The organism is Maridesulfovibrio ferrireducens (assembly GCF_900101105.1).
In the GTDB taxonomy this organism is placed as follows: Bacteria; Desulfobacterota; Desulfovibrionia; order Desulfovibrionales; family Desulfovibrionaceae; genus Maridesulfovibrio; species Maridesulfovibrio ferrireducens.
In genome coordinates this window covers 500,479-558,149 of the sequence record NZ_FNGA01000002.1, presented here as the reverse complement: position 1 = coordinate 558,149, position 57,671 = coordinate 500,479, and the positions used below count along the sequence as shown (strand labels likewise).

At 42.6% G+C, this 57,671-nt stretch carries 54 protein-coding genes (1 of these 54 running past the window's edge); 28 read left to right on the top strand and 26 right to left on the bottom strand.

The window, feature by feature from the left end; translation table 11 throughout:
• Both BLT41_RS07355 and BLT41_RS07350 read right to left on the bottom strand, forming a co-directional pair.
• Positions 1-20: the 5' end (the start) of an SO_0444 family Cu/Zn efflux transporter gene (locus BLT41_RS07355; protein ID WP_425283312.1), read on the bottom strand. Its footprint begins 1,132 nt before the window's first position; 20 of the gene's 1,152 nt are visible here — the first part of the coding sequence; it begins with the start codon at positions 18-20; its stop codon lies beyond the left edge, outside the window.
• Positions 20-406, bottom strand: a complete 387-nt coding sequence (locus BLT41_RS07350) for an ArsR/SmtB family transcription factor (RefSeq protein WP_092159737.1) — start codon at positions 404-406, stop codon at positions 20-22. Before BLT41_RS07350 ends, BLT41_RS07355 begins: the two co-directional genes overlap by 1 nt.
• Before the next feature lie 224 nt (positions 407-630).
• On the opposite strand from BLT41_RS07350, the gene BLT41_RS07345 reads away from it, so the two are divergent.
• Positions 631-1,935, top strand: a complete 1,305-nt coding sequence (locus BLT41_RS07345; protein ID WP_092159735.1) for an OprO/OprP family phosphate-selective porin — start codon at positions 631-633, stop codon at positions 1,933-1,935.
• Between the two features lie 33 nt (positions 1,936-1,968).
• The gene (locus BLT41_RS07340; RefSeq protein WP_092159733.1) at positions 1,969-2,286 is read left to right on the top strand and encodes an Hpt domain-containing protein; all 318 of its coding nucleotides are present in this window, start codon (positions 1,969-1,971) and stop codon (positions 2,284-2,286) included.
• A gap of 15 nt (positions 2,287-2,301) precedes the next feature.
• Here BLT41_RS07340 and BLT41_RS07335 read toward each other — a convergent pair whose 3' ends face one another.
• The 5 genes from BLT41_RS07335 to BLT41_RS07315 all read right to left on the bottom strand — a co-directional run bounded on the left by BLT41_RS07335 (position 2,302) and on the right by BLT41_RS07315 (position 8,965).
• Positions 2,302-2,943 (bottom strand): putative molybdenum carrier protein, encoded by a 642-nt coding sequence (locus BLT41_RS07335; RefSeq protein WP_211477654.1) that lies wholly within the window; start codon positions 2,941-2,943, stop codon positions 2,302-2,304.
• Positions 2,944-2,956: 13 nt separating this feature from the next.
• The gene (locus BLT41_RS07330; RefSeq protein WP_092159731.1) at positions 2,957-5,455 is read right to left on the bottom strand and encodes an ATP-binding protein; all 2,499 of its coding nucleotides are present in this window, start codon (positions 5,453-5,455) and stop codon (positions 2,957-2,959) included.
• The gene (locus BLT41_RS07325) at positions 5,452-6,711 is read right to left on the bottom strand and encodes an ABC transporter substrate-binding protein (RefSeq protein ID WP_244512217.1); all 1,260 of its coding nucleotides are present in this window, start codon (positions 6,709-6,711) and stop codon (positions 5,452-5,454) included. The genes BLT41_RS07330 and BLT41_RS07325 overlap by 4 nt, the downstream gene beginning before the upstream one ends.
• A gap of 92 nt (positions 6,712-6,803) precedes the next feature.
• The gene (locus BLT41_RS07320; protein WP_092159729.1) at positions 6,804-8,570 is read right to left on the bottom strand and encodes an HD domain-containing phosphohydrolase; all 1,767 of its coding nucleotides are present in this window, start codon (positions 8,568-8,570) and stop codon (positions 6,804-6,806) included.
• Between the two features lie 8 nt (positions 8,571-8,578).
• Positions 8,579-8,965 carry a response regulator transcription factor gene (locus BLT41_RS07315; RefSeq protein ID WP_092159727.1) on the bottom strand — a complete coding sequence of 129 codons (387 nt, stop codon included), beginning with the start codon at positions 8,963-8,965 and terminating at the stop codon, positions 8,579-8,581.
• Positions 8,966-9,198: 233 nt separating this feature from the next.
• On the opposite strand from BLT41_RS07315, the gene BLT41_RS07310 reads away from it, so the two are divergent.
• The 4 genes from BLT41_RS07310 to BLT41_RS07295 are packed head-to-tail and all read left to right on the top strand — an operon-like array spanning position 9,199 to position 14,227.
• Complete coding sequence (locus tag BLT41_RS07310; protein ID WP_092159725.1) at positions 9,199-10,266, top strand: hypothetical protein; 1,068 nt, start codon at positions 9,199-9,201, stop codon at positions 10,264-10,266.
• 5 nt (positions 10,267-10,271) lie between these two features.
• Positions 10,272-11,477: an ABC transporter substrate-binding protein gene (locus tag BLT41_RS07305; RefSeq protein ID WP_092159723.1), complete on the top strand. Its 1,206-nt coding sequence runs from the start codon at positions 10,272-10,274 to the stop codon at positions 11,475-11,477.
• On the top strand, positions 11,474-13,477 hold the full coding sequence (locus BLT41_RS07300; protein WP_092159721.1) for an ATP-binding protein: 2,004 nt from the start codon (positions 11,474-11,476) through the stop codon (positions 13,475-13,477). Before BLT41_RS07305 ends, BLT41_RS07300 begins: the two co-directional genes overlap by 4 nt.
• 36 nt (positions 13,478-13,513) lie before the next feature.
• Positions 13,514-14,227, top strand: a complete 714-nt coding sequence (locus BLT41_RS07295; protein ID WP_092159719.1) for a response regulator — start codon at positions 13,514-13,516, stop codon at positions 14,225-14,227.
• Between the two features lie 87 nt (positions 14,228-14,314).
• Here BLT41_RS07295 and mltG read toward each other — a convergent pair whose 3' ends face one another.
• The 3 genes from mltG to BLT41_RS07280 are packed head-to-tail and all read right to left on the bottom strand — an operon-like array spanning position 14,315 to position 19,322.
• Positions 14,315-15,445, bottom strand: coding sequence for an endolytic transglycosylase MltG (gene mltG, locus BLT41_RS07290; protein ID WP_244512216.1), 1,131 nt, complete (start codon positions 15,443-15,445; stop codon positions 14,315-14,317).
• Positions 15,367-15,774, bottom strand: a complete 408-nt coding sequence (gene ruvX / locus BLT41_RS07285; RefSeq protein WP_092159715.1) for a Holliday junction resolvase RuvX — start codon at positions 15,772-15,774, stop codon at positions 15,367-15,369. Before ruvX ends, mltG begins: the two co-directional genes overlap by 79 nt.
• Positions 15,771-19,322, bottom strand: a complete 3,552-nt coding sequence (locus BLT41_RS07280; protein ID WP_092159713.1) for an FAD-binding and (Fe-S)-binding domain-containing protein — start codon at positions 19,320-19,322, stop codon at positions 15,771-15,773. Before BLT41_RS07280 ends, ruvX begins: the two co-directional genes overlap by 4 nt.
• A gap of 289 nt (positions 19,323-19,611) precedes the next feature.
• On the opposite strand from BLT41_RS07280, the gene BLT41_RS07275 reads away from it, so the two are divergent.
• From BLT41_RS07275 to BLT41_RS07240, 8 genes are all read left to right on the top strand, one after another.
• Positions 19,612-20,751, top strand: a complete 1,140-nt coding sequence (locus tag BLT41_RS07275) for a pyridoxal-phosphate-dependent aminotransferase family protein (protein WP_092159711.1) — start codon at positions 19,612-19,614, stop codon at positions 20,749-20,751.
• Positions 20,752-21,133: 382 nt separating this feature from the next.
• Positions 21,134-21,727, top strand: coding sequence for a TetR/AcrR family transcriptional regulator (locus tag BLT41_RS07270; RefSeq protein WP_092160366.1), 594 nt, complete (start codon positions 21,134-21,136; stop codon positions 21,725-21,727).
• A gap of 13 nt (positions 21,728-21,740) precedes the next feature.
• Complete coding sequence (locus tag BLT41_RS07265; RefSeq protein ID WP_092159709.1) at positions 21,741-23,876, top strand: SulP family inorganic anion transporter; 2,136 nt, start codon at positions 21,741-21,743, stop codon at positions 23,874-23,876.
• 12 nt (positions 23,877-23,888) lie between these two features.
• The gene (locus BLT41_RS07260; RefSeq protein WP_092159707.1) at positions 23,889-25,103 is read left to right on the top strand and encodes a response regulator; all 1,215 of its coding nucleotides are present in this window, start codon (positions 23,889-23,891) and stop codon (positions 25,101-25,103) included.
• A gap of 22 nt (positions 25,104-25,125) precedes the next feature.
• On the top strand, positions 25,126-26,859 hold the full coding sequence (locus BLT41_RS07255; RefSeq protein WP_092159705.1) for a sensor histidine kinase: 1,734 nt from the start codon (positions 25,126-25,128) through the stop codon (positions 26,857-26,859).
• A 2-nt stretch (positions 26,860-26,861) separates the two neighbouring features.
• The gene (locus tag BLT41_RS07250; protein WP_092159703.1) at positions 26,862-27,215 is read left to right on the top strand and encodes a response regulator; all 354 of its coding nucleotides are present in this window, start codon (positions 26,862-26,864) and stop codon (positions 27,213-27,215) included.
• Positions 27,216-27,237: 22 nt separating this feature from the next.
• Positions 27,238-27,870 carry a sensor histidine kinase family protein gene (locus BLT41_RS07245; protein WP_092159701.1) on the top strand — a complete coding sequence of 211 codons (633 nt, stop codon included), beginning with the start codon at positions 27,238-27,240 and terminating at the stop codon, positions 27,868-27,870.
• 45 nt (positions 27,871-27,915) lie between these two features.
• Entirely contained in the window at positions 27,916-28,344 is a 429-nt protein-coding gene (locus BLT41_RS07240; RefSeq protein WP_092159699.1) for a response regulator, read from the top strand.
• A gap of 115 nt (positions 28,345-28,459) precedes the next feature.
• On the opposite strand, the gene hypF is transcribed toward BLT41_RS07240, so the two are convergent.
• From hypF to BLT41_RS07220, 4 genes are all read right to left on the bottom strand, one after another.
• The gene (gene hypF, locus BLT41_RS07235; RefSeq protein WP_092159697.1) at positions 28,460-30,859 is read right to left on the bottom strand and encodes a carbamoyltransferase HypF; all 2,400 of its coding nucleotides are present in this window, start codon (positions 30,857-30,859) and stop codon (positions 28,460-28,462) included.
• A 49-nt stretch (positions 30,860-30,908) separates the two neighbouring features.
• The gene (locus BLT41_RS07230; protein ID WP_092159695.1) at positions 30,909-31,835 is read right to left on the bottom strand and encodes a DUF362 domain-containing protein; all 927 of its coding nucleotides are present in this window, start codon (positions 31,833-31,835) and stop codon (positions 30,909-30,911) included.
• Between the two features lie 31 nt (positions 31,836-31,866).
• Positions 31,867-32,730 (bottom strand): hypothetical protein, encoded by an 864-nt coding sequence (locus tag BLT41_RS07225; RefSeq protein ID WP_139167339.1) that lies wholly within the window; start codon positions 32,728-32,730, stop codon positions 31,867-31,869.
• 329 nt (positions 32,731-33,059) lie between these two features.
• Complete coding sequence (locus BLT41_RS07220) at positions 33,060-34,517, bottom strand: sulfite exporter TauE/SafE family protein (protein ID WP_092159691.1); 1,458 nt, start codon at positions 34,515-34,517, stop codon at positions 33,060-33,062.
• A gap of 187 nt (positions 34,518-34,704) precedes the next feature.
• On the opposite strand from BLT41_RS07220, the gene BLT41_RS07215 reads away from it, so the two are divergent.
• Positions 34,705-36,186, top strand: coding sequence for an ATP-binding cassette domain-containing protein (locus tag BLT41_RS07215; protein ID WP_092159689.1), 1,482 nt, complete (start codon positions 34,705-34,707; stop codon positions 36,184-36,186).
• A gap of 113 nt (positions 36,187-36,299) precedes the next feature.
• On the opposite strand, the gene BLT41_RS07210 is transcribed toward BLT41_RS07215, so the two are convergent.
• A complete protein-coding gene (locus BLT41_RS07210) occupies positions 36,300-36,566 on the bottom strand; it encodes a hypothetical protein (protein ID WP_092159687.1) in 267 nt (88 codons plus the stop codon).
• Between the two features lie 12 nt (positions 36,567-36,578).
• Positions 36,579-37,325 carry a 3'(2'),5'-bisphosphate nucleotidase CysQ gene (gene cysQ / locus BLT41_RS07205; RefSeq protein WP_280141308.1) on the bottom strand — a complete coding sequence of 249 codons (747 nt, stop codon included), beginning with the start codon at positions 37,323-37,325 and terminating at the stop codon, positions 36,579-36,581.
• A gap of 110 nt (positions 37,326-37,435) precedes the next feature.
• On the opposite strand from cysQ, the gene BLT41_RS07200 reads away from it, so the two are divergent.
• The 4 genes from BLT41_RS07200 to BLT41_RS07185 all read left to right on the top strand — a co-directional run bounded on the left by BLT41_RS07200 (position 37,436) and on the right by BLT41_RS07185 (position 40,577).
• Positions 37,436-37,660, top strand: coding sequence for a MoaD/ThiS family protein (locus tag BLT41_RS07200; RefSeq protein WP_092159683.1), 225 nt, complete (start codon positions 37,436-37,438; stop codon positions 37,658-37,660).
• A gap of 3 nt (positions 37,661-37,663) precedes the next feature.
• On the top strand, positions 37,664-38,509 hold the full coding sequence (locus BLT41_RS07195) for a HesA/MoeB/ThiF family protein (protein WP_092159681.1): 846 nt from the start codon (positions 37,664-37,666) through the stop codon (positions 38,507-38,509).
• Positions 38,510-39,041: 532 nt separating this feature from the next.
• Positions 39,042-39,275 carry a hypothetical protein gene (locus BLT41_RS07190; protein WP_092159671.1) on the top strand — a complete coding sequence of 78 codons (234 nt, stop codon included), beginning with the start codon at positions 39,042-39,044 and terminating at the stop codon, positions 39,273-39,275.
• A gap of 108 nt (positions 39,276-39,383) precedes the next feature.
• Positions 39,384-40,577, top strand: a complete 1,194-nt coding sequence (locus BLT41_RS07185) for a PP2C family protein-serine/threonine phosphatase (RefSeq protein WP_244512214.1) — start codon at positions 39,384-39,386, stop codon at positions 40,575-40,577.
• Positions 40,578-40,581: 4 nt separating this feature from the next.
• Here BLT41_RS07185 and BLT41_RS07180 read toward each other — a convergent pair whose 3' ends face one another.
• The 8 genes from BLT41_RS07180 to flgB all read right to left on the bottom strand — a co-directional run bounded on the left by BLT41_RS07180 (position 40,582) and on the right by flgB (position 47,755).
• Positions 40,582-41,439, bottom strand: a complete 858-nt coding sequence (locus BLT41_RS07180; RefSeq protein ID WP_092159665.1) for a transporter substrate-binding domain-containing protein — start codon at positions 41,437-41,439, stop codon at positions 40,582-40,584.
• 285 nt (positions 41,440-41,724) lie between these two features.
• Positions 41,725-43,050 (bottom strand): FliI/YscN family ATPase, encoded by a 1,326-nt coding sequence (locus BLT41_RS07175; protein WP_092159655.1) that lies wholly within the window; start codon positions 43,048-43,050, stop codon positions 41,725-41,727.
• Positions 43,043-43,792 carry a FliH/SctL family protein gene (locus BLT41_RS07170; protein ID WP_092159651.1) on the bottom strand — a complete coding sequence of 250 codons (750 nt, stop codon included), beginning with the start codon at positions 43,790-43,792 and terminating at the stop codon, positions 43,043-43,045. The genes BLT41_RS07175 and BLT41_RS07170 overlap by 8 nt, the downstream gene beginning before the upstream one ends.
• Positions 43,779-44,780 (bottom strand): flagellar motor switch protein FliG, encoded by a 1,002-nt coding sequence (gene fliG, locus BLT41_RS07165; protein WP_092159650.1) that lies wholly within the window; start codon positions 44,778-44,780, stop codon positions 43,779-43,781. Before fliG ends, BLT41_RS07170 begins: the two co-directional genes overlap by 14 nt.
• Position 44,781: 1 nt before the next feature.
• Positions 44,782-46,386 (bottom strand): flagellar basal-body MS-ring/collar protein FliF, encoded by a 1,605-nt coding sequence (gene fliF, locus BLT41_RS07160; RefSeq protein ID WP_092159649.1) that lies wholly within the window; start codon positions 46,384-46,386, stop codon positions 44,782-44,784.
• A 125-nt stretch (positions 46,387-46,511) separates the two neighbouring features.
• On the bottom strand, positions 46,512-46,838 hold the full coding sequence (fliE, locus tag BLT41_RS07155; RefSeq protein ID WP_092159648.1) for a flagellar hook-basal body complex protein FliE: 327 nt from the start codon (positions 46,836-46,838) through the stop codon (positions 46,512-46,514).
• Positions 46,839-46,904: 66 nt separating this feature from the next.
• Positions 46,905-47,345 carry a flagellar basal body rod protein FlgC gene (gene flgC / locus BLT41_RS07150; RefSeq protein ID WP_092159647.1) on the bottom strand — a complete coding sequence of 147 codons (441 nt, stop codon included), beginning with the start codon at positions 47,343-47,345 and terminating at the stop codon, positions 46,905-46,907.
• On the bottom strand, positions 47,345-47,755 hold the full coding sequence (gene flgB / locus BLT41_RS07145; RefSeq protein ID WP_092159646.1) for a flagellar basal body rod protein FlgB: 411 nt from the start codon (positions 47,753-47,755) through the stop codon (positions 47,345-47,347). The genes flgC and flgB overlap by 1 nt, the downstream gene beginning before the upstream one ends.
• Before the next feature lie 310 nt (positions 47,756-48,065).
• Here flgB and BLT41_RS07140 point away from each other — a divergent pair, with 310 nt between their 5' ends.
• The 5 genes from BLT41_RS07140 (at position 48,066) to BLT41_RS07120 (ending at position 51,837) form a co-directional block, all read left to right on the top strand.
• Positions 48,066-48,620, top strand: a complete 555-nt coding sequence (locus tag BLT41_RS07140; RefSeq protein ID WP_170830331.1) for a tetratricopeptide repeat protein — start codon at positions 48,066-48,068, stop codon at positions 48,618-48,620.
• Between the two features lie 169 nt (positions 48,621-48,789).
• Positions 48,790-49,389 carry an IMP cyclohydrolase gene (locus BLT41_RS07135; protein WP_092159644.1) on the top strand — a complete coding sequence of 200 codons (600 nt, stop codon included), beginning with the start codon at positions 48,790-48,792 and terminating at the stop codon, positions 49,387-49,389.
• Positions 49,390-49,630: 241 nt separating this feature from the next.
• The gene (hflX, locus tag BLT41_RS07130; protein ID WP_483127848.1) at positions 49,631-51,115 is read left to right on the top strand and encodes a GTPase HflX; all 1,485 of its coding nucleotides are present in this window, start codon (positions 49,631-49,633) and stop codon (positions 51,113-51,115) included.
• A 240-nt stretch (positions 51,116-51,355) separates the two neighbouring features.
• Entirely contained in the window at positions 51,356-51,574 is a 219-nt protein-coding gene (gene infA, locus BLT41_RS07125) for a translation initiation factor IF-1 (protein WP_092160362.1), read from the top strand.
• A 53-nt stretch (positions 51,575-51,627) separates the two neighbouring features.
• Positions 51,628-51,837, top strand: a complete 210-nt coding sequence (locus tag BLT41_RS07120) for a cold-shock protein (RefSeq protein WP_092159642.1) — start codon at positions 51,628-51,630, stop codon at positions 51,835-51,837.
• 69 nt (positions 51,838-51,906) lie between these two features.
• Here BLT41_RS07120 and BLT41_RS07115 read toward each other — a convergent pair whose 3' ends face one another.
• On the bottom strand, positions 51,907-52,236 hold the full coding sequence (locus BLT41_RS07115) for a hypothetical protein (protein ID WP_244512213.1): 330 nt from the start codon (positions 52,234-52,236) through the stop codon (positions 51,907-51,909).
• Positions 52,237-52,324: 88 nt separating this feature from the next.
• On the bottom strand, positions 52,325-53,272 hold the full coding sequence (locus tag BLT41_RS07110; RefSeq protein WP_092159640.1) for a chemotaxis protein: 948 nt from the start codon (positions 53,270-53,272) through the stop codon (positions 52,325-52,327).
• Between the two features lie 203 nt (positions 53,273-53,475).
• On the opposite strand from BLT41_RS07110, the gene BLT41_RS07105 reads away from it, so the two are divergent.
• The 4 genes from BLT41_RS07105 to BLT41_RS07090 form a co-directional block, all read left to right on the top strand.
• On the top strand, positions 53,476-53,841 hold the full coding sequence (locus tag BLT41_RS07105; protein ID WP_092159639.1) for a response regulator: 366 nt from the start codon (positions 53,476-53,478) through the stop codon (positions 53,839-53,841).
• A gap of 323 nt (positions 53,842-54,164) precedes the next feature.
• Complete coding sequence (gene hypD, locus BLT41_RS07100; protein WP_425283311.1) at positions 54,165-55,253, top strand: hydrogenase formation protein HypD; 1,089 nt, start codon at positions 54,165-54,167, stop codon at positions 55,251-55,253.
• Position 55,254: 1 nt separating this feature from the next.
• Positions 55,255-56,262 carry a hydrogenase expression/formation protein HypE gene (gene hypE, locus BLT41_RS07095; protein WP_092159637.1) on the top strand — a complete coding sequence of 336 codons (1,008 nt, stop codon included), beginning with the start codon at positions 55,255-55,257 and terminating at the stop codon, positions 56,260-56,262.
• 131 nt (positions 56,263-56,393) lie between these two features.
• The coding region (locus BLT41_RS07090) for an EAL domain-containing protein (protein WP_139167338.1) at positions 56,394-57,671 on the top strand (1,278 nt) is incomplete at its 3' end.

Below are 57,671 nucleotides of genomic sequence, written 5' to 3'. Positions count from 1 at the left end.
ATTTTAGTTAAAATATCGATCATTTGTCTTTCCTGTCAGAGGTACATCCTTCATTACTTAGATGCGCCAGAGTTGTTTGGATGATTGTTTCAACATGGCTGTCATCGAGCCTGTATAAGGCTTTTCGTCCTTGCTTCGTAAATCGTACCATTCGCGCAGAGCGAAGGATTCTAAGTTGGTGGGATATCGCGGAGTGACTCATGTTTAACAGTTCCGCAAGATCGCATACGCATAATTCCTGTATGGAAAGCGCATGTAATATTGAAATCCTTACGGGTTCGCCAAGTATTTTAAAAGTTGCCGCAACATCTTCCATTGTCTGACTGGAACAAATTTTACTTCTGACTATTTCAATGGCAGCCGGATCAGGATTATGTCCGTCGCATGTATCTTTTATTTCCTTCATTTAGATAACCCCTAAGTGTTGATGTGTGAACATATGTTCATATATTAATAATTGGGTTGAAGAGGTCAAGCTATAAATATTGTTATTATGGATATCAAGATGTCCGGCGGCTTCATTATTAATTAATTTAATGATTTGATGTAATGCATAAAATTATATAATGTCACATGAAATTTTTAAAGTTTGTCATTTCAAAATAAATATAAGTTTATCCGGGGATTGTAATGAATCAGGTTAATGCAGTGCGTAAGGGTGTTATCTTTTTTTTGAGCTGTTTGTTCGTTCTTTTACTTGTTCCGACTGTTTATGCTGCGGCGGAAGAAGGTAAAGACACGAGGGTCGACGTTGCTGATGAAATTATTACAATGGATTGGGTTAAACGTCTTCGCTGGGAAAATGAAGATAAGACCGTCCAGATTAAAATAGGCGGCCTTTATAGTTTTGACTGGGCGCAAATAAATGAAGATAGCAGGGTAGGGTCTGTTTATGATCCGGTGCAGAGACACAAAGAAGAAGTTAGATGGGCTAGGCCTCAGATTAGTTTAAAACTTTATGATCGTTATAAATTCCGCTTACAGTATGAAATAGCAGGCAAAAGAGGACAGATTCAAGATTTTTGGGGACAGGTAAAGGATGTTCCTTACCTTGGAAAGATCAAGGCGGGACACTTCAAAGAACCTTTTTCTATGACAGTTCTGACGGGGCGGAAAGGTTCTACTATGATGGAATATTCTCCGGCTTCTGTTTTTGCGCAGGCTCGTAATCTTGGTGTTCAGTTTGAGAACAGTTATTTAGACGGGCGTATTAATGCTGCTGCGGGTGTTTTCAATAAATGTAATTATCTTGATAATGCTTTTACAGAAGGCAATTCCGGGATTGATTTAACGGGTCGCGTAGGTTGGCGTCCTTATCAGGAAGATGATGGTAAAAAGTTAATCCATGTAGGTCTTGGCTACTCGCATCAGTTCTTAGATGCAGATAAACAACCTACGAGTTTTTCTACTTCCACAGGGTCCCACCTTTCAATAATAAAGCTTACAGGCACAGGTTCAATACCGGCTTACGGGCAGGATCTTATGAATCTTGAACTTGCCGGAAAATGGGATCAGTTCTGGTTTCAAAGTGAATATACATCCGCTTATCTCAACACAAAAGATCGCAATAATGCCTTTTTCTCAGGTTATCATTTTGATGTCGGGTATATTCTTACCGGGGAAAGTAAGCCTTTTAAATCTGATAAAGCTATTTTCGGAGCGATTAATCCTAAGGAACCTTTTAATCCCTTGAAGGGCGGGTGGGGTGCGTTAGAAGTCGCTGGGCAGTACTCGCATACAGATATGAATGACTATCACGCCAATGTTCGAGGCGGGGTTCAGGATAACATTGGAGTCGCTTTGAACTGGTATCTCAACGCTCATACCCGTGTTGCCGGTAACTATATGCATGTCGGTGTTGCAGGCAGGGATAATTCATCTCTCAGCAACGGTGAAATGGATATTTATCAGTGCAGGATAATGTTTTATTTCTAGCAGAAGTAATTTAACGCAAGAAGAGAGAGTTTAATGGTCCATTCTGAGGATAGTAATAATATAGTTTTTATAGAGTCGGCACTAATTGATTTAGTGCCGATTTTGCTTGAAACGCTCGCTAAGGAATTAGCGGATATGGAAGAAACTTTAAGTAATGATGATTTTGATAAATTACAGGAGCAGGCTCACTCTTCGCGAGGCGCCGCTTTGACATATGGATTTGAGTCTTATGCCGAGGTTTTGCTTGATCTGCAACATGCTGCAGAGAATGAAGCTTCTGAAATTTTGAAGCATCTTTTTAGTTTGTTGCATGAATTGCTTGAATCTGTGGAATTTGAATCATCCACATAACCGCAGGCAATTTTGCTAATGTAGAGCTTCAATCAAAAAAGTCTTCGCAGTCGAGTATATTCCGGGACAACCGCTTTCTCTAGGGCCGGCAACATTGAGTACGTTGATTTTCATGGAACTTATCCAAGCCCTGATCGTTTCTATTGCGAGGGGGGAGTCCAAAGGTATTACGGCTATGGGTTTGCTGTGTTTGTGAGCCAATTTTATGGTGAGAGCTGTTCCTTTCGATTTACATTTTCCCGGAAAGACCAATGTTCCATCTGAATCAAGAACGTTCTGCTCGGTTCTTTTCCAGTAGTAGCTGACATCCATTTCGCTTAGATTATACTTTTCGGGTATTATGCCGTCTTCGGCTTTTCTTCCTTTAGGACACCACCCATTATGAGGGATTCCTAAGTGAATAGCCGCGTCTAAAGCGCCCCGGTCTACACCTGTTTGTCCGCCCGACATTATTCTGAATTCAGTGGGTAACTTCAAAAAATCAGTTTGAAATGTGTTGCCTTCTGCTTTGAGCAATGAGCCGCAGTTGGGACACCTGACTTGATTAAAACTGCTTATTAGGGCCGGAATCCGGTCGAATGATTCAACCGGTTCTGTCCATGAGCATTTGTCGCATGATATATATTTTTTAGTTCCGTATGCTGCTGGTCTTTCCATAGAGGAATGAATATCAGTTGTCTGGTATAATAACAAGCTGAACTTCGGGAATACTTGAAAGCCTGTCCAGGTCAAGCGTTGTGCTGATCTCAGCCGGTATAAATAAAGTGCCCTTAAAGCCTTGTTCAATTTGGCTCCAAAGTTCAGAAGGGGCGCAGTAGTTGATTTTTCCGGGGCAGATTACCAGTAGATTTTGAGTTGGTGCGGCTTTTTCCATTCCGAGTACCATACAAGGATCGGTCATGATCAGATCTTCCTGCAGCATTCCGTGGATAGTTTCAATCAGTCTTCTATCGTCAATGGGCTTGATGAGGGCTGCATCTCCTCCGGCTTTCTGTCCTTCCGCAAGAGCACTGATCACAATGACCGGAATATGACGAGTTGAAGGGTCCATGCGTAATTGTCTGATTGCTTCTGCACCATCCATGCGCGGCATTTTAAGGTCCATGGTTATTAGCTGAGGCATTTGTTTTTTTGCCACTTCAACAGCTTCAACTCCATCTACCGCAGTAATTATTCTGTATCCTTCCTCTTCGAGAATCTGTGATAAAAATTCATTAAGAGCCGGATCATCGTCGGCAACCAGAATCAGAGGGCTGTTTTTTTCGCCGGGGCGTCTTCCTACAGAGTTAATTTTGCTATGGGCAGGGACAAAGTTTACCTTTGTATCAGGAGTTCCTTTTGCCAATGTGAAGTGAAAGGAGCTTCCTGCGCTGAGCTTACTGTCCACCCAGATGCGTCCATTGTGGTGTTCAACAATTTGTTTACAGATCGGCAGACCAAGTCCGGTTCCTTTCGGTTTCCCGGTTAAGGTGTCTCCGACTTGCTTGAATCTTTCGAAAATTTTCTTTTGATCTTCCGGTGAAATACCGCTTCCTGTATCACTTACACTGATTAATATTTCATTTTCATGAGCGCGGGCCGTGCATGTAATGGTTCCGGATTTAGTAAATTTAACAGCATTAGAAATCAGGTTCATCATGACCTGCATAATTCTGTCCCGATCGCCGTATATTGTGGGCAGATTCTCTTCAATATCAACTTGCAGGTCAAGATTTTTAGACATCCAGAGCGGATTGGTTGATTGTCCTGAAACGTTGATAACTTCTTCCATATCAACAGGATTATTTTTCCAGTCAATTTTTCCTGATTCCATTTTCGCGATATCCAGCACATCATTAATAAGGTCCGTTAAGCGCTCACCTTCCGAAACTATTATACCAATGTTGTCATGAACTTGATCCATGGCTCTCTGAGTCTTTTTATCTGTTGTATGGCAGTGCGGGAAGACCGTTTTATCGAGCTTTTTCCTAATTATTTTGGCGAAACCCAAAATGGAAGTCATGGGAGTTCTAAGTTCATGGGATACAGTGGAAATAAAGTCTGTTTTCAGATTATCCACTTCTTTTTCATATGTAATGTCCCTGACCAAAATAACCGCTCCGAGGCACAATGTCGTGCCGTCTTCGGAATCTTTCTTATGAATAGGAGTTGCTACCGCTTTCCCTATTCTTCTTTTGTTCAGGGTTATTTCTGATGTGTATATTTCTTGTTCACAGCCTTTAACCAAATTAAAGAGCTGATTCATTTCATCGGTGAAGAAATTTTTAACGTCCTTTCCTTTGACATCTTGTCCTTCCAGTCCGAAAAGGTCTGAAAGAGCCGGATTTGTGAGAGAAATTTTTCCGTAGACATCAATTACCAGTAAGCCGTCGGCAAGGTTGTCCATGATAACTTCCATATAGGTAAGTGTATCCTGCAACTCACTTGTCGCATTAGTTACCGCTCGTTCAAGGCCGGAAATAATAGTGGTCAGCTCGCTTGCCATGTTTTGCATAGTTCCGGCGAGGAGCCCTATTTCGTCATTTGACGTTATTTCAACCGATGCCGTGAAGTCGTGATCTGATAATTTGCGGGCGTATTCTGTTAATTTATTTAATGGTTCCGAAATTCGGTTAACACTCAAATACAATAGAAATACGCTGCCCCAAAAAATAAAAAACATTACAACTTGCAGTTTTGCAATTGCTATCCACACGTACTTGTTGATTAATTCTTTATCCATCCCGACATGAACGTATCCGGCCATGCCTGCAAGAATAGGCTTGGTGATATCAATCACTTTTCCCGTTTCAGGAAGGGTAATTTCTCTTACTGAAATTTCGTCAGGGTGCGAGGTGCTATGTTTCAGAATTTCCGGTACGCAAGGGACAAATGTGTGTGATATTATGTCACCGTTTTCGTCCTGAACGTATACATATGCAGCTCCGTCAATAGCTTTAAATTGATCAATCATTGACTGGATGGTTGAGGAGTCCCGATTGAGCAGAATCTCTACACTGGAACCGGCAATGCTGCTGGCGATGGATTTGCCTTTGCTTATGTACTCATCAACCATATGATTGTAGAGCGTAAGCGCGGACATAAGCGACATAGATATTGATATAACTCCGAATAACACGAAGTTAAGAAGCAGAGTTTTTTGAAAAATTTTAGACATTCTCATTTTCATTTGCTCCACCTCGCCCAGTTTCTCACAGGTACAAATTTACCGCTGGAAACAGTGGTGTAGTATATTTCGTCAAGACCTTGATGTTTACCCCGGCCGAAACTGACGGGGGTATTGAGTCCGATATCAAGATCTCTTATGGATAAAGTCGCGGCATAAAGGCTGCCATAGTTTTGTCTAAGCATCATTTTATCGAGGATTTTCGTCATTACTTTAGCCGTGAGATATCCTTCAAAGCTGATAAAACTGAACTTCAGTGGATCGTAATCTTTTCCGAACCCTTCGGGCGGAGCGGGAGGGGACTCGGTCATTACTTTTCGGTAGTCGCGTACAGCTGGAAGGGAAGTATCTTCATAGCTTGGAACGGTTTGGGAGTTTATCAGGTTGTCAGTGTATTTTTTATTGCTGGTTTTTTCTAGATTCTTAAGGAGGTGCAGCATGTTATCGCTACCGACAAAAGATAGATTGCATATCGGGACATCGAGTCCTGCATCTCTTGCATCTCTGATAAAAGCCGCACTTGCTTCATATGCTCCGATTGAAATGATTGCGTCCGGTTTTGTTTCTGCAAGTATTTCTACTTGTCTTTTCATGGAACTTTCGAAGCCAGCTCCTCTTTTATAAGTAGCTTCTGCTACAATATTAAGATCTTTTTCTGTAAGTGCTTTTCTAACTCCGTCCCATCCGCTTCTGCCATAGGCGTCTGCCTGATATAAAACAGCAATTCTGTTGCGGCCGATCATGAACAAATTGTGCACGAGGCCCCATGTTTCCTGTCTGTATGATGCGCGCAGGTTGAAAACATACTCTTCGTATGGAAATTCTCTTTGCGGCTGAGCGCCGGTGAAGGGGAAGAAAAGGTAAACAGGTTTATCGGCATTGAAATGTTTAACGACAGGAAGAATTCTTGTTACTGTCGGGGTTCCAACATAGTTGAACAAACAGAGAACATTATCTTTTTCAATTAATTTAATGGTATTCCGAATAGCTGGCAGCGGGTCATATCCGTCGTCGTAATATTTGATAATAATTTTGTGGCCACGGATTCCGCCCTTTGCATTTACCTGATCGAAATAAGCTTGCGAGCCTCTGTATAGTTCAATCCCGAGTCCTTTGCTTGGTCCGGTAAAGGCGGCAGACATGCCGAGAAGAATAGGTTTTGTATCGTTGTCGACTTCCTCTGCATAGATCGCGGCAGGTGAAAACAGCATAAAGAGTGCAGCAGCAAAAAAGATGGTTTTGATGTAAAGCCTGTTCATAACGGGGACCTTATAAGTTTAGTCGCTTTCTGACGATATTCATTACCTGTTGCGAAGTTTTGCTACGCGCAGATATTTTCGTCTCCGTCAGATCAGTTTAAGTTGTTTCTAGGTATTTTGCAGAATCTAGGTGATACCGGGCGATCCAGATTGATTGAGTCAGCGCCTTTTTCGATTTGAAGAATGTTATCAATAAAAAAGGTGACCAGAGATTTATTCAGTTTTCCTTCTTCGGCTTCTTCGGCAAGAATCTTTAATGCGCGGGCTTGCGGAGTTGCAGGTTTGTAATGACGTTCCTGCGTGATCGCATCATAGATATCGACTATGGCTAAAATTTGACTTTGAATAAGTATATCATCACCCTTGATCCCTTCAGGGTATCCGGAACCATCGAGTCGTTCATGGTGCTGGCCGATAATAGTCAGGAGCTGTGAGAGATCATCATGAAAAGGAATATGTTCAAGAATCCGCTGACTCTCTGCAGGGTGACGTTCAATTTCCTGTCTTTCTTCAGAAGTCAGATTGCCTTTGCGTACAAGCAGACATTTCCGCTCTTCAGGGTGTAGCAAATGAATAGATGAACCGTTAATCTTGAATTTTACTTCACTGATAGTGTGGATGAAATCCAGATCTTCCTGATGCGGACAAAGAGATAGATTTATTTGTTTGAGCCTCTTGTAATCAGGCTCCCATTCCTTTTGGTAGTGAATGCCGAAAAGCTTCATGCGCATGCCTATGACATCAAGCATTGATTTGGGAAGGCGAGTCTTTTTAGTAAGCACTTCCTCCTTGATACCGATTTTACCTATGTCATGAAGAATGCCGGAATAGAAAATTTCGCGCAGGTGCTCGTCAGTGAAACAGAGTTCATGAAATTTATCATCCTCTAGCGAGATGAGACGTGCAAAAGCAACAGCGAGATGAGCTACTCTGTCAGAATGTCCGGCTGTGAACGGGTCCCGGGCATCAATCGCTTCGGCAAGAGCTTTAAGGAGCGCGTCCATGAGGACTCTGATAGATTCAAAGTTATAAGCGTTGCTTATTGATATGCCTGCTACAGATGCCAGAGTGGCAACATGTTTCAGGTGGGCGGCGCTGAAAGCATTGACACATTGAGATGTCAGGATAAGAACCCCTTCACATAAATTAGGAGAAGGGATGGGCATTATAAGTAAAGATCTGATGTTATCACACAGTTTACTTCCGCAGCGGCAGTCCAGTTTGACATCATTTAAAATTTCACCGCGCAGACTTGCGATGATATCTTTAAAAAGAGGGCATTCTACCAGCTTTTCAAAAGTTCCTGCATCGACCGCTCCGAAACTGTCAAAAATGGTAAAGCCATCTTCTTCGGGCAGGTATACTGCGCCCATTTCAGCAGGAAGGGCAGAGGTTCTGCATTCTTGAATCAGAGCGCTGATAACATCTTTCAGTCTAAGAGAATTGTTAAGCTCAACAATAGACCGGTGCAGTAGGGCCAGTTCTCTATATTTAGCGAGAGTTTCTTCTCCCAGAAGGCGTCTTGCCTTCTCGGATTCAATATGAGCGGCCATGGAATATGACATGAATTCGAGAACTGCTTTGATCTGGTTCCGTTCTTTTTCAGATAATTCTTCTAAATTCTGGAGAGAAACTCCAATGCTGAGGTCTTCATCTGTGGCGTTAGCTATAGGAGTGAAGATTGTTTTATCAAACGGATACAGCGAAGGGTCAGTACAAAAAACCGGAGTACTGCCAATGTAAATACATAGTAAAGAGTTCTCAGGCAGTAAAGGTTGTGCTTTTTTAAAAAAAGCTTTCAACTTTTTTGGCTTAAGAAATTTCTTTAACCGTGTTTCCGGTTTAATGTGATTGTTCATGGAAGAGATCATTGATCAAGTTGTAGAATTGTTTTTGCAACTTCAAGAATTTCATCAGGGTCGAATGGCTTAGTCATGTATCTTTCAGCTCCAAGTTCCAGCCCATGCTTCCTGTCTACTTCCTGCCCTTTTGCCGTTAAAAGTATTATTTTAACTGAGGACAATTCAGGATCTTCGCGAACTTCCTGACATACTTCGTAACCGTTCATGTATGGCATCATTATGTCTAGAAAAACCAGATCGGGACGCTCAGCACGTATAAGATCCAGACCTTCTTCACCGTTTTCAGCGGTTAGAAGCTCGACATCGTAATCATCTTCCAGTTCTTCTAAAGTTTGCTCTAGAAGCATTCTGATGTGAACTTCATCGTCCACAACTAGAATTTTTCCGGTCATGAGTTCTCCTTTTTGTTGCCAAATCGAGCTTACATTTACATATTGTAATCATCCTCTGCAAGAGGTAGTTTTATTTAAGACTAATTTATTGGACATTTATGTGTCTGATGTAATAATTATATGTAGTTATGTTTAAATAGAGAAACTTTTTATGGGCAATGCTATAGTAAATTTTTTTGATTAATCAATCATTGTTTGATCTCTTACAATAATTACTGAACTGAGAATATATTATGATACAATCTAAAGTTGATTCCAGATTCCTTGGTTCTGTTAAAAACTCTTTTTTTGTGTTTCCTACACTCCCCCCACTCGTAAAGATGTTTTTGTGGTTTATTGCGCTAGGAGTTGCAATCTCGATAATCATTTTGCTTTGGAGAAAATATAAGCCGGTTTCATTTCTTCAGGCATGGTTTAAATCTTTTCCTCCACTTCGTGTTGCAATTTTAAGGTCAAAAAAAGGCGGAGAAGCTGTCACTGAAGAAGGTAAAAGCCCTGCTGTCAAAGGTCCTTGGAAGATTTCTACTGATAAAGATGTTTTGGATTGGCTGGTGATGACAAAACAGCCATTTGATATCTCTGCTGAGCGATTAGGGCAGAGAACTCTTGCGGCAGTAGTAAATGTTACCGGAATTCAGGGTAGGGACATTGCCGTAAAGGTTAAAGATGTTGTGACTGAATCTTTGTTGGCTCCCGGTGCTAAAGTGAAATGTATTTTTGCTGAGTTACAAAGGAACGGTAAAAAAGTTAATGCGTTTGTCGGTTCTGTTAAAACTGTTTCAGAAAGTGGTGAAGCCGTTGTTACCCGCACATCTGCGTTCGGGTTTATCAAGCGCCGGGCGTTTTCCAGAAGAAAGGTTGCGGACCAGCGTTATATAAAGGTTAAGATATGGCGTCTTGACGGTGATGATTTTGATGTTGATTTTGTTTTAGATAATATGGAGCCGGAAATTATTATCGACAATAGAATGGATGTTGATGCTGAGCTAAAGGTCCCGCAGATTCTCGATATTTCAAAGGGCGGGATTGCTCTTTTAGGTGCTGTGCGCGATGGCGGTAATATGTTGTCCCGTAATGATAACGTTTTATTGTGTATGCTTATTTATCAGCCTAAACGTAAAACCTTTGATCCACATATCCTCTACTGTGAAGTGCGCGCTGCAAAATCAGCCAGCGAAGGGATGATCCGTCTTAGTTTTCAATTTCTGCGCAGCCTTAAAATACCTCCTCGTAAGCGGAGCACCTTATTTAGAGGACAAGCCGTTATGGCAATGAATCTTGCTCAACCTGAAAAGGAATAATAGTTATGAAACGGTGTTTGTTATTGCTTCTTTTTTTACTCGCTGCCTGCGACAGGGGTGTTCCTGTTACAGTGCATGAGGACGAAAATCCCGGAGTTTTTCCTGATAAAGTAGTGTTGGGATCCTCTCTGGCACTTGAAGGACATGCGAGTTATCTCGGTACACAAACTCTTCATGGGGCGCTTGCTTATATAAATAATGTAAATTCGGAAGGAGGAGTTCATGGCCGGCAGCTTAAGCTTGTTTCATATGACGATTCTTATGATCCTCCCAAGTGCCTAATAAATACTCAGCGATTGATTATTGAAGATAAAGTTTTCGCGCTGTTCGGTTATGTCGGAACACCTACAACGGTTAAGGTTCTGCCATTGGTGGCTGCCGCGCGTATACCTTTACTGGGGATGTTTACCGGGGCAAATGCTCTGAGAAATCCTTTTAATCGTTATATTATTAATGTTCGTCCCTCGTATTATCAGGAGACGCAGCAAGCTGTCCGCCATATGGTACAGGATTTGGGGCTGACTAAAATTGCTGTTTTTTATCAGTATGATGCTTTTGGGTTTGACGGTCTTACCGGAACAGAATTAGCTTTGAAAGATTTAGGTCTTGAGCCGATAGCCCGTGGATCGTACACAAGAGGTTCTCTGGATGTAGCGGAGGGCGTTGCACGTATTAAGGATTCTGGAGCGCAGGCTGTATTTTTAATCGGGACGACTACTCCATGTATAAAATTTATTAACGAGCTCGGGGCTAATGGAGTTCATCCTGTTTATTATACAGTATCGTTTATCGGAGCTAGAGAGTTTGCGCGTAATTTGTGCAAAAATGATGATGACGCAGTGATCATGTCTCAGGTTGTGCCTCCCTTTACCCTGCCCGATGATCTTACTCATTCTGAAGCCGCAGAGTATATTACTGCTCTGAAGCTTTCTTATCCTGATGATACTCCCAATCTGGTTGGTCTTGAGGGGTTTTTTAATGCCCGGGTTCTTGTTGAAGGATTGCGGCGTGCCGGGCCAGAGTTGACAAGGGATAAATTTATTCAGGCTATTGAATCTATGAACAAGTTTGAGATTGCTCCGGGAATTACAATTTCATTTGACGGTAAAGATCATCAAGGGATGGATAAGATTTATTTTACCCGCTTCAGTGATGGGCGATTTGAAGTTATGGATAATTGGGATTCGCTCCGACGGAGTACTTTACGATGAAAAGATTTTCTAATTTGAGTCTCAAGAACAAAATTTTCTTTTCCACTCTAGGCGTAATCCTTATGATCAGTGCGGTTATTGCTCTTCTGGCTAGAGGTATTCTTGTATCCTCTTTGACTTCAGAGCTGGAATTGCGCGGTGTCGCCATTGCCCACTCAATTGCTGAGCGGGGAGGCGGATTTATACTGGATAAAAAATATCCGCAGTTACTTAGTCTAGTGTTTGATGAAGCGACTCTTGGAGAACGGCAGCATCTCATCACGTATATTTTTGTGCTGGGCAAAAAGGGAGAAGTTTTATGTCATACTTTTACAACTCCTTTTCCTGAAAATCTGGACAAAGTTAATACTGTGTCTGCGAGCGAACATAAGTCGGTCCGCTTAATCGATTTCGGGAAAAATTCGGCTTACGATATAGCTGTTCCCATCAGAGAAGGGTTGTACCGTATCGGAACTGTGCATGTTGGCCTTAGCAAAGTTCATATTGATAAACTTGTGTCGACGTTGCGTATAACTTTCTTAGGTTTTATTTCCGGCGTTGTTGTCATCATTTTTATAATCAGTCATAGGCTTGCCAAGTATATTACTCGTCCTGTTGCGAAACTCACACGGGTTTCGGATGAATTGTCGCGGGGTAATTTTGATATCGGACTTGATATGCTGTCCAGCGACGGAGGTTGGGACGCTTCGCAGTGTCCTGTATATCATGATACTGATTTTCCTTGCTGGCATTTTGATCAGGCATTGTCTGTAAGTGAGAGGAGTGTTAATAATAATAGAAATTTACAACAGTGCAGAAATTGTCATTTTTATATAAAGCGTAAAGGCGACGAAGTTGTTCAGCTTGCTGACAGTTTTAAAAATATGGTTTGGTCAATTAAACTGTATCGTCGTCGTTTGCGTGACTCAGAAGAAAAGTATAAATCTATGTTTGATAGCGGACCGGATCCTATTCTTGTTATTTCCTGCTCTGATTTTAAGATTCTGGATACCAATCCTAGAGTCTCTGAATTGTATGGTTATTCCAAAGAGGAACTTATCGGCGAAGACTTTTTACGACTTGGACCGGAGTCAAACCTTGAATGTATCAAGGCTTTCGAAGAGTATGGAGGGCCGGCCGGATGTATTTATTATCCCAAAATACTTCATCTTAAAAAAGATGGAAGACCTGTTTATGTAAATATGCACGCTTGTCCTATTTCGTATAAAAGCAACCCTTCGATGATTGTGGCAATTACTGATATCACTGAAATTATTGAAAAGGATGCACAGCTCGTGCAGGCTGCGAAGATGAAGTCGCTCGGTGAGATGTCCGCAGGGGTGGCGCATGAAGTAAATCAGCCGCTCAATGCAATTAAGATGGGTAGCGAATACCTGGCTCTTATGGCTGAGCGGGGGCGTGATGTTCCGGCTGAGCAGTTGAGTGAAGTTGCAAAAGAAGTAAGTGCACAGGTTGACAGGGCTGCGGAGATCATCAATGCGCTGAGAGCTTTTGGGCGCAAGGCCGATTTTAAGACGGATAAAATCAACATAAACGAGCCCTTGCGGAGCGTTTTTACTTTGGTAACCCGTCAGTTCGAATTGCAAAATATTGTATTTCAATTGGATTTGGCCGAAAATTTGCCACTTATCGTTGCACAGGATAATAGGTTGCAGCAGGTATTCTTTAATCTTGTAAATAATGCCCGTGATGCTATTTCCGAGAAGAGAGAGACTCTTGGGGGTGAAAGTGATGAATACATTAAAATCAGCACTTATGAGGAAAACTCGCAGGTCTGTATCCGGGTATCTGACACAGGGGTAGGGATTACCGAAGAAGTTCGTAATAAAATTTTTGAGCCTTTTTTTAGTACCAAAGAAGTAGGATATGGGATGGGGTTGGGGCTTGCCATCACGTATGGCATAGTACGGGATTACAGGGGGAAAGTTGATATTGAAAGCGTGTCTGGGAAAGGCGCAACTTTCATAATTTCTTTTCCGGTTGCTAATGAAGAAGCGTAGATCGTAGTGAATTCGGTTTTGAATAGGGGAGGGAGTGTGAGTAAAATTTTGGTGATTGATGACGAGAAAGCAACTCTAAACATGTTTAAGATGTTGCTTTCCGTTTATGGTCATGAGGTTCTGACCGCTGAAAACGGCGAAATAGGAATAGAGCTTTTTGATACTGAGAAGCCGGATTTAGTAATGACCGACATCAAAATGCCCGGAGTGGATGGTCTACAGGTTCTGGGTAGAATTAAGGCTATGTCGCCGGAAGCTGAAGTGATTGTTATAACAGGTCACGGCGACATGGAACTTGCTATCAAAGCGTTGAATCTTGATGCAACTGATTTTCTGAACAAGCCTGTAAAGCGCGAAGATCTTGAAAAAGCTTTGCAGCTTTCGGCTGAAAGGCGGAAATTTGTAAGCGGTAAGCGTGACGATGTGCAGTTAAATCTTGAAGATGAAATTGCTGTGATCAATGTGATAGGCAGTCTTACTTCAAAATCTGATGGATCTATACATGATGTTTTTGACGAGGCCCTTAGTAGTGGGCGTAAAGATATTTTGATGATTTTTCAGGAAAAGACCTCGATCAACGGTGGGGGAATGGATTCCCTGATCAAAGGGGTTGAAAAAGTCCGTTCGCGTGGCTGTAATCTTTATATTGCAGGTCTGTCGGATAATTTCCATGCAGTGTTTGACTCAATGGGTATAAGTTCTATGGCCTCGATGTATGATACTGAGGCAGAGGCTCGAGCTAATATTTAAGGTCGTTAAGCTATAAGTCATAAAAAATCCCGCTCAGGTTTAACCGGAGCGGGATTTTTTGTACTATTAATTCGTATTAATCAGTATTTATTCAGTTTTATTATATGATCTGTAAGTGCTTTTGTTACGGCGTAACTGAAACTTTCTGACAGCTTTGTTGTGCTCGTTCAGGTTTTTGCTGAAATAGTGTGATCCGTCTCCTTTGGCTACAAAGTAGAGGAAGTTATGTTTTTCAGGGTTAATGGCCGCCTTTAATGATTCAAGGCCGGGTGAACATATTGGTCCGGGAGGAAGGCCTCGATGCTGGTATGAATTATAGGGGTTGTTTTTATCCGTGATATGTTTTTTACGGATATTCCCATCAAAGGTTTCACCCAGTCCATAAATGATAGTCGGGTCTGCTTGCAGAAGGTAGCCGCGGGTCAGGCGGTTAGCAAAAACTCCAGCAATTCTTTTACGTTCAGAGGCCACTCCGGTTTCTTTTTCTACCAGCGATGCAAGAATTACTGTTCTATGAATTTGTTCGGGCGAAGGAAGAGTTCCGTTCCAGGCTTTGTCTGCGGACTTGCGAAATTCTTTGAGCATGGTTTTAACTAGCGTTAAGCCGGAATCCTGCTTGGGACGGGTCAACAGATAAGTTTCAGGAAACAGATAGCCTTCAGCATTTTGAGCCGGAATAGAATATTTAGCCAACAGTTCTGGACTGAAAACTGCTTTTTTGAAGTCAGCATATGTTGTCAGTTTCGATTGCTGTGCCGCTTCGGCAGTGTTCCACCACGAAAGTCCTTCGCGAACAGAAAATTTATGTAAAATGCCGGAAGTAGTGGTCAGTGTTTTTAGAATTTGCGGGGCAGTCATATTTGTCCAGAGATTGAATTCTCCGGCTCTGACTTTGTTTTCCTGTCCTTCCGCTTGAGCCAGCTTGCGGAATCTTTTGGAATCTATGACCAGACCGCTGTCAGCTAGTTTGGAGGAAACAGTCCAGAGGGTTTCCCCGGGAGTGACTGTGAATAGTATTTCTCGTCCTTCACTTTCAGGAGGAATATTGAGAAATTCCCATGACTGATAAATGAACCATGAACCTACAACCATCATAACCATGCAGATGATGGCCAGAGAAGGAAGCACAAAGCGCAGGACTATGCTCTTGCCTGCCACGTTTCCAGAATTATTTTCGCGGCCTGGCTGTCCAGATTCTTCTTTCTTTTCCTGTTCCAAAGTCCTGCCTCCTTGAGTTCTTCTTCAGCAGCTACAGAGCTTAATCTTTCATCGACGAGATGTATGGGAAGAGTTGTGCGCCTTCCCAATGAGGTTGCAAAATTGCGAACCTGCCGGGTGGTCAAAGTATCTTCTCCGTCAAGAGAAAGAGGAAGGCCGACGACTATTTCATCGACCTTCTCTGTTTCGAATATTTCAAGAAGTTCGGAAAACAGGGCGTCACGGGTGGTTTTGACAATTACTTTGAAGGGATATGCGAGAATCCCTTCAGCATCAGTCATTGCAATCCCGATCCGTTTTGTTCCGAAATCTATACCTATAGTTTTCATGGTTTTAAAAAGACGATTCCGTCTTGGCGTTGAGCTTTTTCAAGCATCTTTTTAAATTCTTTGCGCCACTTCGGGCCACCCATGAGTTCTGCAATATATTCAGCTGTGTGCAGTACTCTGTTGTGTTTCTTAAGTGTCGTCATATTGCGTTTGATTCCAACTTTACAAGAAGGACAACCTACTAGAACAGGCGTTTTTTTATCCTGAGCGTGAAGGTCACGTTCTAACTGAGTAGCCTTGCGGTCGCGCAGTTTATTGTAAATTGCAGGGCTTGATATCGCGCCGAGTCCTGATTCGCCACAGCAGCCGGGAGAAAGTATTATCTTGCTGCCGAGGATGCTTTCAAGAGCCTGTTTGTAAATGACAGGTGCTTTTGACTTGGGAATGTCAGTCCATTCAGTATGACATGAAGCATGGTAAATAACTTCTTCATTAGCAGGTAAACCATGGAAATCAAGATTTCCAGGATTGGTCAGAAGATATTGGACAGCATCGCAACGTTTAAGTTTTTTGCCGACTTCCTGAGTGAAGTCATATGATTCGATGGCTTCGCGACAGGTTCCACATGCTGTGATTATCGTGGAAATGTCCATTCCAGCTATGTGAGCCTTTGCTATTTTATACTGTATGTCGCTGATGTTGCGGTGACGGTTGGTATTGAAAGCTTCTACACATCCACTGGAAAGCAGCGGATATCCGCAACATAGATGCTTAGCCGGCATAACAACGTTCACGCCGGATTTGAGCAGCAGGTAAAGAGTTGCCATTCCGATATTTCTTGAGAACAGACTTGCGCCGCATCCGGGGAAGTAAAAAACGCTGTCCGGTGCGGAAGTGCTGTTCATAAACATGGAACCGGTCTCAAGCGACAGGTCTTCGCTGAGATTCTTGAAGTCCATCGCAGGAGTTTGGCTGTGCAGTATGGGAGATTCCATGCGCCTGCGCCAGTGTCCCGGAATAAGTCCCAGAGCTTTACTTTGAAGTGAAGCCGAGAGAGATAGAAACTTGGCGACCTTTGGCAGTCTGCTTTGTGGATCTTTCGCAATAAAACCGAGGGCTGCATTTTTAACAGGATGTCCTCCGGTTCCTTTATATTCAAGGAAACTTCTGATTTGCAGAGCAGCTCCGGCTGAATCAATTTTGACAGGGCAGACAGAAGTACAGCGTCCACAGGCTGTGCAGTGCTCCATAAGTTTCCTGAGTCTTGTCATAAGATCAGGAGATGGTTCTCCGCGCTGAACCTGAGAATAGTAAATTGCCTCAATCAGTGCGCCAAGAGAGATATTTTTATTTCTCGGATGGTACATAAGTCCCTGTTCAGGATAATACATGGGGCAGACTTGCTTGCATTTTCCGCAGCGAGTGCAGGTTTGAATGTTGCGCAGAAGTTCAATCAGATGTTCCTTATCTTTAATCGCGGTTTTATCCAGATCATTGATAAGCCTGTTGAACGAGAATGTGTATGACTCAGAAGGAAGTTCCCGACGGGTCAGTTTGCCCGGATTGAGAATGTTCAGCGGGTCCACGATCTCTTTATATTTTCTGATTGCAGTAATTTTTTCTTCAGATAGGTAATCAATTTTAGTGATACCGATTCCGTGTTCACCGGAAACTTCACCGTTCAATTCAAGAACCTTTTTGAAAACGTCATCGACAGCTTCGTGTGCGCTGTGCAACATGTCCGGGTCATTTGAATTAACCGGAATATTCACATGGCAGTTTCCGTCTCCGGCATGCATGTGGTTAGCAATGACGATGCGCTGTGCTTTGAGTTTCTGGAAAATCTTATCGATCTTCGAGTCAAGTTTAGGGAATTCTTCACGCAGTTCCTGGAAAATGTAGTGAACCTGACTTTCCAGTTCCTGATCACTCATCTCTGTGCCGTCGATGGTTCCTTTCAGGATGTTGGTGGTTCTTTCCAGAGCCTGTTCTACTTTAGGTTCTTCAATCGGGAATCCTGAGAGCTCTTTTACGGCCAGCAGGGAACGGCGATAAATTTTAGCCAGATAGATAAGGTTGAGATCTTCCAGAAAGTCTGAAAAAATTGGGATAACCTCAAGCGGAATAACAATATCTTCGTTAACTTTAAAGCCGGAAGTGCGCTTTGCAATGGCGGACAGCTTGTGTCTGTCTTCCCAGAAAAGCTCAGCTTCTTTATCATCGCGGGCTGCGAAAATGTCTACGGAGTCGTAGGGCTGTACAATAGAAAGAATGTTATCCACGGCAGTCTGCAACGCGTCATCATCGTCAGAATCAAGCTGAATTATGAGGACAGAAATCGGGTCGCCTTCATAGTTTACAGATTTCTTTTCGTATTTGATAGCCTGTACATATTTAGGTCCGAATTCCTCAAGGGCAGAAATCTTTACAAGATCTCCTTCCTCACGGATTGTATCGCGTAATGCAACGATATCCTTGATAACAAGCATCGCGTTGCGCATGGAGCGTCCGAAGAATTCAAGACATAGTGTACGGGAGCTTGCCGGTTGTGGGTAAAGAGTGAAGCAGGCTTCAGTTATGATCCCGTCCACGCCTTCTTTCTGTACACCGGGCAGTCCGCCGAGGAATTTGTTGGAAACGTCTTTTCCCAGTCCCGGGCTGCGGATTTCATCAGCAGACAGAGTCAGAGTGTCGAGAAGTTTTCCTTTGGCATCAAAGACTTCAAACGTAGCTGACTCATCACTGAAAATCTTGTGGCGGGGGTGATCCTTACGGAAGACTTCAATAAGGTCTCCCTTAGGCATAACCATTTTGTAGCTTTGAATATTGTCTATAGTACAACCGTATTCAAAGGCAAAAGGTCCACCTGAGTTCTCAGAAATATTACCGCCGATTGAGGATGCAGATTTGGAAGCAGGGTCAACGGTAAAGAGAGTGTTTTTCTCCGCCGCAGCCTTGATTGCGTCAAGGGTGATTACACCGGCCTGAGCGCAGATAGTCATTGATTTTGTATCAACGCTTAAAATCTTTTTGAATTTTGAAAGCGAAAGAATGACAGTCCGTTCCAGTGCGGGAATGGCTCCACCTGTTAGTCCGGTTCCGCCGCCGCGAGGAATAATGCCGAATTGCATATGATTTGCCAGACGGACAATTGCACGAACCTGCGCGGTATTTTCCGGGAAAAGCACTGCGATAGGCAGTTCAATTCTTAAGTCTGTGGCATCTGTTGCGGACTGTACCAGTTTATCCGGTTCAATGCTGATGCCGCAATCCGGCAGAATTTCTTTGAGCTTTTCGATAAGCCTTTGTCTGAATTCAATGTCAGCATCATGTTTAAGCCAGAAATTTTCGACCGCGTGGGTGAGTCTCTGCGGGTATTCACCGGAGAGAGTCGGGCGGGCGAGGGTCAGGTTTCTGGAAACACTCTTGCGAACCAGTTCAGGATTTATGAATGGGTTGTAGCGTACTAGAAAAAGTTCCGCAGCAATGCTTTCAGCGAGTGTGCGGACATTTTCAGGCCAGCCTTTAAAGTCGTATGGATTTAAGCCGAGCACTCTCGAAAGGAGGGCTTCGGATGCAATAGAAATATGTGGACCTAATTGAGGCATAATATCTTACCGTGAAGTTTTTGTAGTCTAAGGGCAGAACTGCCCGAGGTGAAGAAAAAAAGGAAATATAGGGATCGTCTTGATGAAATGCAAGTCTCTATTTCAAACCTAAGTTATTTTTTTCAACTTTTCTTCCTATATTAATAGGCAGTCTTTGACTGGTTGTAAAGTCGCAGCTGTGTAAAAGCTTGACAGGCAGGGGTAAACTAAAAGAATATTCCGTTCCTTTATTTCGTTTTCAGAAGGTCGATGTATCTTTTAAATATATAGCTAGAATGAGGATGCAGATATGATTGGAGATGATTTCGCAGAACTGAAACTGTTCATTACCGGACCTATTTTGCTGCGCGACGAAGTTCGTAAAGCTGCTTTATTGCCTGAATATGGTCACCGTGACTCTGAAAATATTAAGCGTTTCGGTTCCATAATGAGCAATCTTATGACGATTGCGGGTAACCCTGAAGGGTATACTCCGATGATATTTAATGGTTCAGGGACCAATGTTCTTGAAGCTTCGGTCCGTTCGCTTGTTTCAGATACTGATAAAGTTCTTAACGTTTCGGTAGGCGCATTCGGAGATCTTTTCGGTAAGTTGTCTGAGGCTAACGGGAAGAATCTTATTTCGTTAAAGTTTCCATACGGCCAAGCCATTGATCTTAAGATACTTGAAGAAGCATTGGTCGAACACAAGCCGGATGTGGTTACCTTCACACATAATGAAACCTCTACAGGGGTCATTAATGATGTTGTTTCTGTTTGTAAGTTGATTCGTGCTCACGGGGCGTTGCCTGTTGTAGACGGTGTAAGCATTTTCGGAGGCGCTCCTTCTACCATCGCTGAAGCCCGTCCTTTAATGTATTGTACCTCCACCCAGAAATCGCTCGGACTTCCGGCCGGATTCGGTATCGGCTTTGTAGGGGATGAGGCTTTGAAAAAGGCTGAAGGTGTTAAAAATAGAGGATATACAACGGATATTCTGGCTCAAATTACAAAGGCCAGATTGTGCCAGACGTTGACTACTCCGAATGGAACTCTCGGTAATCAGATGTGCGTGCAGCTTGATTACATTGTTAATACTGAAACCGTAGCGGTCCGTTTCAAGCGTCATGAAGAGATGCGTAAAATCGCTCACGACTGGGTTGCTGAAATGGATGGTTATGAACTTTTCGCTCAGGACGGTTATCGCTCGCTAAGCCTTACCACCGTTAAAACTCCTGCCTACATGACAATTGATCGTTTGAAAGAAGTTAAAGAGCATATGCGCGGACATGGTTATCTCTTTGATCCCGGTTACGGTAAAATTAATAAAGAATTACAGGAGCAGGGAACCTCTCCGATATTCCGGATCGGTCATATGGCCGATATTATGCCGGATATGCTTAAAGATTATCTTGAAGCTTTGAGAGGGGTGCTTAGTAGTTTTAAATAATTAATATTTATTGTTTCTAATAAAAAGACCTGAATTCGTTAAACGACGAATTCAGGTCTTTTTATGTTCAAGGGGCTTTATAAATTTATAATCGAGTGCTTGTTCATAATGGAACTAGAGTTAGTCTTAAAGTCTATTTAATCACTGTCCTACTAAGTTTTAACAGGTTATATCTATACAAAAGCAATAAAAAAATAGCCTATGTGAAAAAACTCTCATAAGCTTAAAAAGCTTAGTATGCCTTGCAAACCCTGTATTTATAGCGTTTGTGGGTGATATAGCGATGGAAAAAAATGGTTGTAGCATATTGACATGAGATTGGATGGATAATAACGTTTTTTTCCGACTGAGTGCTCAGTCAGTTTTTCTATCCGGAGGGATGATGACCAAAATGTCTAAAAAGAAGGCCGCTATTTTGGAAGCGGCTACTGTGCTTTTCGCTAACAAAGGTTTTGCTGATACTTCTATGAATGAGCTTGCAAGCATGACCGGGGTAGCGGAAGGGACAATCTTTTATCATTTTACAAATAAGGAACAGCTACTTCTTACTATTTTGTCTGCTACCAGAGACAGTATTCTGGAAGAATTCAATGCGCATATGGAAGAGCGCGAATTCAAAACCGGAATGGAAATGATGGAAGAGGTCGTTGTTTTTTATCTTCTTCTTGCAGGACGTATGGAATATCAGTTTCTTCTTTTACATCGGCTTTTTATATATCAGCTGGCAGAAAGCAGAACTGAATTCAGAGAGAATTTGGAAGCTATTTACAATTGTCTTGTTACACTTTTTGAACAGGCAATTTTCATGGGTCAGGAAGATGGTTCCATTGGTGATGTGAATCCGAGAAAAAGTGCACTTATTGTTTTTACGATGGTCGATGGGTTGGTGAGATTCAAAAATTTTAATCTCTACGACGCGGGAGCTCTGTTTAATGAGCTTATTGAATCTGTTCGTAGGATGTTGAAACCAAACTAGAGGTGTTTATCTGATGCTTACTCGAATTTTTCCTTTTCTGGGCTGGTTCAAAAAGTACAACAGTGCAGCTTTAAGGGCCGATGTTCTTTCCGGTCTGACTGTTGCTCTGGTACTTATTCCTCAGTCTATGGCGTATGCACAGCTTGCAGGAATGCCGGCGTATTATGGTTTGTACGCTTCCTTGCTGCCTCCTATGGTAGCGGCTCTTTTCGGTTCCAGTCGTCAGCTGGCAACTGGTCCTGTTGCTGTTGTTTCTCTTATGACCGCGGCTTCGCTGGAACCTTTGGCTACTGCCGGTAGTCCGGGTTTTATCGCCTACGCATTGCTCCTTGCTCTGCTCGTCGGCGGATTCCAGTTCCTTTTAGGAGTTCTCCGCCTTGGGCTTGTTGTTAACTTCCTTTCTCATCCGGTTGTTAACGGCTTTACCAACGCAGCGGCGATCATCATCGCATCTTCACAGCTTTCAAAAATGTTCGGTGTTTATGTAGATAAAGCCGAATTGCATTTTGAAACCATCATGCGTGTTGTCACCAGTGCTATTCATTATACCCATTTGCCGACACTCGGTATGGGGGTATTGGCTTTTGCCATTATGATGGGGCTGAAAAAGGTCAATCCTAAAATACCTAACGTGCTGTGTGCGGTTGTTATAACAACTGTGATTTCCTGGGCAACTGGTTTTAATCATGATGCAATGGTTGATATCTCCGCAATTCAGGATAAAAAAGCACAGACTCTGATCGCTGATTTCAATGAAACAGTGACAGGTATTGATCAGTTGGCAACAAAGCGTACAGGTATTTCCGAAATCGAAGATGAGGCGAAAGCTTCTAAAAACGTTATCGGATATTATGACGCTGAACATGATTTGAGCGTTGTTGCTTATGAAGCAAAACTTCTTAAGCATAAATCTCATATCTACCGTGAAACTCTTAGAAATATGCTTTTCAACGGAGTTGAGCAGGCTGACGGTACTATTCTTTTTTATCTTCAGGACGCAGTTCCTGCCGGCATGACAGTTGATGGGCGTACTTGGCGTATCAAGGTCGGCAACAAGCTTTTGAAAACCGAATCCCTTAAAATGATGGGCGGCGGTGCTGTTGTCGGTAATGTTCCTTCCGGTTTCCCGGAAGTCAGCATTCCTGAGCTTGATATCAAAGTTATACTCAAGCTTCTTCCTTTTGCTATCATCATTTCCCTGCTTGGTTTTATGGAAGCTATCTCTATTGCTAAAGCAATGGCTGCAAAAACAGGGCAGAGACTTGATCCCAATCAGGAACTTATCGGACAGGGACTTGCCAACATGCTTGGTGCTTGTACAAGCAGTTATCCGGCATCAGGTTCCTTCTCCCGTTCTGCTGTTAATCTGCAATCCGGCGCTGTAACTGGACTTTCTAGTGTATTCACTACGGTTGTTGTTGCAATTACTCTTTTATTCTTTACACCATTGTTGTATAATTTGCCTCAGGCAGTACTTGCTGCGGTTATTATGATGGCTGTTATCGGGCTTATTAATGCTTCCGGTTTCCTGCACGCATGGAAAGCTCAGAAGTATGATGGAGCTATCTCCATCATTTCTTTTGTGGCAACTCTTGCTTTTGCTCCTCACTTGGACAAGGGTATTATAATAGGAGTGGCACTCTCATTATGTGTATTCCTTTATAAGAGTATGCGCCCCCGTGTTGTTGCTCTTACCAAAAGTGATGATGATATTCTTCGCGATGCGAGTTTGCATGGACTCAGAGAATGCGACCATATGGCCGTTGTGCGTTTTGACGGACCTCTGTTTTTTGCTAACGCAAGTTTCCTTGAAGAGCAGATTTCAAGACGCTTGAGGGAAAAGAAGAATCTCAAACAACTCATATTGGTTTGTAACGGAATCAATGATATTGACGCATCTGGCGAAGAAGCTCTTTCTCTTGTAGTGGAAACTGTGCGTAGTGCCGGAGTTGATATCTCTCTTTCCGGATTAAACGAAGCCGTGTTGGCAGTGATTAAGCGCACTCATCTTTACGAAAAAATTGGAAAGCAAAACATCTATTCAAATACCGAAGAAGCGCTTTGTCAGACCCATGATAAAGCTCACAGAGACGGAACTGAACTGGATTGTCCTCTTTCAACTTATTGTCGCATACACAGCAACTCCTAGTGGAGGTTAATGATGTCTGATATCCTTATATTCAGCGGCCTGTTCTGTCAGGCTGAATCAGTTGTTAAGCGCTTGCTTGATGATACAGGCTGTAGTCTGGTTACTGATTCGGACTTGGTTTCAGAAGCTGCAAAGCTCAGTGGAATGACTGAAAAAACAATTTTGAAAGCTTTCTCCCCGAAGGCTTCGATCTTTAATAAATTCAGTCACGAAAAAGAAAGATCAGTGGCATGGCTTAGACTCGCTCTGGCCGAAAAGCTGGTTAAGGGCGAAGCTCTTCTTGTCTCAGGCTTTGTTTCTCAACTGCTTTCTCAGTCGATTTCTCATGTTCTCAAAGTCTGCATCATCGATGATGTCCAGAAGAGAATTGAAATTGCACGCAATGAAGAAGGCACTTCCGAAAAAGAAGCTGTTAAATTAATGCAGCATAACGATGAAGAAAAAACTGTATGGGTCAGAGAGCTTACCGGGAAAAAAGATCCTTGGACAAGCACTCTATATGACATGGTGATCCCTGTCGGCAAAACCGGCGTTGATGAATCTGTCGCTCTTATTAAAGAGCAGCTTGGTAATGTAGCCGTTCAGGTTACAGATGAATCCAAGCTTGCTGCACAGGACTTCCTGCTTGCTGCTAAAGTTGAAACCGCACTTGTTTCTAAGGGACATAATGTGAAGGTTTCTGCCAAAGCCGGAACGGTTGTTCTCGCTATCAATAAAAAGGTGCTGCTTGTTGATCGTCTTGAAAAAGAGTTGCGTGAAATAGCTGAGCCGCTTGATGGTGTTAACAGTGTTGAAGTTCAGTTCGGTAAGGAATTTTATGAGGCTGATATTTATCGCCGCATGGATTTTGAACTGCCTTCAAGAGTTCTGCTTGTTGATGACGAGCGTGAGTTTGTACAAACTTTATCTGAAAGACTTCTTATGCGTGATCTCGGTTCTCACGTTGTTTACGACGGTGAAGCCGCACTTGATCTCGTTAAGGATGATGAGCCTGAAGTCATGATTCTTGACCTCAAAATGCCCGGTATTGACGGTATTGAGGTTTTGCGCAGAGTTAAAACCACTAGACCTAATATTGAAGTTATTATCCTTACCGGACATGGTTCTGATCAGGATAAGAAAGTTTGTATGGAACTCGGAGCTTTTGCCTATTTGCATAAGCCTGTAGATATTGATGTTCTTAGTACAACACTTAAAGAAGCTTACGCAAAAATTCGCGAAGTATAATTTAGTATATCCGGGGTAGGCCATGTCATTAAAAGGACTTCTTCGACCGGAATTCTGGAACGCGGATAAAAAATCTGCGGGACCATATAAGAGTTTATTTGATTACCAGCGCATCTGGCGTTTGTGTTTTGTAATTCTTGTTGTGGTCTCTCTGGTTCCGTTGTTCATCTTGGCCTTCATAGATTTTAATGTCACCCGGGTTGCTATTAATTCTGAAAATATGCTCAGGGGGGCGAGGACAACCTCCAATACCCGCCGGGCAGTCGCATACTTTCTGGAGGAGCGGAAATCAGCGTTACAGTTGATTGTACAACTGGATGATTTCCGCTCCTTTCAGCGAAAGGAGCGGCTGGCTGAAATGCTTAGGGCATTAAAGAACAGCTTTGGCGGGTTTATTGATCTGGGTATTATTGATGAAGACGGTAAGCAGCTTGCCTACGTAGGCCCGTACAATCTGGAGGGCAAAGACTACAAAGGACAAGCGTGGTTTAAGCAGGCCACTGATCAGGGAACATACATCAGTGATGTTTTTCTGGGATTTCGTGACAGTCCTCATCTCGTCATTGCCGTAAAACATTATACGGATAATGAGCATTACAAAATTTACCGGGCAACTCTGGATACAACCCAGTTCAACGGTATCCTTTCTTCTCTTGATTTATCGGAAGGGGCAGATGCTTTTCTGGTAAATAATGCAGGGATTATGCAGACTCCTTCCAAGTGGAACGGAGATGTTTTTTCAAAGATTTCGTTCTCTTTGCCGGAAAAATCATTCCGCACTAAGGTTGAAGAAATCCAAATTAAAAAAGATTTGCCTGCGATTGTCGGCTATGCGTATATTGAAGGAACTCCCTTCATTCTTATGGTTGTTAAGCCGGAAGCTGAACTTATGGGAGCATGGCAAGGTTCCCGCGATACTCTCACATGGATATCTACTATCAGTGTGGCGGTGATTCTTTTGGTTATGTGGGCTGTTGCCTCCTATATGGTTGAGCGGATATATATGGCTGACATGACACGTTCAAAGTTGTTGCAGCAGATGGAACATCACAATCGCATGGCTTCAATTGGACGGCTTGCTGCCGGTGTTGCCCATGAAATTAATAATCCTCTTGCCATTATTAATGAGAAAGCCGGATTATTAAAAGATTTATTTACCTTCAATAAAGCATATGAAGTTGACGCGCGAGTCCTTGGACTTCTGGATTCCGTGATAGGTTCGGTTGAAAGATGCGGAAGGATTACTAAACGGTTGCTCGGATTTTCAAGGCAGGACGACGTTGAACTCAGGCCCGTTTATCCTAAAACAATTGTTGAAACCGTGCTTAGTTTTCTCAATAAGGAAGCCGAATATCGCAGTATTAATGTTTCGGTTGATGTCGAGAGTGGCATTTATGAAATTGTCACTGATAGAGGAAAACTTGAGCAGGTTCTGTTGAACCTGATAAGCAATGCTTTTCAGGCAATGAAAGATGGTGGGGCTTTGCAGGTAAAAGTTGCTCGTGCCGACAATAATAGAATTAACTTTTCGGTTAAAGATGATGGTTGCGGCATACCTGCAACAGATCTTAAACGGATATTTGAACCTTTCTATTCTACTAAAAAACAAACAGGCGGGACCGGACTGGGGCTTTCTATAACATATGGACTTGTTCAGGATCTCGGTGGGCTGATGGTTGTTGAAAGTGAGCTTGGCATGGGAACTGAATTTCGTTTTTCACTTCCTGTGAATCCTATAGCTAAGGGAGAAAGCTAGAAATGAGAATTTTACTTGTTGATGATGAACTTGAGCTTGTTTCCGCTCTTGCAGAACGCCTTTCGTTTAGAGGATTTGATGCGGACTGGGTTACTTCCGGTGAAGAAGCTATAGAAAAAGTCACTGAAATTAAATATGACCTTGCAATACTTGATGTGAAAATGCCTCGTATCAGCGGACTCGAACTGCGCAAGGAGCTTGAGCAAATCTGTCCTGATCTTAAGTATATATTCCTTTCCGGGCATGGTTCAGAAGCGGATTATAAAGAAGGAACTTCCGGAGCTGATTCTTATTTGATCAAACCGGTGAAGATTGAAGATCTTGTTGAAAAAATTAACATAGCTTTGGGTATTTAAGAATTTTTAGAGGGAGGGTATCATGGGATCATCTGGAAATATTCAAGGTCGGGATGGGCTTTGCTTTTTTGGAAAAGTAAGTGCTACTATTTCCCATGATGTAAAAAATGTTCTGGCTATCATCAATGAAGAAGCGGGACTTTTGCACGATTTATCGCTTATGGCGGCACAAGGGATGGAACTTGAGCCGGAACGTCTTGTCAAATTGGCTGAAAAGATACAGAATCAAATTAAACGCGGTGATTCTATAATAAAAAATATGAACAGGTTCGCTCACAGTATAGATGTTCCTGAATGTGAAATAGATTTATATGAAACAGTCTCTCTCGTAACAGCTCTTTTTAAGAGAATGGCTGCAGCAAAGTGTGTTACCGTTACCCTTAAGGAAGGGGAAAAGGTAACAGCAAAATGTGATCCTTTTTCAACTGAAATGCTTATAGCCAGATGTCTTGAAGTGAGCATGGACAGTGCCGGGAAGGACAGTGAAATAACAGTTGAAGTTTTAAAGAAAAATAGCGAAAAGGTAATATCTGTACACGGCCTTGAACAGGATGTGGCAGAAAAAGAATTTCAGGCAATAGAAGTCCTCTCAAAGAACGCGAACGCATCTGTTAAGATGAAGACGCAGGATAAAATACTAGAAATTATTTTTTAAGTGTTGAAAGTACAAACTTAACTCTTAATGCAGTTGGAGAAAGCCATGGCCGAAAAAGTACTATTAGTTGATGATGAAAAAGAATTTGTGGAAGGTCTTGCTGAACGCATGGAGCTTCGCGGCATGAACGTGAGTACATGTACAAACCCCCAAGATGCTCTCGAAATGGTAAATAATGAATCATATGATGCTATCATTTTGGATCTGCAAATGCCCGGGGTTGATGGAATTGAAGTTCTTAAACATATCAAAAAAACTAAACCGGAAATGCAGGTGATTCTTCTCAGCGGCCATGCCACTGTAGAAAAAGGAATCGAAGCTATGAAACTGGGTGCAATGGATTTTGTCGAAAAACCGGCAGATATCAATGTACTTACAGATAAGATCAAAAAAGCTCAGGCTCGCAAAATGATTCTGGTTGAAAAAAAGACTGAAAAAAAAGTGAAGGATATTCTGGAACATAAAGGCTGGTAGTCTTCACTTCTGGTTATTTAAATTGAAAAGTGCGGGGGAAGCTTTCTAAAGAAAGTTTCCCCCGCACTTTTTTGATTTTCTATATATTTTAAAGTGTATTTTTCAAATGTACTTTTTATTGTTTAGCAAGTTCAAGCATCCGCTGCCCGTAAACAGCCTGCCCCAAGGATATACACGCATCATTTGGCGGTAAAAATCTGTGAACAAGGGGATTTAATCCTCTTTTCTGGAGCTCCAGAGGGAGTTCAACTGCGAGAGTCAGGTTTTGCATTACTCCGCCGCTCAATCCTATAGTTTTTATTCCTGTCTGTTTTGATATTTTTTCAGCACAATCCGCCAGCCCTGAAATTAATCCTTTATGAAATTTACGGCTGATTATTCCGGTCGAAACGTTTGCGATATGATCATTAAATGCCTGCCGGAAAAGTTCGCCCGTGCAAATTTCGCTTAAGCTGTCTTCATGCTCACTAGAAGAACTTCCGGGAATTTCTTTGACAGGGCATAAGTACTGACCTTGTTCGTTGTGGTCCTGAATTTTTTCCAGAAGAATTGCAGCTTGTCCTTCATAGGTAATTGTATCGCAAAGGCCGAGCATTGCAGACACGGCGTCGAAGAGTCTTCCGCAACTACTTGTGACCGGACTGTTAATGTCTTTTTCCAGCATTTGATCGAGCATTTTTGCGCCCGCTTTGAAATTTTCCGGTAGGTGAAGACAGTCCACGTCAAGTCCGAGGTCGCGCGTCGCTCCCCGTGCTATTCTCCAAGGTTCACGCACTGCGGCTTCGCCGCCCGGAAGTCTGATATGTGTGAATCTTGCCAGTCTTCGATTACTCAGCTTTTCATTGTCGACGAGCAGACATTCACCGCCCCATATGGTGCGGTCGTCCCCAAGTCCTGTTCCGTCCAGAGCAAAGCCTATAGCCGGACCAGTATGTTTATTTTCAGCTAATACAGAATAAATATGAGCATAATGATGTTGCAAAGATGTGGTCTTAATTCCTTCTGCCTGTCCGATTTCGGAAGCAAGTTCCGTGGTCATGTAATCAGGGTGCAGGTCATGTACTATCAGTTCAGGTTTAACCTGTAATATATTTTGAAGGTGTAGACGTATTTCTTTCCAGAATTGCATAGTTTCAAGGTTCTGCATGTCTCCGATATGTTGACTTGAAAAGGCCTGATCTCCCTTTGTTATACACAATGTGTTTTTCAGTTCCGGTCCTGTTCCCATAACGCAGGATGTGCCATGTGCGAGAAAAACAGGTGAGGGCGTATAGCCTCTGGCTCTGCGCATGAAGACTGTTCTGAAATCTGTTCCGGCAGACGGTGCGTCAACCTTTTCAGCCTGTTCATTGTTGAATTCCGGGACGGATCTAGTTACTGAGTCGTCAACACGGATAAGGATATCCCGGTTGTGAAACAGAAAAAAATCGGCGATTTTCGGTAACCTTTTTAAAGCTTCACGGTTGCCGATGCAGATTGGCGCGGAGCTCATGTTTCCCGAAGTCATGACTAAAGCTGCGGGTGATGCTTTCAGCTTGGAAAAATATTTAATCAACACTTGATGCAGCGGAGTGTACGGAACCATCAGGCCAATGAAATCGGTGTCCGGCGCAATTTCCGGTGCAAGCGAGTAGCTTGAACTTTTGGGAGCAAGAACTATCGGGCGTTGCAATCCTTCTAATAATTCATGATCATTTTCAGATAGATCAGCAAGTTTACCTGCCTCTTTGATGTTTTTGACCATCACTGCCAGCGGTTTGTCAGGTCGATGCTTACGTCTTCTAAGAGTTGCTATTGCAATGGGATTTGATGCATCGCAGACAAGATGGAATCCGCCAAGCCCTTTTACTGCGGCAATTTTACCTTCAGCTAAAAGGTTTGCCAGTCTGGATATGGCCTCCTGTGGACCGGAAATTTCTTTACCTTTGTTATCCGTGAGCCATACTTTGGGGCCGCAATCTTTACATGCATTCGGCTGAGCGTGAAATCTGCGATCAAGCGGGTTTTTGTACTCTTCTTCGCAGCAATCGCAGAGCGGAAAACAAGCCATTGAAGTTACAGGGCGATCATAAGGAATTGAGCGGGTGATTGTATAGCGCGGTCCGCAATTTGTGCAGTTAGTGAATGGGTATTCATATCTGCGGTCAGAAGGATCGTTCATTTCATTGAAACAATCAGGACATGTCGCCACATCCGGACTTATCAGAACGCAATGTCCTTCGCCGGCAGTACTTGAAAGGATGCAGAATTCATTTTCACCCTCAAGCAGCTCAATATCTTTTTTTTGAAGTGATACTATTTTTGCCAGTCTCGGTAGATCGTCTTTCAGAGCTTTGTCAAAATTTGCGTGACTAAGAGTGTTTCCTTGAATTTCTATGAGCACGCCTTCCGGGCTGTTGCGTACGTTGCCGGACAGTTCACACTTAAGAGCTGTTTTATAGATAAAAGGCCTGAAGCCTACACCTTGAACTTGTCCTGTTATCGTGAGTATTCTGCGAGAAAGACTGTCGGTCATATGCGAAATTCTCTTTGAGTATTGAGTGTTATAGATTGGAGATAAAGTGTTAGCTTATTCTGTTGAAAAGGCTTTTAACTCTACCTTTAACAAGGCGGACAACTTCGAATTCCATAGGGCTCAATATTTCAGGAAGCTGAAAATCAGTCGTGTCGAAGTCGTCGGGAGGCTCTATTACATATTTAATATGATCGGGGTCGTAGCCTCGAATTTTTTGATTAGATATTTCTTTCCAGAGCAGTACTTTTTTCGGGCTTAACCCTAGCAACATGTAAATTGCGGTATCAAGAGCATAGGCATTAGGCGATCCTGCAAGTAAGCTCATGGCAAACGGTTTACCGCTTATCGGTCCCGTAACATGCATGGGATAAATGGCGTCCATTAGATTGAAAGCAACCGGCATTTTTGCGGCAACTTCAAGGACCAGCTTTTCCATAAGTCCCTTTGTTTCGCCGAATCTGGTGTGAGCAAGGGCTTTTCTGAATCCGACAACAGTGCCGAAAAGGTTTTTGACAGCTCCGGTAACTAAAAACTGACAGTGAGCTTTAAGTTTAGGGACGTTGATGATCATGTCCGTTTCCAGCGCGTCGCGGGAAATTCCGATCGATTTACCGAATGAAAGTTTAAGCGGAACAGGGCGTCCAAGTGTTATGGGTGTAATTCCCAATTCAGCAAGACCTGACGTCATACCTATGGCTTTGGAAACTTGCGCGGCAGTACCGTAACTGGGAGAGTCTCCTACTGTTACGATGGCTCCACAATCAAGCAGGTAGCGGCATAAGGAAATGGTCACATTTGGATGAGTGCAGGCAAGAGGGTTTCGTGCCGAGACTAAATTCGGTTTAACCAGAACTTTTGTGCCCGGATTTATTTTGAATCCGGTTTCCTCAAGAATCAAATCAATTGCAGCGTCCATGAACGTGGATTCATATTCAAGGAGGCGGAAGTAGGCGACTGGTTCTTTGTTCTGATTCATTACTTTTATTTATTTTCTCTTGTGAAGCCACCTACTCTTTAACCTTAACAGCTTTTGGTGCGGGAGCTTTTGTTGGTGCTTCAGTTTTGGCTTTCGGCTTTGCAGGAGCAGCTTTTACAGCTGATTTATTCTTCTCTGCCGGATTAGTTACTTTTTTGTTCGGCTTTTGTGAAGCCTCGGGTGAAGTTCTTTTCTGAGCGACAGCTTTATTCACCGTTTTTTTAGGCGGTTTACCGTTTGTTGCCGGAGCGGTTTTCTTTGGACTCGCAGCAGCGGTTTTTCTGGCCGGTGCTATTTTCTTCTGTCCCTCAACTTGCTTATCGGCTGTAGGGCGAGGTTTTTTTACAGCATTATTTGAATCAGCTACTTTTTTAGTAGATTTCGTTGGCGCAGATTTGGGTTTTCCTGGTTTGGGAGCACTCTTCGTTTGCGATTCAGCCGCTTTTTTTGGATCAGCAGGTTTTTTTGCGACTTTTTTCTTTAAAGCTGCTTTTTGTTTTGCTGCTGCTCGCTTTTCTCTTCTTTCGGCGCCGCTGATTTTTCTTAGAAATGAATGGTCTGTTATCGTTCTGAAAAAAAGAAGGTTTGCTAAATCCCAAAGGGTGGCAATTAGTAAAAGGCTAAAAGTTCCAAGCGCCAGATAGGTGATTCCGGAAGTTTCGCTTATCGGCGGCGCATTTCTAAGGTTATATGCCGGAACCAATACTTCTGAACGAATCTTTTTTGTAAGATTTTCCTGCGTAGTCATTTTTTGTGATGCAAGCGAAATTGCTAATTTTTTTAAAATGCGATCAACAACAAACATGGACTGTGTTGCCGGCATTGAATATTTTTTTTCGAGTTCAACGCTTTTGTTAAAATAAAGCAATCTGATGTCGCTTATAAAAAATTGCAATGTGTATCCTAGATCTCCTTGAACATTGAGAGTACGCCCTTTCGGGGTAACCATCAGTTTGTTTCGGAGCAATATGCGTGTTGCTGCGCGGGTTATTTTAATATCACTGAAGGTAAGATCTGCTATGATGTTTTTTCCAAGATTTTTTTTGTTGGCAGCAGTCAGTTCCTCAAAAGGAGGACTTATTCCCTTTCGTAGAGAGTTAAAAGTGGCCTCCATGGCATCAAATCCGTTATGCCCATCAACCACAGGAAGATACATGGCCCCAAGAGTCAGTGCGCTCAACAGGAATAAAATAGCCGATAAGATGAGCGTTTTGCCGGAGTATATCATTTGGCTGCTCCTTCTTTTTTAGGCGGTCTTATGGTGCTGAGGATGTCTGCTGTCAATGAGTAAAAAAGCCAGCCGCAGAAAATTACCATTCCGATAATCATGATATATAGAGCGCTTTGATCAAGAGTTGTTGTGAGATTATGAGAGATTGATGCTCCGGATTTTCTGAGTTCTCCCGGTAGAGACAGGAGTCTGTTGATAATCACAGAAATTACCAGAAGGGAAACAAGCCCTTTTATCCTGTATGGCTCAATAGATCTTATTGCTTTTCCGCCTAGATGAATTCCGGTCATGGTTCCGAATATCAGCCCCGTTATGCAATAAATATTTATAAATCCTTTAAGACCGAAAGTTCCAAACGTCAGCACACCGGAAGAGGCTGCTAACCCTAGAAGATCTGTTCCCGCCACCATTGCTGCAACACATCCGAAGCCTCGTGTCAGGATTGTGAAGCTTAAGATTATTCCGCCTGAGCCGGTTAGAGCCATGAAAAAACCACCGAGGGTGGCAAGGATAAGCGCAGGAATTACAGGGATTTTAGAATAAGGCTGTCCGTCAGCCAGGTCTGCAAGTTGTTGTGCTGCATCTTTAGGATCGGCCTCAGCACCTGTCGGAGCAAGCTCCAGTTCCTCGACATCATCCTTAACTGTTCCAGGGAAGTTTACGTATGGAGGGAATTTCATGGTTCTGATTGTACGAGCTATTTCCCAAGGCTCTTCATCTGGAAATGAGATGAAAGCAGACTGGTCTATTTCGTTTTTTTCTGAATCCGGTTCCTTCGGTGATGGCTTCGCCGCAAGAACTCCGTCTTCTGTCGCCACCTGCTTAGTCTCGGTTTCTGCCGAATTCATTTGCACAGCAGCTTCTTTTTCTTTTTCAGCGTTTTGCTTGCGTAGAAGAGCAAGTGCATATTTATGGGAAGCTTCGCGAAAATCAGGAACGATGATGAATGAATATACAATGAGCCAGAGGATTATCATCGATGAAATAAAGACATCATTTCCGGCGGGGTCAGCAAGAAAGACATTTGAAGACAGAGCGAATCCGGCAAGTCCGCCGACAGTTGTTCCTGCGGTGAGAATCAGAGCAAAAGTGTAGTTGATTCGTTTGTGGAATCCCATCCGCACAGCTTCGATTGTACTGAAAAGGAATAATCTGAATATTTCTGAGCCGACTGCATATATACCTGAAATTCCGGCAGTCATAAGGGCTGGAACAACTATAAATCCTCCTCCGGCTCCAATTGACGAACTTAGCATTCCGGCTACGAGACCGATTGCAGCTGAGATCAAAAATCCAGGACCGGACCCGTCCGGCAGTATGTAAGGATTATTTGTGTTTCCAATAATGTCGGGAGCTTTAAGGACTTCTTCGCAAAGCCCGGAAATAGGGATCAGCAAAGCAAGAAGGGTAAAACATAAGATAAGTAGGCGTTTATCGGAAATGTATTTCATAAGATTCCTGCCTGATCTATTTAATAATTTCGTTAACTATAAGAATAAAATAACTTTTTATCAACTGAATATAAATTTGATCTGTATATTGCTAAAAACTTGCACCGAATGTGCTTAAATAGTAGTTGAATTGCTCCGAAGTATTATAAAAAACAGATTTTTTTATATTTTATAAAGTGGAGTTTTTATGAGCAGCAAGATCGTTTCCATGCGCAATGTTTCCATTGAACTTGAACAGGGGCCAGTACTCCAATCAATTGACTGGAATATCAAACGAGGTGAGCATTGGGCCGTGCTTGGACCTAATGGTGCGGGAAAAACAACCCTGTTCAGAGTTCTTGCCGGGGCTGTTTGGCCTGATGATGACAAATCCCGCGAGTACTATTTTGACGGTAAAAAGACTTACAGTCCTATTGATGCTCAAGAACGTATATATATTGTTTCTCCCGAACAGCAGGATGTTTTTCTTAAAATGGGCTGGGATGTCAGCGGAGAAGAAGCTGTTCTCGCGGGAAAAGACAACACTCCCTTTCTTTATAGACTTGCAGACGAGTGGGAGTATGAAGAAGTCAGATCTTTGATGAAAACTCTCGGCATGGAGAGCCTTGCCAAAAGAAGTATTGTTGCAATGTCTCGCGGTGAAGGAAGAAAAATTCTTATTGCCCGCGCACTTATTGCCCGTGCAGAAGTGATTATTCTTGATGAATTTTTAGAAGGTATAGATCAGAAGTCGCGCGCTCAGTTGATTGAAGCCATTGATGCCGCCGCTGCCGCAGGAATAACAATTGTCTGCTCCGCTCACAGAGACGAAGAACTTCCTACGTGTATAAACAGAACTCTTCACTTAGCTGATGGAAAGATTGATCGCTGTGAAGACGGACTGGGCAAAGGGGTTTCCTGTTTTATCGACGGAGCTCAAGAACGTATACCACCAGCCGTTAATCGTATTGAAGCCGGGAAAACACTTTTCAGATTGTGTGATGCCAGTGTGGTTTTTCTCGGGAATACAGTTCTGAAGAACGTGGACTGGGAAATGAACGGCGGACAAAACTGGGCTGTTCTCGGTGATAACGGAGCCGGAAAATCTACTCTTTTACGTCTCCTTTACGGGGATGCAGCCGCCTATGCAGCTGAGAAACAGATGGAACGGCTGCCTGAAAAGGGAGATTCCTTACGTTCTGTTCGCGGGCGGATGGGAATGGTTTCTGCCTCGCTTCAAGCCTCTTTCGGGGAAGCCGTCGGACGACCTATCCGTATATTGGATCTTGTTATTTCCGGTTTTTTTGCTTCAGTGGGACTTTTTGATGAAATAACTGATGAACTTCGTGAAAAAGCTTACGAATGGTTGAAGTTCTTCGGCATCGAAGATTTAGCAGAACGAACTACAGTCCAGCTTTCATACGGACAATTGCGGAAAGCGTTTATCGCGCGTGCTCTGGTTTCAGAACCGGATGTATTGTTACTCGATGAACCTTTGGCCGGAGTTGATGCCGCTTCCCGTAAGGAAATATATAACTTGCTCGAATCCTTAGCTGCGGCAGGAGTGGCGATGGTTTATGTCACCCATCATAAAGAAGAGTTGATTCCGTCTATTTCACATGTTCTCGAAATTACTGACGGGAAGATTTCTTTCAACGGTGAGAAAGAGGAATATTTGCAAAGCAGGTAATTTCGTAAAAATAGAACTTGTTTGTATTTTCAATAAATTAATTCTTTGTACAATTAAAAAGGGAGGAAGCCATAAGTGGTTTCCTCCCTTTCTTTTTAGACATTTTTCTAATGCTATTTTTTTATCCATCCCCGTCCGGACATACAGCTCTCGTATGCTCTGTTTTCCCGAGTGTACTCTTTCTGTTCCTGTTCATACGTTTTAAGGAATCTAAGTTGGTTTCCGGGGGCAGATCCTGTTGCTTTTTTAGCTCTGTCTGTACATTCTTTACGGTCTTTCGCAAATCTTTCACCCTGATTAACAGAAGGATCTAAACCGGGGTTTTGATATGAAGTACAGCCTGCGAAAAGAAGTAGAAATATTAATATAAGTGGGCGCATGTCAGTTCCTTATCAGGCTGTTACAAAAAAGCCTTTGTTTTTTAAATTTTCTTTATTGTAGGGGAAAGGTTTTCCGTCAAGTCCGAGCATTGAGCCTCCGGCTGATTCTACAATGGCCTGTCCTGCGGCGGTATCCCATTCCATAGTGGGGTTGAATCTGGGATAAATATGTGCCTTTCCTTCAGCAACAAGGCAAAATTTAATTGCGCTTCCTGCGGGAGTCATTTTTTCAACTTTTATTGTGCTGAGATATGTTTCCAGATCAGGAGAAGGGTGCGACCTGCTGCCTACAACAATCAAGCCTTCATTTTCATTAGCAGGTTTGGTTGTAATTCGTTCTGGATCTTTATCGGTTCTGCTTACATAAGCACCGGTTTCTATACTGCCGGTATACAATGTGTCGCTGGTAGGTGCGTAAATAACGCCGAGAACGGGGCGGTTGTTACGCATTAACGCTATGCAGACGCAAAATTCACCGTTATCTTTGATGAATTCTTTTGTTCCGTCCAGCGGATCGACCAGAAAGAATTCTTTCCATGTCTGCCTTATAGAGAAAGGAATGTCGGTTCCTTCTTCAGATAGAACGGGTATCTCAGGGTAAAGATTTGCAAGGGCAGCCATAATAACTTCGTTAGAGGCTAAGTCCGCTTGAGTGACGGGCGAGTCATCTTTTTTACTGGTGACTTTGAATCCCTTTTTTTTTACTTTCATTATAGCATCTCCCGCATCACGGGCGATTTGCGAGATATTAATTATCATGTTTTTCATATTAAAAAACAATATCAGCCTTTTTTAAGCATGTCATCTGCTCTTGCTGTGAATCCGCTGTAAGTTTTGACATAAATTTCATAGCGGATTAACTATAAACGATGAAAATTAATGTAACCTGCTTTGGTCACCTTGCCGTATTTCATGTCAGCGGACAGTCTCTTGAAATTGAAAAGGGTACTGTTGCTGATGAATTACCCGATATTTTAGGCTTTTCTAAGAAAGATGCGGCCATGTTTTTTGTCGGTGAGCAGCGGGTTGATCCTGACTATGTGATTACTAACGGAGATATTATTAAGATATTTCCTCCGATAACAGGCGGGTGAGACATGAGTTTAGAAAAAGATATTTCTGAAAAATTTGAAGGTAAATATACTGAAAAAATCTTTTCACCGGAGCATAGTGTAAAGATAGCTCCTCTTGCTGTTTCTAAATCCATATCAATAGAATTAGGGCTTGATCAGAATTATGTTGAGCGTGTTGCTTTTAAACAGGGAGCTGTTCCGGAAAGGTACGCCCGTAATCTGACAACTTTCAGTCAAAAGGAACAGGAAAAGCTTTTTACTTCAAAGGTCGCGGTGGTCGGTCTCGGAGGACTTGGTGGTCATTTACTTGAATCTTTAGCGCGGGCCGGAGTGGGGCATATTGTTGCATGTGACGGTGATGTTTTTGAAGCATCAAATCTGAACAGGCAACTTTTAGCTACCGAGAATACTTTGGGACAGTCAAAAGCTGATGCTGCTTATGAATTGATAAGAAAAGTTAATCCGGCAGTGTTTTTAGATGTTAAGTCTGAATACCTAGAAGCTGAGCAGTTTGAAGGTTTCATCAAAGGCGCGGATGTAGTTGTTGATTGTCTGGGGGGATTGAAACATCGGGGTCAACTTAAAGATGCTGCTGCAAAGCTTGGAATTCCTCTTGTTACCGCAAGTGTTGCCGGTTGGGCCGGAATTGTTTCAACAGTTTATCCGGGTGATCCCTCTCCGTCAGATTTTTTTGGCAACAATAATGGTCTTGAGGAATTGCTTGGAACTCCTGTGTCTGCAATATCAACTGCGGTAGGCGTTCAGAGTGCTGAAGTTCTTAAAATTCTCAGTGGTAAAGGGGCTGGTCTAACCGGTAAAGCTTTTATGTTTGATCTTGCCGGGTTATATTTTGATGTTGTAACCCTTTAGTTTTGGTAATGTTTCAAATTTAAGTTCCTTTTTATCTTCTTTTCTAGATACCTCCTGATCCTATTTAGATTCTGAATATACTCTTCGTAAATCAATGTTTATTGTCATTCTTTTAGTCTTTTATACTATTTCTTTATTTGGATAGTAATGTCATTAAATCTGAAATCTTAAAATTTAAAAATTAAGTATTTTAAAGCTTTTAATGTTAATTATTTGATTTGTAATGTTATTATTTATGTATATTGCCTAGATTTGTACTTTTTAGATTTTAAATTGTCTTTATTCATGTTTATTGGTGAACTGAATTATATTAATTTTAAATGTAACTGTAAGTAAAATATGAGTTTTACATTAGTGTTTGTATGTAACTTTTTTCTCGTAAATTTTTTAATAATATAAAAATGGTTCAGCATCCGCAAATAGCTGAATCTATTGAAAATTATGCAGAAAAAGGTAGACATAATAGCATTGTAAATATAGATCATTCTCCAAGTTAGGCACAATACTGCATAAATATATATGGAGATAGAATATGAATAAAGATTTTGACGATGTTGTTACGGAGTTAAATTATATAGCGGCAGCTCTTGATTTTCTTGGAGAAGCCATGGAGTGCTATGAATCGGAAGGCAAAAAGCTAAATAAAGGGGGGGTCTCCTATATAGCCAAGGTCATCGGTGAGCGATCTTCCAGAGTGGCTGATTTATGTTGGAACATTAAATTAAGTTATAAGAATTTGCCTATAGCTGACAGTGTTGAATCCTGATATATTTGTTTATTATACTGTAGAATTATTAGATTCTGTGGTAAATCCTAAGGCAGTTAGAGACTCTTTTTACTTTTTAGATGTCATAATTGTTTCGGAGGTAAGCGGGTGAGCGTTAAAGTTCAAAAGAATAAGCGAGAGGATGAATCTCCGATTATATTGGTTGTGGATGATTCCATTACTATGAGAAATTTTCTTACGAGAGTTCTTGAAGATGATTATCAGGTAGTGACCGCTGCTGACGGGCTTGAGTGTGTTGATAAATATGTTGAGATTCGTCCAAGTGTAATTCTGCTTGATTTACTTATGCCCAAAATGGATGGATTTGATGTAATTGAAAAGATACGTAATTTTCTCGGTGATCCTGAAGTAATTATAATTGTACTGACCGGGCAGGATGAGCAGGACATCAAGGCGAAAGCTCTTAATGCCGGTGCAAATGATTATTTGACCAAGCCTTTCCATGTTGTCGAGTTAAAGGCACGGGTCGGCGTAGCCATCAGGCAGGTCATGCTTACACGTCAATTGCAGTCTGCTAATTCCGAGCTGCAAAAAGCCTATGATCTCATTGATGATGAAGTTCGTTTGGTAGCGAGACTTCAGGATAAGCTTTTGCCGACCAATGTACCTTTTATTAAGGGTTTAGAGATTGAAAGTCTGTATAGGCCGTCAGGGCGAGCCAGTGGTGATTATTTTGACGTGTTTGACCTTGAAGACGGTGTAATCAGAGTTATTATGGCTGATGTTTCAGGGCACGGTCCTCAGGCTGCCTTTATTATGGCAATTGTCAGAACTTTGTTTAAAGCTGACGGCTCCGAGACTCGCGATCTGGCTCACAGTTTGTTTCAGATTAATACTCATCTGGTGGACTTGATTGGTAGAGACAGTTATTTTGTTACCCTTTTTGCTGCGGATATTGATTTCAATGCCGGAGTCATGAAATTTCTCAGTGCCGGGCATTGCCCTGCACTTATTATGCAGGATGGCATCATGGGGGAACCTTTGAAGGCCCATGTTCCTCCTTTAGGTTTTTTCCCGGTGGACTGCACTCTTGATGAGCGCCGATTTACCTCTTCATTGGATTTGTTTCTTTTCACGGATGGATGTTATGAATGGCGAATGGGGAATAAATTTTTCAGTCTTGAGCCGTTTATGGATATTGCCGGCAAGTTGATGCACACAGACAGCCTTAATCTTGATGCAATTGAAGACCTCTTGGAAAAAGAAACAGGAGTTCGCCCGGTCTTTGACGATGATGTTACGGCTCTTTCTATACGTTGGAAAAAGGGTGCTAGAGATTAAGTGACTAATTCTTTTTTGATCTAAGAACCCTGAGTATGTCTGTTTTATGAAATAATAAGATCAGGATAAAGGCTATTCCCAAAAGGATAACGGTTGCAGGGATTGTCCATCCGGGGGAAGTCTTTTCCAGCGTGAGCCATTTATGAATAATTCTTTCCATTTTTATTTTAGGGATTGAATTCATTCCTGCGACAATAGGTTTAAGCTTATCTATATGTTTTTTGCTTACAGCCGGGCGTATTGGTTTTGTGAATAGTTTATAATAGCTGAAATTATTTTCTGCTCCCAGTTTGTTAAGGTGATGCATGGCGACTGGAAAATCTGCTATAAATGTTTGAACCCTGTCTTGGGTTGCTGCTTCTATCAGCTTGTTGCATGAGTCATAAATGACGAGTGATACGTATGGGAAATTATCCTCCATAAATTTCTTTGAAAAATCTTCCTTTATTACCCCGCAGTTCAAGTTATCAAGATTGTCGATTTTGAAGTCGGTAAGTTTTTTTGAGACGAATAATCCTCCGCTAAAATTAAAGAATTTATCGCTGTAGTGCAGCTTATCAGCCCGTTCTTTTGTGTAGAAGAGCCCTCCATGTACATCAGTATCTCCATTTGCCACTGAAGTAAGAGCTTGATCCCAATTGCTAAGTTTAAAAACAACATCAATTCCAGTTTCTTCAGACCATAACTGCCATATATCTATAATGATTCCTTGAGGATTTCCGTTGTCGTCGAGAAAAGAAAGTGGAGGCATTGAAGCAGAATGGGATATTGTAAGCTGGGCTGCTGAGGCGAGCAGAGTGTTTTGCGTTATAAAAAATAGTGTAGCAATTATGAGAAATGTTATTTTAGAATGAATAATCACAGCTCTCAGCCCCTGTTTAAGGTAGAATAGTCGTTAATAGCGAAGAATAAAAAAAAGACATCCCAATGTCGTCTTATCTAAAAGTTGTGATCGGTCAGATTTCCGTGCAAAGCTATTATTTTTTTTATATACATAAGGTTCGGGAGTAAACAAGCGTTTCATTCGAAAATATATAATATATTATAATTGTGTAGTAGGACTGTAGTGTCTTTTTTGAGATTTAGGCGGAAAGGGAAAAATTAAGCGTGGCAGAGTGAGAATCGTAAGTGAAGAGTTCTGTTATATTTATTTAGCCTGACCGGCAGCATTCAAAGTAAGAAGAGCATTAAAGCTTTCTTCAAGAGTCTGTTTCTCGCTAACCAACTGCTGTAAAAACAGGTTTATAGCCGGAACCATTTTAATGGCTGTATCAATTTCTGGATTTGCTCCGGTTTGATAGGCTCCGATATTAACCATGTCTTCAACTTTGTTGAAGGTCGCAAGTTGTCTGAGAACTTGCCTTCCGGCAGTAATCACATCATTTTGAGTAATATCGCCTCTTACTCGACTTACACTCTTTAATACATCGATGCATGGATAGTGGCCCTGATCAGCCAGTTCACGGGTGAGAACTATATGTCCGTCAAGAATTGAGCGGGTTGCATCTGCGATAGGTTCGGTGAAATCATCTCCGTCGACAAGAACAGTATAAATACCTGTTATGGAGCCAAGCCGACTCTTACCTGCTCTTTCAAGAAGTTTTGGGAGCTGTGCAAAAACTGAAGGAGTGTATCCTCCGCGGGTAGGCGGTTCGCCTGCGGCAAGTCCCACTTCACGTCCAGCCATTGCGAAACGTGTTACAGAGTCCATCATCAGGATGACATCATTTTGTTTATCCCGGAAATATTCAGCTATGGCGGTGGCAGTGTAAGCCGCTCTCATGCGTAGCAGAGGACTTTTGTCAGATGTAGCAATAACAAGGACTGAGCGGGCCATGCCCTCAGGGCCTAAATCTCGTTCCATAAATTCCACAACTTCTCGACCACGTTCGCCGACAAGAGCTATGACATTGATGTCTGCCACAGTGTATCTTGCGATCATGCCGAGCAGTGTCGATTTTCCGACACCTGAACCTGCCATGATACCGACTCGTTGACCTTTCCCGAGTGTCAGCAAGCTGTTTATAGCTTTGACACCGACATCAAGAGGTTCATTGATGCGCGGTCTTTCAAGGGGGTTAGGTGGATCACGGTGAAGAGGATTAAAGCTTTCAGGGATAATAGGTCCTTTTCCGTCAATAGGCTGTCCGAATGCGTCAACGGCTCTTCCCAGCAGATTCATCCCGACAGGAATATGAGGCGGAGCACTTGCGCTTTTGATGAGACATCCCGGGCCGATTCCATGAAGTTCTCCGTAGGGCATGAACAAACAAGCTCCGTCACGAAACCCTACAACTTCAGCAGGAATAGGTTCTACAGAATCTTCTCCAGGCATGAGGTGGCACACAGAACCAAGAGGAGCCTTGATTCCTTTACCTTCTGCAATCAGGCCGACAATTTTGGTTATTTTGCCGTAAGTGCGGCAAGGGTCAATGGATGAGAGCAGCTCGGTGCAACCTTTCATGTCAGCCATTGTTCTCTCCGGCTGTTGCGGCAAGTTGTTCCAGTATTTCCTGTACGCCATCCCAGCGGGAAGTGATCGTGTTATCGATCATGGCATCTTCGGCTTCAAGGACAACTCCACCGTTATCAATTGCAGGGTCTGCTTTGATCCGCCACTTAGCAAGGCCTGGGTAATCAGCCTGAGCCTGCTCCAGAAGCTGAGCTATAAGTTGCTGATCCGAAGGTGAAACTTTTACCGTGAGCATGGTTTGCGAATCAATATGAGATAGAGCTTCATCCAGAAGCGAGGCGAGAATTTCCTGCCTGCGTTCTTCCATTTCCACTCCCAGTGTCTTTTCTATAACCATCATAACCAGAGAGATTACGTCAGCGGATTGAGTTGCAATTACAGCCTGTGACTGTTCTTGAATTGCGGCCAAAGTCTGCCCTAGTTTCTGGCTGAAACCGATCATGTGTTTTTCAGCTTCCGTTGCAGCCTGAGTTTTTCCTTCGGCATATCCTTCAATCTTGGCATCGGCTTTAAGTTGTTCAGCTTCAGCCATGGCTCTAGTTATGAGACCTTTAGCCATGTCCTGAGCTTTTGCTTTAACCCTTTCAAAATATTCCAGATCGGTGTCTTTATCCCACGTAGGCTTCTTTTTACCTTCCATATCCTGAATAGTCATTTCCTGGGCATTGTTATTTGAATCAAGGCCCATGATGACTCTACCAGTGTAGAATTTATTTTCAGCTTCGGTGTTAGACAAAGACATCTCCGGATCCTCTGCTTATCATTATGCGTCCTTCGTCTTCTAAACGACGGATGCTTTTGACGATATTCTGTTGCGCTGATTCTACATCTGAGAGCTTTACCGGACCCATGATTTCGAGATCTTCACGGATCATGTTGGAAGCACGTTCAGACATATTCTTGAAGATAAGTTCCTGAAGATCATCAGAAGCACCTTTGAGTGCTGTGGTGAGTTCTTCGTTGGAAACTTCCTTGAGAAGTTCGCGGATTGCTCTGTCGTCGAGTCCCTTGATGTCTTCGAAAACGAACATAAGGTTTCGAATTTCTTCTGCCATCTGTGTGGATTCTTCTTCGATTTCCGAAAGAACTTCTTCTTCTGTTGCACGGTCTACGGCGTTGAGAATTTCTGCTACAGCAGGGATTCCTCCCACCTTCTTACCTTCTTTACCACCCATGGCTATGAGCTGACTTTGAAGAACTCTGTCAACTTCCATGAGCATTTCTTCTGCAACGGCTTCAAGTTTAGCAAGTCTCATGAGGACTTCGGCTCTGACACCTCCCGGCAGACTGGAAACTAAATCCGCTGCTTTTTCGGGGTGCAGATGTCCAATAATTAGAGCCAGTGTCTGAGGATGTTCATTCCTGAGAATCTGAGCAAGAATTTTCGGACTTACATTTTGTAATTCCTGGAATGGAGCCGGACCGCTTTCGAGGTCGAGCTTATCCAGAATGTATTTAGCGGTTTCTTCATCAAGAGATTTGCTGAGAAGTCTTCTGACCTGATCAGCTCCACCCATAAGAAGTTCTGCGCCGTAAGCCAGAGTTTCATTGAACTCTTTGAGTACTTCAAGGACTTGTTCCTTGGGGACTGAATCCATATCAAGCATAGCTCTTGAAACTTCGGCTATTTCTATGCGGTTCATGCGCTTGAATGACTCAGCCGTAAACTTATCCCCGAGGGCAAGAAGTACTATGGCTGTTTTTTGATTCCCAGTGAATGGGGTCGACAATTTATGCTGCCTCCTGCTTCAACCAGGTCTTCAGAACCTGCACCGCCTGATCCATATTCTTTTCTGAAAGTTGCAGAGCCTGAGCCTTGGCGTTCTCCAGCTTACGTGCCGTATCTAGAGCCTCTTCGTCAAGGTCACTTTCATCAAGAGACAGTCTTTCTACACCTTCAGGAAGTCCGGCCATCTCATCAATGTCTTCTTCAGCGATGCGCGGTTTGATGAGAGCCATCACTACCGGGCGTACTACAAGGATCAGGAAGAGGAAGATGAGAAGCCCGTTAAGGAAAGGCTTTCCGAGTCTTTGAGCGTATTCAAGCATGGTGCGCATGAGTCCTTCGTCGCCGAAAGCATCCTGCATACCGAAGGTCATATTCGACACTTCAAGAGCATCTCCGCGGGTGGAATCGTAACCAACCGCCGAGCGAACTAATTCTCTGATGCGTTCCATTTCTTCTTCGGAACGCGGGATATATGTCATTTCACCTGTCTCGGCATTTTTCTCGTATGTGCCGTCGACTACGACTGCAACACTCAATCTTTTGAGTTCACCGACTGGGACAATTATCTGCTGTTCTTCTTTATTTATTTCATAGTTGGTTGTTTTGGTCTCACGGTTTGATTCCTGAGTTGTGGCTGTTCCAGTGAAACCGTCACCTCTGAAATTTGCTTCCGGGACTCCGCCGTCAACGTTGGCAGTCCCCTTAGTGGTTTCTCCGCTTGACTGTTCACTGCGGGCAACCTGACTGTCAGGGTCAAATGCTTCTGTCTTGATAGTACGCTGTCTGAAATCGAGTTCTGCGTTAACTTTGGCGATAACTTTTTCTGTACCGACTATCGGCATAAGCAACCGCTGAATGCGTTGTTCGATTTTACTTTCCATTTCAGCTTTATACTGAAGCTGGCTGGAACTGACATTTAAGCCCAGTCCGCCGTCTTCTTCAGGCTGATACAGAACCTGCCCACGCATATCCGTAATAGTGACATGTTGGCCCTTGAGCCCTTCAACAGACATAACAACCAGATTAAGGACACCCTTGACCTGCTTTTCAGAAAGTTTTTCGCCATCTTTGAGCTTCAAGACAACTGAAGCTGAAGGTTCGGCTTGTTCTTCAATAAATAGAGATTTAGCGGGAAGCACCAGATGAACTCTGGCTCTTTCTACCTGAGGAAATTCGCTGATTGTTCTTGCAAGTTCACCTTGAAGAGCGCGCTGATAGTTGATGCGCTGGATGAAGTCAGTTTGACCGATCTGCACTTCATCGAAAATTTCATAACCGATTCCCTGTCCGTGCATGGCTCCTTCACCTGCAATCTTGAGGCGCAGGTCATACACTCTGTCTGCAGGAACCAGAATTGTGGCACCGTTGTCCTCAATTTTGTAAGGTTCTTTAGTAGACTGCAAAATGCCTACAACGCGGGAAGCGTCTTCAGTATACAGTTTGGTGTAGAGGACTTTATAGTCGGTCTGGTTGAGCCAGAAGACCATAAGAAGGAAAGCAATTACAACAGAGGCAGCCAATCCTCCGATAAGAATCCGTTGGGATACTGTACGGTCGGACCAAAAATTTGTAAATTTAGCTAAGTACTCATTGAGGAAGTTGGGCATAATCAAACTCCTGACGATTTTTCTGAGAGAAAAGCAATAAGTGGTCCGACTTTATTAATCGTATATATTATAGTATGTTATGAATTGCTTTTAGGCATATGCAGGAGGCCCTGCCAAAATAATGTCTAGAAAGGCATTTTGAGGACTTCCTGGTAAGCAGTCATCACTTTGCTGCGGACAGTGCTGGTCATACTCATAGCCAATCCGGCTTTCTGGAGTGATATCATCAGTTCGTGAACATTCTGATTTTTTCCTGAAGCAAAATCTTCGATCATAGATTTCTTTTGAGTCTGCAGGTCATTAACAGAAGTCAAAGAGGTCTTTAGCGTTTCGGTGAAGGAGTTTTCTTCAGGTTTGCCAAGCTTCATGACCGAGTCGAACTTTTTATCAAATTTGTTCTGGGTCTGAAGTGCGTTAGAGTAAGCTTGCATTGCTACGTTTTTAATGGACATTTTCTCTCTCCTTGATTTCCGAAATTCTATCTGCTGCGTTCTGTCTTTGACGGTTGTTAAGGGTTATCAGCCCTGACCAATTCTAAGAGCGCGGTTGAACATTCTTTTGGCAGAGTCTATGGATTGTGCGTTAGCTTCGTACGATCTGCTGACTGTGATCATGTTAACCATTTCTTCCACCACATTGATGTCCGGATATCTGACTATACCCTTGGCATCGGCATCCGGGTGGTTCGGTTCGAACACTTCTTTAAACGGGCGGGTATCGGAGACGATACCTCTGACTGTTACGCCGCGCAGTTGCTGATTCATTTCACTGTTCATTGCTGTGTCAAAAGGAGAGAGCAGGGGAGTGGATTCCATGGCAACACTTTTCCGGCGGTAAGGTCCGCCATCTGCGGTGCGCGTAGTTCTGGAGTTCGCCATATTCATCGATACGACGTTAAGGTACTCTCTTTGCGCCTTGAGCCCGGAGGCTCCCAGTTCAAGTGCTGTCATGAAGTTCATTATCTAGCTCCGTCCTGAATGATTTTTTGCATTCCACGAAAATTTTTACTGACTATCTGAGTTAACGCATTATAGGCCAAAGTATTTTTGGCCATGGTTACCATTTCTTTATCAATGTCTACTGGATTTTCACCGTGGATAACTCTTGGTTCAAAATTTGAAAGAGTTCTGCCGTTGAATTTGTTAGCTTCAAAAGTGGCCGGTACATGCATTTTACTTGTTTTGGTTAATTTGCCTCTGGCATCTTTACCGATAGCTTTTTGGAGGCTGTCTTCAAATTCCAGTGTCTTTGCTTTGTAACCAGGGGTGTTAACATTTGCGAGGTTGGATGCGACAAGATTTTGACGCTGAAGCCTTAAGTCCAAAACCTTACCTGTCAAAGCTATGTGACCTTCGAAAAGTCCTTTCATTTCTGAATCCTCCTGCAAAAATTTCCTGTTCTTCCATGGCGTGAAAGCCACTTGAAGTCGTAAGTGATTATTGATTAGCAAGACTTGTTCCAAGTTTGTAACTCGCTGTTGTTTAAGTTTATTTTTCAGGAGGAGGTGATGTCGCTTTGGATGAGTGTCGTAAAGCGGGCGGTCTTTAAAAATCTATATATAATGAAGGGAATGGTAATTTTTGTCTTGGCATAGCAGTTGCATAGTTTCTGGCAGGCCAATAATGGTCGAAAAAAATGCCGCCTATTTACTAAGGTGGTAAATATTTTCGGAGGGGATTATGAGTCATTTAGATTATGAAATTAACAAGGAACTCGGTGAGTGTTATCTGTTCATGGGCGAACTGGATAAAGCTGAAGATTACTACAAGAAGGCTGCCGGATCTAACGGTGTGCATCCCGACCCTTATATCGGGCTTGCTACTATCGCGATTCAACGTGGTGAGTATGATTCTGCCATGGCTCTTTATAAGAAGGCACATTCTGTAGAAGTTACTGATAAGAGCTTCGCAGGAATGGGACTCATTCTGATGGAAACCGCCAAAAAGAATGAAGCCTTTGAAAGTTTTTCCGATGCCTTGAAGATTAATCCGAGCAACATGGTTGCACTTTTCGGTATAATCAGAATCGGACACGAAGCTGAAATGGTTGATCAGGCAGTTCCATTTTTGGAAAATTTCCTAGCCATTGAACCTGAAAAGCACGAAGTTCGTTACTCTTTAGCCGGTTGTTTCATTTGTATGGACAAGAAAGCTGAAGCTGTAGAACAACTCGAAATGATCCTTGAAATGGATCCCGCAAATGCTGCGGCAAAGGAACTGCTCGAGCAGATTTAAGCTCCGCGGAACCTTTATATAAAGTCGACTCCCCTCCAGGTTGGTCCCGTCCTTTAATTAATGTTAATTAAAGGACGGGGGCCGATACTGGCAAAATGTAAGAGTGGGAGCTTGCCTTTGGCGGATAATTCCGGCACAACTCCACAAAAACAATAGTGGGAGAAGTGTTATGGATATGTTGCCTATAAAGCGTGGTGTTCTCAGTGTTACTGATAAATCCGGACTCGCTGCATTTGCGTCTGAATTGGCTGGTTTCGGTGTAGAACTTATAAGCACCGGTGGAACCAGAAAAGCTCTTAAAGATGCAGGTCTTACTGTTAAGTCAGTAAGCGAAGTTACCGGTTTCCCTGAAATAATGGGTGGCCGTGTCAAAACTTTGCACCCTAATGTGCATGGTGGAGTGCTCGCGGATAAGGATAACCCTGAACACATGTCGACTCTTGATAAACATGGAATCAAGACGATCGATATGGTTTGTGTAAACTTGTATAATTTTGCCAAGGCTGTCAGCGAAGGGCAGGATCTCAGGAGCGCTGTTGAGCAGATCGACATCGGTGGTCCTACTATGCTTCGTGCTGCCGCAAAGAATTTTCATTCCGTTCTGGTTGTCCCCAGTCCCGTACATTATCCCCGTATTCTGAAAGAAATGAAGAATAATGACGGCAAGATCTCTCTAGCACTTAGAAAAGAACTTGCCGCAGAAACTTTTGCGCTTGTTTCAGAGTACGATTCCATGATAGCCAAGTATTTGGCAGAACACGACGCGTAAATATTTAAGCGGGGCGACAGATTTCTGACGTTCCGCTTTCACTGTTCAAATATCCTGCGGGATAAAGGAAGATGCAGCCATCGCTCTGAAAGTAAAAGGAAATACGCAAGGGCTTAAGCCCAGCGAAATCAAACGGATCAACCGTCTTGCGGAGCGCAGTTATAGCGATCCGTGCGGATATTCTAATGAACAGGCCCGTGAGCTTTCAATTCTCAGTAATGAGATAGGAAGGCAGATCGGTTTGCTTGTAAATCGACAGGGCCGTCCTGAGATGATTCTTGTCGGCGATCCCACATCGATTTATATTCCTGAATTGCCCAGAGCCCGACAGTCTGAAGGACGGTTGCGAGGACTCAGGCTGCTGCATACTCATATTTCAGGGGAAAATCTTTCAGAAGAAGATCTTATGGATATGGTTTTCCTGCGGCTGGACAATGTGACCGTCATTGTTTCCGATTCTCATGGTGATCCTGAATTTGTTCAATATGGCTACCTTCTCCCTCCGGGGTCAGGAGAAAAAACATATGAGCAATTACCTCCGGTTCGCTGGGACACTTCGGACATGGATCTGCCGGCACAGGTTAAAGCTCTTGAAGAAGAATTCAGCCGCGCTGATAAAACCCGGGATATGGCTGATAAGCGTGAACGGGCGATTGTGGTCAGCGTATCTCAGGATTCTAAGACGATTCAGGATCGTTCTCTCGATGAGTTGGTGGATCTTGCTGATACAGCAGGTCTCAAAGTCGAAGGGCGGATGATTCAGCGGATTCGTCAGATTAACCCCAAATTTATTATGGGTAAGGGAAAGCTTGCAGAGCTTGAAATTCTGGCATTGCAGGCGGATGCAGAAGTTGTTCTGTTTGATCAGGAAATTTCTGCTGCGCAGATGCGAAACCTTGCTACCATCACCGAACGTAAAGTTCTGGACCGCACACAGTTGATTCTTGATATTTTTGCTCAGCACGCCACAACAAAAGCCGGCAGGCTGCAAGTTGAAATGGCGCAGCTCAAGTATATGATGCCCCGTCTTGTCGGAAAGAATGATGCCATGTCTCGTTTGATGGGTGGTATCGGTGGTCGAGGTCCGGGTGAAACCAAGCTTGAAATTGACCGCAGGCGAGTTAAAGAAAAACTTACCAAGCTTGGCAATGAACTGAAAAAAGTCAGCAGACAGAGAGGATTTACGCGTGACCGCCGCGCTCGGGCCGGTGTTCCGGTTGTTTCTCTTGTCGGTTATACAAATGCCGGAAAATCCACCTTGCTCAATACTTTGACAAACAGTGTGGTACTTGCTGAAGATAAACTTTTCGCAACTCTTGATCCGACCAGCAGACGCATTCGCTTTCCTAATGATCAGGAACTTATCCTTACTGATACTGTCGGTTTTATTCGTCAGTTACCTAAGGAATTGAAGGAAGCTTTCAGGGCTACTCTTGAAGAACTTGAGGCCGCAGATATTATGGTACATGTTGCTGATGTATCTCATCCTGAAGTGGAAGAGCAGATCGAAGCGGTTGAAAAGATTATTGAAGAAATGGAAATGAATGAAGTTCCCATAATTCTTGTTTTAAATAAGTGGGATAGGATAAGTGAAGATCAACGTGAAATGATGCAGAATTATTTTCCTCAAGGAATTCCTGCAAGCGCGCGGGACCGTAAGTCCTTAAGGCCTTTGGTTGAACTTATTCTTGAGAAGCTTGGAAAACTGTCAAAAAGAGTTAGATAGATTTTTTACTGACAGTTTACTGATATTTTATTTATAGTTGGTAAAGGCCCATCACGGAATTTCCGTGGTGGGCCTTTTAATTTTTATATGATATAATTATAGATATCGTTGAGATGTTTTTTGAACGGGAGTGCTAAATCTCTGTTGCAAGTGGTATATGAATTTTGCTAAAGCTATCTGGTTCCTGATGGAACATAAAAAAATATCGAGGGCCGTACAGGCTGTGTGATGGAGGAAGCTGTGGCTAAAGAAGAAGCCATTGAGGTTGAAGGTCTAGTGCAGGAAGCTTTGCCTAACGCCATGTTCCGTGTTGAACTTGAGAACGGGCATATGATTCTTGGGCATATTTCGGGTAAATTGCGTAAATATTATATTCGCATTCTTCCGGGAGACAGGGTCAAAGTTGAACTTTCCCCTTATGATTTAACTCGCGGACGTATAACTTTCCGAATACGATAAGTTTTTGATTATTATTTTGATCATTTTTCTAAATCCTGAGTACAGGGAGTAATATGAGCTCGAAAGGCGTTGTCAGCTGGTTTAACGAGCAAAAAGGGTTCGGTTTCATTACAGATGAAACCGGTCAGGATATATACGTACATTACTCCGAAGTTATTCGTGATGGATTCAAAACTCTTGAGGTTGGCGAAAAAGTTATTTTTGAGCTGGTTGATGAGAGTCGTGCCCCGAAAGCTGTGTCTGTAAGGGTTATAAATTATTAGATTAAAATGTGGAAGGCCCGTCTGTTGTTACAACAGACGGGCCTTGTCTTTTTATAAAATATGAGCAGGTTATCTTTGGCCTGCTTCATTTTTTGTTGGTTCCAGAACCGCGTCGATATTTATTTGGCGCGATGATAGTTTTCCTTCTATGATCTCATGTCTTGTCATCTGCCAATCCACATGATCGATAAAATCAACTTTTGCCCATGCTGTTTTGGGAAGTCTTTTGACCAGTTCCTCTAAAAAATCATCAATATCGATATAATGTCCTTCATAGTCGACATTTAACAGCTCATCTTTATATACAATTTTATTAAATGGAATCTCATCTTTCATTTCATCAAAATCTTTTTGTGAAAGTCCGTGGACATCTCCGTAGACTCTAACATCATCCATCATATAAACTCCCGAATTTTTGTTGCTAAGATTGAAATTGTGATTGTAAAAATTGTCATCTGGTCAGATTGGAATATTACGTGAGTTTTATTTAAGGTCTGGCTCCCTCAATGAGCTTGATAGCCTTGGCCGGGAGCAGGTGTAGATCTGGTTTTGATACCTGCTCGTTGGCTCCTACTGATTCGCCTTTGTGCTTAAGTTCCTTGGTAATGATCGAGGAATATAAAATAACGGGAGTATCTTTAAAATCTTCATCTTTTCTAATCCATTTAGTAAGGCTGAAGCCGTCCATCCGGGGCATTTCAATGTCTGAGATTACAATCTCGACGTAATCTTTTACAGGGCGTTTTTCCTGCTGGGCCATTTCTTTAATTTTTATCAGAGTATTCAGGGCTTCTTCACCGTTCTGTACGATTGTATGTCTGAAATTCGCGGAAGTAAGAATTTTTTCCAACATTGCCCGGATAGTCGGTGAATCATCACAAACCAGCGCCGTATAAGCTTCAGAAGCTACTGCAGATGGTTCCGACAGGTTGCCTCCGAGAGTTGGATCAAGGTCTGCTAAAATGCTTTCCAGATCTAAGAGTTGGATGAATCTGTCTTCGCGTTCTACTATTCCGATAATGCAACTATCCTTAAAACTGCTCATAAATTTGTCAGGAGAAAGCACTTGCTGCCAGCCGACCCTGTGAATTTCAGTAACTCCGCTTACCTGAAAACCGGAAACAGTCTGGCTGAATTCCGTTACGATAACAATGTCATATTTTTGGTTATTTCTTTCAAGTCCCAGCCAGACGGCAAGATCAAGTACCGGTAATATATGATTTCTCAGTGGAATGGTTCCCATGAAACAGGGGTGTTCGGCTGATTCCGGGTGCTCAAGATTAGGGCTTTCAATGACCTGCATGACCTTGGCAACGTTAACTCCGAAATGACATCTTTCTGCCGGACCTGCATCAGATGCTGGTATATCAATATAGAACTCTAAGATCTCGAGTTCATTCGTTCCGGTTTCCAGTAAAATATCAGTTTTTGCCATTACAAAGGCTCCAGCTTTTTAAGTTGTGATCTGAAATATGCAAAATAATAAATATATTAAGCACCTCATTACGCTAAATTACATGAATAGAGTAGTCCGGTCTATAAAATTTGAAATAAAGGTGGTAATGATGTTAAGAATAAATTCTTTACAAATTCAATTTATTGGGTTTATTTTAACGAACAAGGAAAGGTGGAAAAAATATGTATAAAATTTTGATAGCTGAAGATGATAGAATCTCACAAAAACTTGCAGCCAGATTTGTTGAAGATATGGGACACATCCCAGTCGTCAGCCCGCATGGCAAGCATGCTTATGAAGCTTTAAAAGCTGAAAATAATTTTGATATGCTGATCACAGATATTATGATGCCTGAGATGGATGGCCGGCAGCTTGTTCAAACGCTCCGGGGAGATTCTCAGTTTATGGAATTGCCGATAGTGATTATGTCAGCGGTTGTCGGGGTTTCAGATATCTCAAATCTGCTTGCTCTCGGCGCTACATACTTTTTAACAAAGCCGATTGATAAAGCTGAATTTGAAGAAGTTGTTAATCGCTGCCTCCGATAGCTGTCTATTTTTGTATGTTTTTGAAATTTTTAAGTTTTAAGTACTTTTTTAAACGGATTCCGATACTCAAGCGGGGTCCGTTTTTTTATTCATGAAATTATCATAGCTTTACGGGGTTGTTACGAATCGTGATTGGGTATAATGAACCCGTAAGCTTTTTTAAAAACTAAGGTTATATTTTAATTGTATTTAATAATAGCTTTGGTGGCAAAGGGGCAGATCTTTTTTAAATATACGGGGTTATTTTGACCAAATGCCCTTTTCTGTCTTGAAGTTGTGATCTTAGAGCCTGAAAACGTTAATATGGGGGGTGTGCCTTGTCCCTGAAAGTTTTAGAGCAATTTAAAAATCCTGAACTATGTAAAAAATTGCTTGATTGCTTGAACAAAGAAATCGAGAAAGAAATACGGTTCATGGAAGTTTGTGGAACTCACACTGTTGCGATTTTTCGTAGTGGGCTCCATTCTGTTTTACCTGAAAAGGTGATTCATTTGAGTGGCCCGGGGTGTCCTGTGTGCGTAACTCATGAGTCCGAAGTTAATGCCTTTTTAGACCTTGCCGGCAAAGACGGTGTTATTATTGCCACCTTCGGAGATTTGATAAAGGTGCCGGGTAAAAAAGGGCATTGTCTTAAAAATGCTCAGGCGGACGGTGCAAGGGTGGAAATTATCTACTCTCCTTTTGACGCCCTCGAAATTGCACGCAAAAATCCTAATGATACGGTTGTTTTTCTGGGAGTAGGTTTTGAAACAACAGCTCCGGCCATAGCCGCAACGGTTATGATGGCAAAAGAGCAGAAGCTTGATAATTTCAAGGTTCTGTCTTTTCATAAGCTTGTTCCGCCTGCTCTTGATGTTTTGATATCCGATCCTGAAACAATGATTGACGGTTTTCTTTTGCCCGGTCATGTTTCAACCGTTATCGGTATCCATCCCTACGATTTTATCGGCGCTAAATATGGTACACCTGCGGTAGTTACCGGGTTTGAACCGGTCGACATTCTGCAAGCTCTGTTGCAGATGGTCCGGTCTATGAAAGAGGAGCATCCTAAGGTTATCAATCAGTACCAGCGTGGTGTGTCTGAATACGGTAATCCTAAGGCTGTCGAAGTCATGTATCAGGTTTTCAAATCTTCAGATGCGCTATGGCGCGGGATAGGTTTGATCCCGAATAGCGGACTCGAATTTTCAGATGAATATGAAAGTTTTGATGCTAAAAAAGTTTTTGATCTTAAAATCGGGGAGTGTCCTTCTTTGCCGGGTTGTAAATGCGGAGATGTTTTGAAAGGGAAAATGACTCCTGAGAAATGTCCTCTGTTTGGAAAAGCTTGTACCCCGGCATCTCCTGTAGGTCCTTGTATGGTTTCAACCGAAGGCAGTTGCGCCGCATACTTCAAATATAAAGTAGATTAATATGTCCTCAGATAAAGTTTTACTTGATTACGGTTCTGGCGGAAGAGCTTCCCAGAGACTTATTTCGGAACTCTTTATTAAGCATTTTGCTAATCCTGAGCTTGAAAGACTCAATGATGCTGCCGCATTTAATATAGACGGCAAAATTTCCATGAGTACTGACAGCTTTACGGTTGACCCTATTTTCTTCCCCGGCGGGGATATCGGTTCTCTGGCTGTCCACGGCACAGTCAATGATGTTGCCATGCTGGGTGCTATTCCTAAGTATCTGACTTGTGCTTATATCATCGAAGAAGGCTTTCCTATGGCTGACCTTGAAAAGGTTGTTATTTCCATGAGTGAAGCTGTCAAAGATGCCGGAGTGGCAATCGTTACCGGAGATACTAAGGTTGTCCCGAAAGGCGCTGTTGATAAAATTTTTATCAATACAACAGGAGTAGGCCAGATTGTGGCTGATCCTATGCCTAGCGGAGACAGAGCTACTGTTGGTGATGCTGTTTTAATCAGCGGAACAATGGGTGATCACGGCTTGACTGTTCTTGGAACGCGCGGAGGGATTTCTCTCGAATCAAACGTTATGAGTGACAGCGCGGCTTTGAATCATCTTTTGATTAAGCTGGTGCAGGAAATTCCTGACGTTCATGTTTTTCGCGATCCTACTCGCGGCGGGCTTGCCACAACTTTGAACGAGATTACGACTGCTTCAAATGTCTGTTGTGAGCTTGAAGAGTCCTCCATTCCGGTTAAACCGGAAGTTGTCGGAGGCTGTTCTATCCTTGGACTTGATCCTCTCTATCTCGCGAATGAGGGTAAATTCCTGTGCATTCTGCCTCAGAAATACGCAGAACAGGCTCTTGAAATTATGCATGCGGATAAACATGGAAAGGATGCTTGTCAGATTGGAAATATTACCGATGCAAATCCTGGAAAAGTTATTCTCGTAACTCCTCTTGGAGGAAGACGTCTTTTGAATATGCTCGAAGGTGAGCAGCTGCCTAGAATTTGTTAATGTTCTAAGTTGATATACACGTGATACGAGAGCTCCGTTTCTGAAAAGAAACGGAGCTCTTTTTTATGGTGCAGAAAATGGTGAAACATAAAGGAAAACATGTTAGGAATTAAATAAGAAAGGAGTATACCGTGGAAAATATTTCTAACGAATGTCTAGCATCTGTAGGTCAAATATTAGAAGGTAAAGGTGTTGAGGTTTTTTATCAGCCGGTGCTTTCCCTTGAATCAAAAGGAGTCATCGGATTTGAAGCCTTTTCTCGTGGTGTCGATGAGCTTGGGAAGACAATAGTTGAACCTGCTTGCCTGTTTAGCTCTTCATTGCCTCCGGAAACGCAATTTAAGGTTGAAATGCTCTGTCTTAATAAGAGTTTGGACTCGTTTCGGGACATCCACCTTAAATATAAAAGTATGATTTTGTTTTTGAACGTAAACAGCAATATTTATAATTTGCCGGAGAATGAAAAGCAGTCTCCATTTAAGGCCGTAGAGTCATTTAAGTTTAATCCTCGTACAATCGCATTTGAATTTGAGGTTTCTCAACTTGAAAAAAAGATACCTCTCAGCTTGATAAGATCTTTGCAGGAAAGCGGGTATAGAATTTCTTTGGATAACTCCCGGGTCAGCTTGGCTGGATTAGGCGTTGTTTTTAAGATTCGTCCTGATTTCGTTAAGCTTGATCGTTTCTTTTTCCAAGGAATTGATAAATCGAGTCACAAGAAAGATATGGTTAAGGCGGCAGCACTCACTTTTGAACTTGCCGGGGCAATGCCTATTGCCAAGGGAGTTGAAACTGAAACAGAAGCTCTTGCTCTTGCTGAAGCAGGGTTTTATCTTCAGCAGGGTTTTTTTTATACCAATGAGGAGGAAGGTAAAAGCGGTACAGTTACTTTTGGTGAGAAAATGACGAAGCTCAGTGCTGATTTCAGAGGCGTAAAAGTTGTACAGTTTGATGATTCGCGTGAAATCTTCGGGCATTTTCATCTTGCCTTAAAGAGTACAGTGTTGAAATTGCAACAGGAAGAACTTGCGGGGATGAACGATGTTCTTAAAGAGTTGATAAAAAAAGAACATGGTATTGTTTCTGTTTTTGTTTTGGATGCATCTGGTAAGCAGATTTCGCAGCGTTTAGTGGGTAAATCTGGAGATGTTATCGGAAAGACTGTAGAAGTATCACTTACAGGCAGAGATCACAGCCATGAAGATTATTTTATTTACTTAAATTCAGGGCTTGAGAAAGTTGCAGGAAGGCAACGGCGCTCTGCTTTTTGCCGGGAAGACTCCAGATATATTGCAAGTTTTTTTTACAGAGAAGAAGGTCGAAGAGGATTAATTATAGTACTTGAATATTTAGATAAGCCTCAGGAGCAGGAGAAGAAACCGGAATCGCAGAAGGAACAAGAACAGAAA

What these genes read in the sequence shown, in the direction of transcription:
- BLT41_RS07350 (WP_092159737.1), bottom strand. Translation starts at nt 406, where the DNA reads ATGAAGGAAATAAAAGATACATGCGACGGACATAATCCTGATCCGGCT.
- BLT41_RS07345 (WP_092159735.1), top strand. Translation starts at nt 631, where the DNA reads ATGAATCAGGTTAATGCAGTGCGTAAGGGTGTTATCTTTTTTTTGAGC.
- BLT41_RS07340 (WP_092159733.1), top strand. Translation starts at nt 1,969, where the DNA reads ATGGTCCATTCTGAGGATAGTAATAATATAGTTTTTATAGAGTCGGCA.
- BLT41_RS07335 (WP_211477654.1), bottom strand. Translation starts at nt 2,943, where the DNA reads ATGGAAAGACCAGCAGCATACGGAACTAAAAAATATATATCATGCGAC.
- BLT41_RS07330 (WP_092159731.1), bottom strand. Translation starts at nt 5,455, where the DNA reads ATGAAAATGAGAATGTCTAAAATTTTTCAAAAAACTCTGCTTCTTAAC.
- BLT41_RS07325 (WP_244512217.1), bottom strand. Translation starts at nt 6,711, where the DNA reads ATGAACAGGCTTTACATCAAAACCATCTTTTTTGCTGCTGCACTCTTT.
- BLT41_RS07320 (WP_092159729.1), bottom strand. Translation starts at nt 8,570, where the DNA reads ATGAACAATCACATTAAACCGGAAACACGGTTAAAGAAATTTCTTAAG.
- BLT41_RS07315 (WP_092159727.1), bottom strand. Translation starts at nt 8,965, where the DNA reads ATGACCGGAAAAATTCTAGTTGTGGACGATGAAGTTCACATCAGAATG.
- BLT41_RS07310 (WP_092159725.1), top strand. Translation starts at nt 9,199, where the DNA reads ATGATACAATCTAAAGTTGATTCCAGATTCCTTGGTTCTGTTAAAAAC.
- BLT41_RS07305 (WP_092159723.1), top strand. Translation starts at nt 10,272, where the DNA reads ATGAAACGGTGTTTGTTATTGCTTCTTTTTTTACTCGCTGCCTGCGAC.
- BLT41_RS07300 (WP_092159721.1), top strand. Translation starts at nt 11,474, where the DNA reads ATGAAAAGATTTTCTAATTTGAGTCTCAAGAACAAAATTTTCTTTTCC.
- ruvX (WP_092159715.1), bottom strand. Translation starts at nt 15,774, where the DNA reads ATGAAAACTATAGGTATAGATTTCGGAACAAAACGGATCGGGATTGCA.
- BLT41_RS07280 (WP_092159713.1), bottom strand. Translation starts at nt 19,322, where the DNA reads ATGCCTCAATTAGGTCCACATATTTCTATTGCATCCGAAGCCCTCCTT.
- BLT41_RS07275 (WP_092159711.1), top strand. Translation starts at nt 19,612, where the DNA reads ATGATTGGAGATGATTTCGCAGAACTGAAACTGTTCATTACCGGACCT.
- BLT41_RS07270 (WP_092160366.1), top strand. Translation starts at nt 21,134, where the DNA reads ATGACCAAAATGTCTAAAAAGAAGGCCGCTATTTTGGAAGCGGCTACT.
- BLT41_RS07265 (WP_092159709.1), top strand. Translation starts at nt 21,741, where the DNA reads ATGCTTACTCGAATTTTTCCTTTTCTGGGCTGGTTCAAAAAGTACAAC.
- BLT41_RS07260 (WP_092159707.1), top strand. Translation starts at nt 23,889, where the DNA reads ATGTCTGATATCCTTATATTCAGCGGCCTGTTCTGTCAGGCTGAATCA.
- BLT41_RS07255 (WP_092159705.1), top strand. Translation starts at nt 25,126, where the DNA reads ATGTCATTAAAAGGACTTCTTCGACCGGAATTCTGGAACGCGGATAAA.
- BLT41_RS07250 (WP_092159703.1), top strand. Translation starts at nt 26,862, where the DNA reads ATGAGAATTTTACTTGTTGATGATGAACTTGAGCTTGTTTCCGCTCTT.
- BLT41_RS07245 (WP_092159701.1), top strand. Translation starts at nt 27,238, where the DNA reads ATGGGATCATCTGGAAATATTCAAGGTCGGGATGGGCTTTGCTTTTTT.
- BLT41_RS07240 (WP_092159699.1), top strand. Translation starts at nt 27,916, where the DNA reads ATGGCCGAAAAAGTACTATTAGTTGATGATGAAAAAGAATTTGTGGAA.
- hypF (WP_092159697.1), bottom strand. Translation starts at nt 30,859, where the DNA reads ATGACCGACAGTCTTTCTCGCAGAATACTCACGATAACAGGACAAGTT.
- BLT41_RS07230 (WP_092159695.1), bottom strand. Translation starts at nt 31,835, where the DNA reads ATGAATCAGAACAAAGAACCAGTCGCCTACTTCCGCCTCCTTGAATAT.
- BLT41_RS07220 (WP_092159691.1), bottom strand. Translation starts at nt 34,517, where the DNA reads ATGAAATACATTTCCGATAAACGCCTACTTATCTTATGTTTTACCCTT.
- BLT41_RS07215 (WP_092159689.1), top strand. Translation starts at nt 34,705, where the DNA reads ATGAGCAGCAAGATCGTTTCCATGCGCAATGTTTCCATTGAACTTGAA.
- BLT41_RS07210 (WP_092159687.1), bottom strand. Translation starts at nt 36,566, where the DNA reads ATGCGCCCACTTATATTAATATTTCTACTTCTTTTCGCAGGCTGTACT.
- cysQ (WP_280141308.1), bottom strand. Translation starts at nt 37,325, where the DNA reads ATGATAATTAATATCTCGCAAATCGCCCGTGATGCGGGAGATGCTATA.
- BLT41_RS07200 (WP_092159683.1), top strand. Translation starts at nt 37,436, where the DNA reads ATGAAAATTAATGTAACCTGCTTTGGTCACCTTGCCGTATTTCATGTC.
- BLT41_RS07195 (WP_092159681.1), top strand. Translation starts at nt 37,664, where the DNA reads ATGAGTTTAGAAAAAGATATTTCTGAAAAATTTGAAGGTAAATATACT.
- BLT41_RS07190 (WP_092159671.1), top strand. Translation starts at nt 39,042, where the DNA reads ATGAATAAAGATTTTGACGATGTTGTTACGGAGTTAAATTATATAGCG.
- BLT41_RS07175 (WP_092159655.1), bottom strand. Translation starts at nt 43,050, where the DNA reads ATGGCTGACATGAAAGGTTGCACCGAGCTGCTCTCATCCATTGACCCT.
- BLT41_RS07170 (WP_092159651.1), bottom strand. Translation starts at nt 43,792, where the DNA reads ATGTCTTTGTCTAACACCGAAGCTGAAAATAAATTCTACACTGGTAGA.
- fliF (WP_092159649.1), bottom strand. Translation starts at nt 46,386, where the DNA reads ATGCCCAACTTCCTCAATGAGTACTTAGCTAAATTTACAAATTTTTGG.
- fliE (WP_092159648.1), bottom strand. Translation starts at nt 46,838, where the DNA reads ATGTCCATTAAAAACGTAGCAATGCAAGCTTACTCTAACGCACTTCAG.
- flgC (WP_092159647.1), bottom strand. Translation starts at nt 47,345, where the DNA reads ATGAACTTCATGACAGCACTTGAACTGGGAGCCTCCGGGCTCAAGGCG.
- flgB (WP_092159646.1), bottom strand. Translation starts at nt 47,755, where the DNA reads ATGAAAGGACTTTTCGAAGGTCACATAGCTTTGACAGGTAAGGTTTTG.
- BLT41_RS07140 (WP_170830331.1), top strand. Translation starts at nt 48,066, where the DNA reads ATGAGTCATTTAGATTATGAAATTAACAAGGAACTCGGTGAGTGTTAT.
- BLT41_RS07135 (WP_092159644.1), top strand. Translation starts at nt 48,790, where the DNA reads ATGGATATGTTGCCTATAAAGCGTGGTGTTCTCAGTGTTACTGATAAA.
- BLT41_RS07120 (WP_092159642.1), top strand. Translation starts at nt 51,628, where the DNA reads ATGAGCTCGAAAGGCGTTGTCAGCTGGTTTAACGAGCAAAAAGGGTTC.
- BLT41_RS07115 (WP_244512213.1), bottom strand. Translation starts at nt 52,236, where the DNA reads ATGATGGATGATGTTAGAGTCTACGGAGATGTCCACGGACTTTCACAA.
- BLT41_RS07110 (WP_092159640.1), bottom strand. Translation starts at nt 53,272, where the DNA reads ATGGCAAAAACTGATATTTTACTGGAAACCGGAACGAATGAACTCGAG.
- BLT41_RS07105 (WP_092159639.1), top strand. Translation starts at nt 53,476, where the DNA reads ATGTATAAAATTTTGATAGCTGAAGATGATAGAATCTCACAAAAACTT.
- hypE (WP_092159637.1), top strand. Translation starts at nt 55,255, where the DNA reads ATGTCCTCAGATAAAGTTTTACTTGATTACGGTTCTGGCGGAAGAGCT.